Source organism: Rhodoblastus sphagnicola, from assembly GCF_002937075.1.
Taxonomy (GTDB): domain Bacteria; phylum Pseudomonadota; class Alphaproteobacteria; order Rhizobiales; family Beijerinckiaceae; genus Rhodoblastus; species Rhodoblastus sphagnicola.
Map to the genome: position 1 here is coordinate 56,719 of NZ_NHSJ01000038.1, position 57,671 is coordinate 114,389.

Here is a 57,671-nt window from a genome sequence, read left to right on the forward strand (position 1 = left end):
CCCATTCCGGATGCTCGAAGCGGATGCCGGTCATGTCGCGGAAAATGCCGGAAGCGGCGGGAATCAGCGAGGCGCCGATGAACGGGTCGAGCAGATTGTCGTTGCCCTTGCCGGTGGCGTAGAAATGGCCGGTCTGCTCCCAGAAGCGGTGCATGTCCGCGACGGGCGGCAGGCTCTTGTCGCCGGCGGGGCAGGCCTTGAGCATGATCGGCAGGCTGCTCTTTGCGCTGACCTGCGCGGGCGCCCCCACTTTCTTTTCGGTGATCTCGTGGATTTCCGTGTAGCCGCGCTTCACTACGGTCAGATTGTTCTGCACGACTCGGGCGCCCTTGCCGCCGAACTTGGAGTCGAGCTGCTTTTCGATGGCGCGGAACAGGGTTTGCTCCGACAGCCCCGCGTTGTCGCAAACCGGCGAGGCCGCGAAGAACGCGCCCTGGAAGGCGTTGCCCTGCATGCGCAAATGCAATTCGGGGCTGCCAGCCTCCTCGCGCGCGATCTTGAAAGCGTCGAGATAGTAGACGCGCAGATCGTTGTCGACGATCTGCTGCTGCGCCCAGCGCGGGAACGCCGCCCAGGTGTCGTCGCCCAGATTGCTCTGGATGATGAACACGCCGCCCTTCTTCAGCCCGGTCAACGGGTTGGAGTGACCGAACACCGCCGGGTCGGGCGACAGCACCACGTCGAGGTGGACATATTCGCTGTTGACGCGAATCGGCTCGGGCGCCGCCGACAGGTAATAGGTGGTGGGCTGGCCCTTCTTCTCCGAGCCATATTTCGGATTGGCCTTGATCTCCCAGTTCAGCAGGTCGAACAGGGTCATCGCCAGATTCTTGCCGGTGGTGATCGCGCCCCAGCCGCCGATCGAATGCATGCGCACGGTGATGGCGCCGGGCGGCATCAGATTGGGGTTTTCGCTGCCGTGCACCACCATTTTGGCGGCCTGCGGATAGGCCCCCTGGAACGCCTGCTGGTGCAACTCGTCCTTGGGATGATCGGGTTCGCGGGCGACATCCACCGACAAGTAGAAGAATTTGCGCTTCGGCCCCATGGCCAGCATGTTCTCGACCGCGCCGATCAGCCCCTCGGGCTGCAAGTCGCGCGAGCCCAGGCCATAGCAGCCCGAATAGAGGCGCGGCATGTCGCTGGGCGACAGCGAGGGATAGCCGACATGCGGCGGCGCGCCGGCATAGGCCGCCTCCATGGCGTTTTCCTGGCACTTTTGCAGCGCCGCGCGCACTTCGCGCATCAGCGGCAGATCCTCGGCCAAGGGTTGATCCGTGCGTTCCAGCACCGCGACGCCCTTCTTGCCGCGCAAGACCGCGCCGACGAGATCGCCGGGGAAAGGCCGGAACATGGTAAGATTGACCACGCCGACCCGAAGCCTCCGGGTGGCGCGCAGGTAATCGGCCACGGCCTCCGCCTGAACCACCATGCTGCCCATGCCGAAGATCACATATTCGGCGTCTTCGCATCTGTAGCTGCTCAGGCGCGAATAGCGGCGGCCGGTAAGTTCGGCGTATTCGTCCATGCAGGTGTCGGCGAGTTGGCGCACCTCGTCGAAGAAATATGGGCGCTGCGCGGCCACCGCCTGCATGTAGGCGTCCTGGTTCTGCACCGAACCCGAGACCATCGGCACGTCCACGTCCCAGATCGAGGGCACGCGGCGGCGCTTCGGGCCATAGAGCATTTTCTGCGCCGGCGTCGGCGTGTCGATGAGGTCGTCGGGCTTGCCCAGATACTCGGCCACCAGCGCGCGCTCGGGCAGCGTCACCGATTCGATCAGATGGGTGGTGAGGAAGCCGTCCTGCCCGACAATGGCCGGCGTCAGCGACAGTTCCGCCAGTCTTCGCGCGATCAGGTTGAGGTCGGCGGCTTCCGTTGCGTTCTTGGCCATCACCTGAATAAAGCCGGTGTCATCGACGCAATGATAATCGTCATGGCCGGCGTGGACGTTGAGGCTGGCCTTGGTGATGGCGCGGCAGCCCATGTTCAGCACGTAGGGCAGACGCTTGCCCACCGTGGCGTACAGGCTCTCGTGCATGAAGGCGATGCCCTGCCCCGACGAGAAATTGGTGGCGCGCAGGCCGGTCATGGCCATGCCGGCGGTCACGGCGGCGGCCGCGTGCTCGCTTTCCGGCTCGACGAAAATGAGCGGGCGGTCGCTGACGTTGAGATGGCCCGCGGCGGCTTCCTCGGCCCAATACTCGCCCATCTGGGTGGAGGGCGTGATCGGATAGGCGCCGGCGGCGTCGGAGGCCTCGCGCTCGACATGGATGATGGCGGTGTTGCCGTCCACGGCGTCGCGGACGCCCGGGTATTTCACCGAGGCCTGCTCCGGGGCGCGGGCGGCGGCGCCCGTCAGGGTATCCAATATCTTCTTCAGCATCATCCTAGTCCTCGACACGCACGCCACGCGCAGTTGATTTTTTACTATTCAGTGTTTGATCAAATTCATCTGCGACATAAGGGCGCACGACTTAAGTCGTAGTGACCCCAACCGCCTCGATTACCTCGTAATCGGGGGCGGAGCGCGTCGTCAAGCTGTCGCATTCCGAACGGCAACACCATGACAAAGATCAATTATGCAATTAACTTGCGCAAATTGGGTCTTGCGGCCCTGCTTGTCGCCGTCGACCCGGATTGGTGAGGGTGCGGCTCGGACTTTCTCTCTTGGCGCCCTTTTTAGCGTGCGGGCGCGCCCTCCGCAATCATGCCTCGTATAAGCGTGCGCGCGAGCTTGGCAACAAACGACGCGCAGGCGCATCGATCAGCGGCGCGCGCGAAAGGCAAAGCTGAAGCATGGAGCGTCCTGGCAAGGACCTGAACCAAGCACAAGAGCTTGATCTTTGCCTTGCCGCCCGCTGATTGCACAGCGTTCTCAGCGGGACTACACAAGACCATCTCGTTTTCACATTCCAATTCGGGCGCTTACGATGTATGGTCGCGCCGTTCACGAATTTGTTGCGTGCATCGGGAGCGCCAGAATGTCCACAAATGTCGTCAGACTGAACGGGGAAGACTTTCCTGGCCCCGAACCGGTCGAGGACGTGATCGACACCCTGACCCGCTGGCTGGAAAACGCCAAGGCCGGCCGGTTGCGCCAGGCGGCGCTAGTCGGTGTGGAGGCGGACGGGACCACGGTGCTCGCCTGGTCGGGCGGCCATCGCGATCTCGTGGGATCGCTCGATTATGCCAAACACTGCATGCTGCGGGATTGGGACAACAATAGCTGAGTTTTTATGATCGCGGGCGCAGCAGCGCGCCCGCATAGGTCAGGACGAATCCCCCAAAGGCGGCGAGCCAGCACAGAGCCGCGACATGCAGCAGGGCGAAAGCATAAGCCGGCGCAAGCGCCGCCGCGATACGGGCCAGCGCCGCCAGCACGACCGCCGCGTAAATCGCCTGAGTCGCGCGCCCCGCGCTTAGAGGCCGGCCGGTATGGCCGAGACTGGCGCGGGTCATGACCGCCAGCGTCATCGCGCCGATCGCGCCCACGCCCCAGGCGTGCAGGCCGGCGCTGACCGGGAGCGCGCCGGTGCAGGCGGCGAGGCCGGTCAGGATAAAACCCAGCGGAATGAAGGCGTAAGCGAGATGAAGGATGGCGACGAGGGGCTCCGCCCCGGTCCGCTCGCCCGCCCAGCGCGCCAGACGCGCCACGTTGACCAGCCCGGCGGCGATCAGGGCGAGGCCGACATATTGGTTTTCGGGATACAGCGTCCATGCCGCGAGCGCCGGAACGGAGAGCGCGAGGCAAAGCGCGTCGAAGCGCGAAAAAGCTCGCGGCGAGCGCCCCTGCCCCCGTCGCGCGAGAAATGTTTGGGTAAAGCTGGGGATCACGCGCCCGCCGATCAGCATGACCAGCGCGACCAGCGCGGCGACGCCGAAGCGGCGGCCGTGCGCCGCGTCGCCGGAGACATGGGCCTCGATGTGGAAGGCGATGTTGGCGCAAGCGAGCAGGCCGACGAAGATCAGCACCTTGAAATTTTTATTGTTGTTCCCGGCGACGATTTCGCGCCCGATCACGCCGCAGACCGTGACCAGAAAGGCGCAGTCGATCAGCGCCGCAACCGCCCAGCCGAGTTGCGCCGACAGCAGCACAGCGGCGCGACCGGCGAGCCAAAGCAGGACGAGCGCGGCGAGCGGCTTGCCCTGGAGCGGCGGGCGGCCGGTCCAGTTGGGAACGGCGGTCAGCAAAAAGCCGGTGACGACGGCGCCGCCATAGCCGAACACGGTTTCATGGGCGTGCCAGTCCATCGGCTGCAAGGCGCCGGCGAGGCTGAGTTCGCCAAAAAATTGCGGCAGCCAGACGATCACGGCGACCACGGCCCAGACGGCGCCGGCGAGGAAGAACGGGCGAAAGCCCAGACTCAGCGCGGCCGGACCTTGATAGGATGGGCGTTTCGACTCGTTCACGACGGGCTCCCTTGGTCCAACAGGTCTGCTCTGATAGACCCTTGCACAAGGGCGGAATTTGCGCGCCGACAAGGAAGGAGGACGGATTGCCCCAGATCGACCGTTCGCTGATCGCCGACGCGCCGGCTTTCGCTGGGCTCGACGCGGCGGCGCTCGACGACGTGCTGTCCCACGCCCTGCCCTGTCGCCTGCCCAAGGGCGAAGCCGCCTTTCGCCAGGGCGAGCCGGCGGAAAAATTCTTCCTGCTGCTGCACGGGCGGCTCAGGGTGACGCGGCTCAACGCGCAGGGCCAGCAAATATTGGTGCGCTTCGTCAATCCCGACGACTTGTTCGGCGTCGCCATGGCGATCCAGAGCCCGGTCTATCCCGGAACGGCCGAGGCGGCGGTGGATTCGCTGGCGCTGGCCTGGCCGAATTCCGCCTGGGCCGGCATGATCGCGCGCCATCCGACTCTGGCCGTCAACACCATGCGGGCGCTGGGGGCGCGGCTACAGGATTCGCAGCAGCGCATCCTCGACCTTTCGACGCAAAAGGTGGAGCAGCGCATCGCCGGGGCGGTGCTGCGCCTCGCCCGGCAGGCCGGGCGGCCGTCCGAGGCGGGCGTGAAGATCGACTTCCCGCTGTCGCGGCAGGATTTGGCCGAAATGACGGCCTCGACCCTTTACACGGTCAGCCGCACGCTCAGCGCCTGGGAGGCGTTCGGACTGGTCGAAGCGGGGCGCCAAAGCCTCACCGTGCGCGACGCCCCGGGCTTGCAGGCGATCGCCGACGCGGAAGGGTGATACCAAATCCGAATGATCCATTCGGATTTGGTATTCCGTTCGCGCGGAATTCCGCCTCCGCGATCCAAGGCGTTCCGCGCGATCATGTTTTCGCGGATCGCGTAGCGATCTCACGAAAACCGTATGAAGCCGGCGCGTCAATCGGATTCGAACAGATCCCGCGTGTAGATCTTGTGCGGGACATCGGCCAGGGCCGGGCTTCTCCGGTTGCACAGGATCAGGTCGGCTTCCTGCTTGAAGGCGTCGAGGTCGCGGATGACGCGGGAGCGGAAGAATTCCTCCTGCTTCAGCATGGGCTCGTAAATGACCACCTCGATGCCCTTGCCCTTGATCCGCTTCATGATGCCCTGGATGCTGGAACTGCGGAAATTGTCCGAGCCCGCTTTCATGATCAGGCGATAGACCCCGACAACCGTCGGATTGCGGCGGACGATGTCCTCGGCGATGAAATCCTTGCGCATGGTGTTGGAATCGACGATGGCGCGGATCAGCGTCTGCGGCACTTCGCTGTAATTGGCCAGAAGCTGCTTGGTGTCCTTGGGCAGGCAGTAGCCGCCATAGCCGAACGAGGGATTGTTGTAATGACCGCCGATGCGCGGATCGAGGCAGACGCCGTCGATGATCTGCCGCGTGTCGAGCTTGCGCATCATGGCGTAGGTGTCGAGTTCGTTGAAATAGGACACGCGCATGGCCAAAAAAGTGTTGGCGAACAGTTTGATCGCCTCGGCCTCGTCGGGATCGGTCAGGATGATGGAAACGTCCTGCTTCTCCGCGCACGCCTTCAGCATTTGCGCGAAGGCGTTGGCGCGTTCCGACCTCTCGCCGACCACGATGCGCGAGGGATGGAGATTGTCGTAAAGGGCGCGGCCCTCCCGGAGGAATTCCGGGGAAAAGACGATGTTGTCGGTCTGGAACTGCTCGCGCATGCGCCGGGTGAAGCCGACGGGAATGGTGGATTTGATGACGATGAGCGCGGTCGGATTGACGGCGCGCACGTCCTGGATCGCCGATTCGACGGTGGACGTGTCGAAATAATTGGTCGCGGGGTCGTAGTCGGTCGGCGTCGCGACAATGACGTAATCGGCGCCGGCGAAGGCGTCTCGCGGGTCGAGCGTGGCGGAGAGATCGAGGGTCTTTTCGTTGAGCCAATGTTGCAGTTCGGCATCGACGAAGGGCGCCTGCCGCGCCGCCAGCATGTTAACCTTTTCAGGAGAAATATCGCGCACGACGACGCGATGGCTTTGCGCCAACAACACGGCGTTCGACAATCCGACATAGCCCATGCCGGCGACTGCGATTTTCATGCGGTTCTCCAAACCCCGGCGAGGCGGTCGCGACGGCGCCTCGCGCCGCGCTGATATCCTATGGGAACGCGTCCCGCGCAAGGCGCGTTTTTCGCGACCGCGCGCCCTCACCTGAGCGAAAGGCTATGACGCCGTTGAGTCCCAAGCTATAAGCAAAGCTCACGAAAAGTTAACTGATGGTAACGACGCATGGCTTCCGTCGAGGACACTCTGCCGCGCTGGTTCACGCCGACATCGTCCGTCGCGGGCGCCTTCCACGAGATCGACGACCATTACGGCCTCGTCGGCTGGGTGATGGACCGCGACAATGTCGATCGTCCGTTCACCGTGGAGATTGTCGCCAAGTCGCATGTCGCGCCCAATGTCACGCCCAATGTCCTGGCCCGCGCGCGGACGCGGTTCCTGCGCAACGATCTGTCCGAGGTCGCCGGACGGGCGCCGCGCTGCGGGTTTTGCATCGACTGGGAGGATTTCGACGCCGACCTGATCCGCTCGTGCCTTGAAAGGGAGGGCGTCAACGACTTTCAGATCCTCGTTCCCGAACTCGGCAAGACCCTGGCCCGGTTCTCGACCAGCCGCGATCTCAACGCGTTCAAGCTGACGGATATTTTCAGGCATCTGAACGGCGCCGGCGCCCCGAGCGGGATCCAGACGCTCGACCCCGCCGCGCAATTGTTTTTCGCCTCGGAAACGCGGATCACGACGCCGGAAATCGAACTCGACCTCATCAATCGCCTTGGTTTTGCGGAATTCCTCTGTTCGTCCGGCCTGTTCGACGCCAGCGCCTATTGCACGCAGATTGGCGCCGAATTTTCCGATCCCGCGCAGCTCGTGCAGCATTATCTGGAAAAAGGCGAAGCGCTCGGCCTCAAGCCCAATCCCTATTTCGATCCCGTCTGGCACAGGCGCAAATATCTCGGCGACGCGCGCGACGTGAGCGCGCTGCGCCATTATGTCGAACAAGGCGAACGCGCCGGCCAAAAACCCTGCCCCGTGTTCGAACCGGCCTGGTATGCGCAAGCCTATGGCCTCGACCGGACGCGGCAGTCGGCGCTGGGCCATTATCTCCGGCACAGGGACAAGAACGTCTTCAATCCCAACCCTTATTTCGACATAGCTTATTATCTCGACGCCAATCCCGACATTCGCGACGCCGCGATCGACGGGTTCTCGCACTGGCTCGGCTGGGGGCTGTTCGAGGGGCGCGGCGGATCGCCGCTGTTTCGCGCCGAATATGTCTGGCGACGCTATCTCGGCGGCAAGCGCGAGCTGAACGCCTTCGAACTGTTCATGGATCTCGGCCAGGACCTCGGCTGGGAGCCGGCGCCGGGCGCCAGCGAGAAAAGCCTCCATGCGCTGATCGCCGAAAATTGCGCGCCCGGCCCGCTGTTCGAGGACAAGCGGCCACTGGCGCGCCGCCCCGCCAACGCGCCGAAAATCGTCGCCTTCTATCTGCCGCAGTTTCACGCCATCGCCGAAAACGACGCATGGTGGGGGGCGGGCTTCACGGAATGGCGCAACCTTCCGCGCGGCCTGCCGCGCTACCAGGGCCACATCCAGCCGCGCATCCCGCGCGATCTCGGCTTTTATTCGCTGGAGGGCTCGGATGTGCTGCGCCGGCAGGTCGAACTGGCGCGGGAATTCGGCATTACCGGGTTTTGCTTTTATTATTACAATTTCAACGGCAAGCGCCTGCTGGAGCGGCCGCTCGAGACCTTGCTGGACCAGAAGGACATCGACTTCCCGTTCTGCCTGATCTGGGCCAACGAGAACTGGAGCCGGCGCTGGGACGGGTCCGAAAACGAAATCCTGATGCGCCAGGATTATCGCGACGAGGACATGCCCGCCCTGGTCGCCGATCTGGCGCGGCACATGAAAGACCCGCGCTACATGCGCACGGCCGATGGACGCCCGCTGTTCTTTCTTTACCGCGCCGATGTCGTGCCCGATCCCGTCGCGACCGTCGCGGCGTGGAAAAAGCAGTTCAAGATCCACGGCCTCGATCCGGTCATCGCCATGGCGCAGAGCTTTGGCGCGCACGATCCGCGCGCGTTCGGCTTCGACGGCGCCATCGAATTCCCGCCGCACAAGCTCGGCGGCCATATCCCCAACATCAACCACCGCATCGAAATATTCGATCCCGATTTTTCCGGCGCGATCCGCGCCTATTCCGGCGTGGTCCAGGAATCGCGCAAGGCGATGATCAATGACTTCCCCTTGATCAAGACCGCCTTTCCCAACTGGGACAATGACGCGCGCCGCCAGGGCAAGGGCATGTCCTTCGCCGGTTCGTCGCCGAGCGCCTTCCAGGACTGGCTGGCCGACCTGCTCGTCAACGCCGGAAAACAGCGCTTTTTCGACGAATCGCTGGTTTTCATCAACGCCTGGAACGAATGGTGCGAGGGCGCCTATCTCGAACCCGACGTGCATTTCGGCTACGCCTATCTCAACGCGGTCGCCCGGGCGCTGGAGCGACTCGCCGGCAGCGGACTGCGCCGCCTCGTCCTGATCGGGCATGACGCCTTTGCCTCCGGCGCGCAGCATCTCCTGATCGGCATAGGCCAGACCTGCCTGCGCGACTTCGGCATCGAAACCGAATTCGTTCTGATCGGCGACGGCGCGATGGTCGAGCGCTACCGGGCCGTGGCGCCAACCTTCGTCGGCGCCGAGCATTGCGATAGGCATGGCGATCCTTGGCCCGCGATCTCGGCCCATCTGCGCGCCCTGCGCCAGCGCGGCTTTCGCCATGCGCTCACCAATACGGTCGTCACCGGCGGCGTCGGGCCGCTGCTCGACGACTTCGGCTATGCCTGGTGCGCGCTGATCCACGAATTGCCGAACCTGATCTCGACCGGCGGCCATGAAGCCGCCTATCGCAAGATTCTCGACGGCGCGCGTCCGGCGGTCTATCCGAATTCCTTCGTCAAGGATCGGCTCGACGCGGCGTTCGGGCCCGCCGTTCATGCGGCGGAAATCCGGCCACAGGGGCTCTACAACCCTCCGCGACGCGACGGCGGCGCCGCGCTGCGCGCCCGACTGGGGCTCGGCGCCGACGACAGGCTGGTGATCAACGCCGGCCACGCCGACCTGCGCAAGGGAATCGATCTGTTCGTCGCCATCGCCGACCAGACGGCGCGGCTGGCGGACCATGTGCATTTCCTCTGGCTGGGGGACATTCACCCCGACCTGGAGCCCTGGCTCAAGCTTGACATTTCGCAGCGCGGCCTGAAGACCCTGCACTTCGAGCCCTTCACCCCCGATGTCGGCGCCACTTTCGACGCCGCCGACCTGTTCCTGCTGACCTCACGCGAGGATCCGTTCCCCTCGGTCGTGCTGGAGTCCCTGTCCGTCGGCCTGCCCGTCGCCGCCTTCGCGGATTCGGGCGGCCATTGCGAACTGATCGCGTCCGATCCCCGGCTCGGGGTGCTGCTGCCCTTCGCAGATGTCAAGAAGAGCGTCGAAATCCTCCCCGAACTGTTCAAGGATGAAAAGCTGCTTGCGCCCGAGGCGGCGGCGTTCCGCCGCGCTTTCATCGCCGAAAGATTCGACTTCCCCAGCTATTGCGCCGATCTTCTCCGCTTCGTCGAGCCGTCGCACCGGACGGTGTCCGTGATCGTGCCCAATTACAATTACGCTGAATATCTCGAACAGCGTCTGAACGCGATTTTCGGGCAAAGCTATCCGGTGCTGGAGATCATTGTGCTCGACGACGCCAGCACGGACGACAGCATCGCGGTCGCGCGGGCGACGGCCGAGACGGCGCGACGCGCCATCCGCATCGTCCCGCGCGCGCAAAATTCCGGCAATGTGTTCCGGCAGTGGAAGGCCGGCCTCGATCTGGCGAAGGGCGAATTCGTCTGGATCGCTGAAGCGGACGACAGCAGCGATCCCGAATTCCTCGGCGCGATGGTCGCGCGTCTGGCCGCCGCGCCCGAAGCCGGACTCTGCTTTTGCGATTCCCGCGCCATCGGACCCGACGGGGCCCTCATCTATGACGATTACAAGGGCTATTATCGCGAGATGGGCGACACCGGCCTGGACGCGGACGGCAGCTTTTCGGCGGACGACTTCCTGCGCCGCTTTCTCAGCCTGCGCAATCTCATCCTGAACGCCAGCGCGGTGGTGTGGCGAAAGGACGCGCTCGCCGACGTGTTCGCCCGCCTTGGCGACGAAGCCTTTTACCTCCAATGCGCGGGCGACTGGCGCATCTATATTGAATATTGCGCGACCTCCCGCCCGGTCCTTTACTCAAGTCAGGTCTTGAATCTTCATCGGCGGCATGATCAAAGTGTAACGCATGCGTTGGATCGCAACATACACTACAATGAAATCGTTTACGCTCAGGACCGCGCGCTGGACGCCGCAAGGGCGCCGGCCGAATTTCGCGATAAAATTCTGCGCTGGAGACGAGACTTACGCGAATCGTGGCGACTGGAATGACCCTCGACGGACGCGATGAGCGTCATGATTGAACCAGCTTAATTACACAAGTCTTGGTTGCAAGCGGCTGATCAGGGATTCCCGCCCCTTTTCGGAACCCCGCGCGAGCAGCTATAACGCTGCTTCACACACTCATGAAGTTGTAAAGACAGGGCGTGGATCGGAAGCGTCCGGCGGCCCGAAGGACAAAGATGAAGATATTCCTGCTTGGAGCCACCCCCAGCTTTGAACTCGCCGACACGCTGGCTTTGCGCGACCGTCTGGCGCTGACGGGCGGCAATACGGGCAACCAGATCATCGCCCACGGCCTGCTCAAGCCGCTGGCCGTGGACGCCCTCGACTGGTCCCACGCCAAGGGCCCGGCCTATGTTCAGCAAAACTTCGACCATATCCTCATCGCGGCGGCCAATTTTCTCCACACGGGGTTCGATTTCGGGGGGATGGCGCGTTTCATCGAGCAAACCACGCTGCCTGTCGCCATTGTGGGCCTGGGCGCCCAATCCAACACCTACAACCCCAAAATAGACCTCCATCCGGGAACGCGGCGCTTCGTCAAGGTGATCGCGGAACGCTGCGTGAAAATCGGCGTGCGCGGAGCCTTCACCGCCGAGGTGCTGGCGGACATGGGCGTCGACAACGTCCAGGTCGTCGGCTGCCCCTCCTATTACATGAACGGTTCCGACGGCGTCGAAATCAGGACGGTCGCTTTCGACGACGCGACGCGGGTGGCGGTGAACGGCTCGCGCGATGTCGTGCGCCATTCCTTCGACCAGGATAAAATGCTGTCGGCGCTGCATGGCCTGATGGCCGAGGCGCTGCGTTACGACGCGCTGTTCGTCGCGCAGACCGAAGCCGAGGAAATCACCATCGCCGACCATCCAGGATCGCCCCAGGCCCAGGCCGCCGCCGATCGCCTGGTCGATTTCTACCGCCCCAGCAACCTCGACATGGACGGATTGCGCGATTGGGCGCTGCGGCGCAGCCGCGTGTTCTGGTCCGTCGACAACTGGCTCGACGCGATGCGTCAGGTCGATTTCGTCGTCGGCACGCGCTTTCACGGGGCGATCGCCGCCCTGAGCGTGGGCACGCCGGCCTTCGTCCTGTGTCATGACACCCGCACGATGGAAATGTGCGAATTTTTGGGGCTGCCGCATGGCGACATCCGCGCGCTCGACAAAATCGACTTTGCCGCGCTGCACGCCGGCTGCGATTTTGCGGCCTTCCGGGCGCGCCAGCGACAATTGACCTGGGATTACGCGCGCTTTCTCGACGAAAACGGGCTGAAGCACCATTTCGCGCGCGTCCCCGCGGCCTGAGCGGCCTCCCGTGCCCGCGCGCCGCCCGTTCGCCCCGCTCCTGCTGGCCCCGCTCCTGCTGGCCCTGATCCTGACCGGCCTCGCGGTGCAGGCGCGGGCGGAGGCGGTCAACGCCTGCGCCATCCGTTGGGACGCGTGGTACAGCAATGACGCGGGCGATCCCGGCCATGACACGGCGATCACGCTCGGCAATCCCAAATATCGCCAGTCCGCGCCGCTGCACGCCGCGTTCGACGCGGACGGAAGCATCAGCTGGCGTCCGACGCAAGCGAGTTTCGACGCCGAAATCGAGGCCGCGCACAGGGCCGGGCTGTGCTGGGCCTATCTCGCCTACGGCGCCGACGCGATCGTCGACTTGCGCCTGCCGATGATGAGGGGCCTGGCCTTCCATCGCGCCTCCGCGCTCAAGAATCTGGTTCCCTATGCGCTGATCGCCACGACCTCGACCATAGGCTCCGCCCGCGACGTCGCGTCCGCCGGGCGCGCGATCGCCAGGTTGATGGGAGAGGCCAACTACAAGACCGTCGAACTCAACGGCGCCCGCCGTCCCCTGCTGTTCCTGTTCTATGACGCGCATGACGTCGCCAGCGCTTTTGGCGGCGACCTCGCCCTGGCGCGGCGGGCGCTGGACACCCTGCGACACCTGGCCCGCGACCAGGGCTCCGGCGATCCCTATATCGTGGTGCTGGCGTCGCCGGCCGGCCTCGCGGAATCTTTGCGGCGCGCGCTCGGCGCCGACGCGATCTCGGAATATGTCGCGGGGCGGCGAACCGGCAAACCCGAGAGCTGGGCGGCGTTCGCGCCGTCCATCGAGGACGACTGGCGCGCTTATGCGGCCGCGACGCAGGCGCAGGCGGTCCCCCTGCTGCGCAGCGGCGCCGACATCCGCGCCCGCTGCGAGCGGCCGCCCCGGTGGGAGCGCCGTTTCAAGCCCGGCGATGCCTGCGGCAATTACGTCGAAAAGCCCGATCTCGATCAGCTCAAGGCCGAATTTTTGCACGCGCGGGACTGGATCTTGAGGCCGGAGGCGAAAAACCCCGCGCGGCTGCTGCTGATCTATTCCTGGTCGGAATGCGACGAGAGCGGAAATTGCCTGATGCCGACCCTGGGCGACCCGACCGGCCAAAAGTTGAAGGCGATCGGCGCCGCGCTTGGCGGCGGCCGGTGATAAACCTCGATCACGCCACATTTGAAGGAAATCCGGCCATGCCCAAGGTCGCCGCGCTGATGATCCAGAAGGACGAGGTCGATCTGCTGGAACCCTGGATCCTCTATCATGGCGACCTGTTCGGCTATGACAATCTCTACATCTGGGACAATGGCTCGGCTGATCCGCGCATCGCCGACCTGATCGAGAAATGGTCCGACCGCGGCGTGCGCTTTTTCGATGGCGCCCGCCGGCCCGAGCGCTATCGCGACAAGGGTCGGCTGTTGGGCGATCAGATCGGGAACCTGGAGCGTTTCGCCTATTACGATTTCTTTTTGCCGCTCGATTGCGACGAATTCATCGCCTTGAAGGCGATTGACGGCGTCATCGAGACCCGTCGCGAAAAAATCCTGGCGGCGTTCGACGCGCTCGACCCAGACGCGGATCTGTTCGCCGTCGATTACAACCATCCCAACAGCCTGGGCGTCCGCAACCGGTTTTTCGGCTGGGAGTTCAACAAGAAATTCGTGCGCAACAACGCCTTCGTCTCCATGGACCACGGCGGACACACCATTGTCACCAAGAGCGCGAAACCGGCGACGCCATCCCCTTTCGCCTATATTCATTTCTATTATCGTCCGTTCGCCCACATGCGCGAGAATTCCAGGGCGAAGCTGATTCTTCAGCCCGAAATCCTCGAACTGCCGGAGGCGGCGCTGCGGCAGAACCGGCTGGGCCGCTATCTGGTCATGGACGAGGCGGAATATCTGGCCGAATTCGTCGCGATGGAAGCCAAGGTCCGGGCCTACCAGGCGCCCGATCTTGAAGCCTTCTTTCACCGATTTGGACGCAAGCTGCCGTTTTGCTGACAAGCGAATGCCGGTTCGCGTCAAGAAGATGCGCAAGAGACAAAAACGAGAGCCCCGAACCGACCTCCCGCCGGGATGCCCGCATGATCAGGCGAAATGTGCTACAATTACAATTGGACAATCGGGGGCGAATGCTTAAGCTCGGCCCCGTCGCCGACTGTAAAGGGAGCGGATCGCCAGAAAGAGTCGGTTTGGGCGCGTGTAGTTCGTATCCTCGCATGAATGCGCCTTGGCGATGATCGGCGCCCCCCTTGAGTCCGGACGCGGGAGCGCGGCTCTCGATTTGCTGATCGTGCTGCCGTCGACGTCGTTTGGGGGCGCGGAGAAGCATACGCAGGATCTTTGCGAAGCCTTCGCGGCCGCGGGCATGCGCGTGTCGCTGCTGTCCACCGCCGAATGTCTGGATCATCCGGCCTGGCGCGACGCCGCCCAAGGCACAATGAGCGGCAAGATCGGCGCGAAAATCGGCGCCCCCATCGAATGGCGCGACACCGACACGTTCGAAGCCAATGTGGCCAGGCAGAAGACCTGCATAGAACAGGTTTTGCGCGCGCGGCGCGCCGATTGCGCCATTGTCTGCGCGCCCTGGCCCCATTACGCGTTGGGGCTGCAAGAGGCGCTCGCCGAACACGGCGTGCCGCACCTGACCGTCGCCCATCTGTTTCCGCGTCCGGGAACGCAGGCGTGGAGCGAATTGCCGGTCATGCTCGGCTTCGGCGGCGGCGCCCAGGAGTCGCATTCGGCCTGGGTCGGCGTGTCCTGGCCCGTCGCGCGCCGCATCGAGCACATGTTCCAATTGCCGCCGCATTCGGCGACCCATATCGCCAATGGGGTGGATGTTGTCCCGCTTGCGCCGGACGAGCGCCGCCGCAGGCAGGCGGACGCGCGCGCGCGGCTCGGCCTGGAGCCGGATCGGAACATCGTCCTCGTCCTAGGCCGACTGGACGCGGCCAAGGGCGCCGATCTGCTGCCGGACCTCGCGGAGGGACTGGCGGACCTCGACGCGCTGGTCGTCGTCGCCGGCGCCGGCGCGCTGCGCGCTGCGCTGGAAACCTCGCCGGCCGCGCAAGCCGGCGTGTTGCGCCTGGTCGGCCACGCCAACAATGTGTCCGACTGGCTGTTCGCCGCCGACGCGCTGCTGATGCCCTCGCGGCTGGAGGGGCATCCGCTGGTGTTCCTGGAAGCCGCCGCGCGCCGCTGCCCGGTGGTCGCCACCGACGCCGCCCTGGAATGCTATGGTCAGGCCAAGCACCAACTCGCGCTGGTCGCGCCCACCGACGATGTCGCGGCGCTGACCGCGCAGACGCGGCTGGCGCTGACCGACCGGAACGCGGGGGCCGCGCGCGTCGATCACGCCTTCGCGACGGTGCGGCGCGACGACAAGGCGGCCATGATCTCCGCCTACAAGTCGCTGCTGCGCAGGCTCATCGCCCGCGAGCTTTTGCGCGCCCGAAATCCCGCCGCGCCAGCCAGCGAGGCGCGCCATGGCGGCTGACGTCGAAGCGGTCGTGATCATCCCGGTGTTCCGACAGCCGGCCCTTCTGGTCGAGGCTGTGGAATCCGTCCTGAGCCAGGACGCCGCTTGCGAGATCCGCGCGCTCATCGTCGATGACGGCTGTCCGTTGCCGCAGACGCGATCCGTGGGGCTGAATTACGCGCGGGCGAGCGCCGGCAAGGTGGTCTATCTGCGCCGCCGCAACGGCGGCCTCAGCGCCGCGCGCAATTTTGGCGTCGCGCACGCGCTGCGCCTGTTTCCCGGTTTTCGCTCCGTCTTCTTCCTCGACGCCGACAATCGCCTCGCGCCGACCGCGCTGCGCAAGATGACGGCCCTGCTGAACGGCGCCGGCCCGGAGATTGGCTGGGTCTATCCCGACATCGACACGTTCGGCCTGACCGAGAACTTTTCCGTCGCGGGCGATTATTCGGTTCTGGCCCATTTGCGCGAAAACTTCTGCGAAGCCGGCAGTCTGGTGTCGCGCCGCGTGATCGACGCCGGCGTTCGCTTCGATGAATCGATGCGGCGCGGTTTCGAGGACTGGGACTTCTGGCTCCAGGCGGCGCGCAAGGGGTTTCGCGGCCTCCACGCGCGCGATTGCGGCTTTCAGTACCGGCGCCGCGCCGAAAGCATGTTGTCCGGGGCGGAACGCCAACGCGAGGCCATTCTCACGGACATGCGCGAAAAACACGCGCCGCTGCTGCGGGCGCGCGGCCTGATTCGCCTGGAGGAGCGGGAAGCGCCGCGCTTCGCCAAATTCGAGCCGGGGATGACGGGCGTCGAACTGTTCGTCGATCCGCGCCGGCGCCAGACCATCGACCTCGCGGAAGCAAACCGGCGTCTGGCGCGGGCGCGGCGCGCGCGCCAGCAGGCGTTTTTCCCAGGCATTCTGGTGTTTTCCGCGCCGGGCGCGCTGGCGCGTCTAGCCAACGCCCGCCTCGACCGCGCCGTGCTGTGGCGCGCGCAACGCCTGCTTGACGATCGCGCCATCGTCGCCGTCCGGTTCGACGCCGACGCCAAACGCCTGGGGATCGAAACGCGCGACGCCGCAAATCCTGACGCCCTCGCCGGGGCGGCGCTGCTGGTCGCGCGCGCGGACGCCTTGACCGCCCCCGACGCCCCGTCGGAAACGCTGAACGACCTGTTTTCGCGCACCGGCGCCGAACTGGCGGCCCGCGCGCCAGACCTGTCCCTTGCGTTCACGGACCTGCCCGTTTTCGCGACCGGCATCGTCGAAGACCTGCGTCACGCGCGAAAAAACTTTTCGACGCAAAATCCGGATTGGCGCCGCGAATGGCGCCACCCGCGTTGCGACATCAGCGACGCCTACGCCCTGATCGAGCCGATCGGACCGGTGCTGCCCCTCGTCGCCGATCCCGCCCGTCCCCAGGTCGGGTTCATCCTGCCGCTGGTGGCGTTCGGCGGGGTCGAAAAGGTCGTGCTGAATTATGCCCGCGTCGTCCGCGACCACGGCTGCGACGCGCATCTCTTCGTCATTCGCGAAAACGAGGTCGCGCTGGCGGACGAGGTCCGGGACATTTTCCAGAGCGTCGCTTTCATCGATCACGAAGGGGCGCGGGCCGACGCCTGGGACCAGATCTATCACGCCGCCGGCGCCTCCAATTGCGCGCGAACGGATTTCATCCCCGACGGGCTCGGTCTGCTCGCGACCATGGACATCGTGCTCAACACCCATGCGCTGGCCGCCCACAGCCTGATGGCGGGATTGCGCCGCCAGGGGACGCGGACATATGTCGGCCTGCATCTCGTCGAGCTTTCGGCGCACGGCCATCCGATGGGCAGTCCCAACGTCGCCGTGGGCTTCGAGCATGTCTATGACGGCTTCCTGGTGATTTCGGAACAGTTGCGGGCCTGGTGCATGGCGCGCGGGGTTCCCGCCGACAAGATCCTGCTCGCGCCCAATGTCGCGTCCTATCGCGCGGATCCCGAGGCCATCGTCCGCGCCTTGACCCGGCGGGCGCGCCGGTCGAAAGGCGACGCCTTGCGCGTGCTTTACCTTGGCCGTCTGGACAGGCAAAAAGGCATCGACCGTCTGGAGGAGATCATGCGGGCGACCGACCGGGACAGCATGGAATGGCGCGTGATCGGAGGCGCCGTGCTGGACGCGTGCGTCGAGGAGGCGCGACTCGCCGCATTGCTCGGACAGCCCGTCGAGCCGCCGCTCGACGCGCCCGCCGCTCTCGACGAGGTTTTTGGCTGGGCCGACGTGCTTGTGCTGCCGTCGCGTTTCGAAGGCGCGCCGCTCACCGTGCTCGAAGCCCAACGCTTCGGCTGCGTGCCGATCATCTCAAGAGTCGGCGCGGTCGAGGAGATGATCGCGGATGGCGTCGATGGATTTCTCATCGACGCTTCGCGTTCGGAGACGAGGATCGTCGAGGATTTCGTGGCGCGCCTGCGCGATCTCGCCGGCGCGCCGGAGCGCCTCGCCGCCGTGGCGCGCGCGGCGGCGACGCGACAGGCGGGCGCATCCTGGGACGCCAGCCTGCGCGACTGGCTGGCGCACGCCCTGCCCCAAGCCGGACAGACACCCGGACCCGAGACCGGGAGGCATCCGGGCCGACCGAACCCCGAGAGCGCATGAATGGCTGAACTTCTGGTCGCAACCAACGATCTCGCGGATTTTTTCGACGCCTCTTCGCCCGCCGTTCTGGTCGGACCCGCGTTTTTCGCGGCATTTCGCAAATGGGAATCGGGCTGGCGCGTTTTTGCGGCGCGCCTCGACGAGTCCGGCGATTTTCGCGTCACGCAGGATCTGGACCGCGCCTTGTCCCCGCACGTTGACCCGGCCCTCTGGACGCGCGCGCCGAGCTTTCCCGCGCATATTCTGGCGCTGCTCGACAGCGCGCCGCTCGCCCTGGACGCCTTCGCGTCGCACCTGCCGCCGCCGGTCATCACGGTCGCAACCGCCGAGGACGCCCTCGCCCGGTTCGCCGCATTGCTGACCGGGGAAATCTCCGCCAACGCCGTGGCGTTGACGCAGGCCCGCGCGGCCCTGTCCGAACTGCGCCGCGAGAACGAGACGCTTCATGGCGTCATGGCCTGCGCCCTCCAGGCGCTTGGCGGCGGGCCGATGGGCGCGGCGCGGCTGGTCTTCGCCTCGGGAGTCGCGGCGGAGGGCGGACCCGTCCATGCGGCGCCCGAGGGACGGGCGCTGGCGCGCCAGACCCTGAGCCTGCCGCTGCAAAACCTCACGACGATCTCGCTGCGAATCGCCGAGGCCCGCTGTTCCAGCCAAGCCTGGCTCAAGGTCAGGCTGCTGGGGGCCAGCGCCGGCCTGATTCACGGATCCTGGCTGATCGAGGGCGACGCGCTCCGGCCGGGCTGGCTCGGCCTCGATCTGCGTTTCGTGCTGGGCGACCTGATGGAAACAGCGCAAATCGAGATCGAAACCTTGCTGCCGATGGGCGACGCGCTGGCGTTGAGCCTCGATCCGGCCGAGACCGAGCCGTTCCTCGCGCTTCAAAGCGGCGGCGCGCCTGTTCCGCGCGGGCTGGCCCTGCGCGTCCATCGCGGCGATTTCGGGCGCCGCACGCTGGCGCCGCTATACTGGAACGGGTCCGACATCGGCTGTTCGGCTGCGTTCGACCAGATGCCGCTGCGGCTGGCGCCACGGCGCTGGAGCGAGATCGGCGTGATCGAGGGCGCGGTGGACTTCGTCGCGCTCGGCGGCGAGCCGCCGCGTCCCGTGCTCGCGCTCACGCCCGAGCAGCCGGCGACGATTGGGCTGAGCGCGCTGAATTTCCCGGGCTGCGATGTCCTGGAGATCGGACTCACGCTGTTGCGCAACCCCGCCCAGGCGATCCGGTTTCTCGCCGAGCTTCGCGCTGATGGCGTGGACATTGATCCCCAACCCTGGCGCCGCCTCGGCGGCTCGACCGACCTGTTCGTTTTCGCCCTGGAGATTCCGTCGATGGACTCCGGCTTCGATCTGCGCTTGACGGCCGAACTGGTCGAGGGCGCGGGACCGGCCCTGCTCGAACTGACGTCGATCGCGGGCCTGCGCCTGCAAAATCGACCCCGACCGCGCCTGCATCCCCCTGCGCGCGCCGGCGCAACGCGGCCCTGGGAAGAAGAGCTTCGCGCGCGCGCGCCGGCCGAAATCTGCTCCGGCGTGTTGGTCGATCATCTCCTGCGCAACGCGGACGATTACGCGCATATCGACCTGACGGTTTACGACCTCAATATCGAAGAAGCGTTCTACCCGGCGATCCGCTTCAAACTGGTGAAAACGGGCGCGTCGCCGGCGCTGGAGTTTCGCCGACTGCCCGACTGGCCCGGCGGATTCGACGTCTGGCCGGACCTGACGGTTGACGCCTATGGCTCTTATGTTCGCGTGCGCCCGGAGGCGGAAGAACTCGACCGCCTGCTCGCCATGATGTCCGAGCGCGACGGCCGCATGATGAGGACGCTCGCCTCGGCCTTGCCGCAAATCGTCGCCATGGCGCTGCACGATCCGCGCCTCGCCGACGAGGACAGCGAGTCATGGGCCGCTGCGGCCGCGCAATTCGCCGAACTGGCGCAAGTCCGCGCGGCGACGCTGGCGCGGGAGGTCTAATACGAAATCCGAATGATCCATTCGGATTTCGTTTTTCGTTCGCGCGGAATTCCGCTTCCACCTCAAGGAAGTCCGAGCGATTTTGTTTCCGCGAATCGCGAAGCGATCCAGCGGAAACCGTATTACACGCCCGAACTACAGCCAGCCGAAACGCTGTGGGCGCTGGTCGACGAACCCCTCGTCAACAAACATATCGCGACGATCGACGAACTCGACGACATCATCGGAAAAAGAGCGCCGGCGGGATCGATCAGGCCGCGGGACAGGTCGGCGATCACGGCCCGATAAAATGCGACATCGGCCTCGCCATCCCAAACCTGTCCGGCGGGCCGCCACAGGGGCCACAGGACGATCAGGACAGCGAGGCCAGTCAGAATTACGAAGACAAACAAGATCATCGGGGAAATGAGCGATTCCCCGACGCCATTGCAAGCAGGCCGCGCCTCAGAAGATCGTGCGGAACAGCCAGTACAACCCGCCCGAGAGCAGCATGGCGACCGGCAGCGTCAGCACCCAGGCCATGGCGAGGTTGCGCAGGGTGGACAATTGCAGCCCCGAGCCATTGGCCGCCATGGTTCCGGCGACGCCGGACGACAGCACGTGGGTGGTGGAGACCGGCAGGCCGAACGCATCCGCCGCGCCGATCGTGCCCATGGCCACCAGTTCCGCCGCGCCGCCTTGGGCGTAGGTCAGGTGGGTCTTGCCGATCTTCTCGCCGACGGTGACGACGATGCGCTTCCAGCCGATCATGGTGCCGAGGCCCAGCGCGATGGCGACCACGATCTTGACCCAGGACGGGATGAACTTGGTCGCCTGGTCGATCGAACCCTTGTATTTCTTCAACGTGCCGACATCGGCGGCCGAGAGTTCGGCTTCCTTGTCCTTCATCAGGAAGCGGATGGCTTCCGAGGTCAGGTACATATCGTTACGGGTGTTGCCGACCTGATCGAGCGGGACCTTGTCGATGGAGCCATAGGTCTGCACCTGTTTGGAAATGTCCTTGAGCAGGAGCGACAGCGCGGGATAAGTGCCGCCGCTGATCTCGTGGCGGGAAATATAGGCGGTCACCACCGGGCGGGGATCGCCGATGATGCTGTAGCCGGCGGCTTTGGAATCGACGACGCTGGAGGCGGCCTGCGACGTCTGCACGAATTCGCTAATATGGCTCGCCGGCAGCGACTTGTTCAGGGCGTAGGAGGTGGGCACGGTGCCGATCAGGATCAGCATGATCAGGCCCATGCCCTTCTGGCCGTCGTTGGAGCCATGGGCGAAGGAGACGCCGGTGCAGGTGAAGATCAGCAGGCCGCGAATCCACAGCGGCGGCTTGGCCTGGCCCTTGGGGGCTTCGTAAAGCTCCTTGTTCTTGACGATCAGCTTGAGCAGCAGCAGCAGGCCGCCGGCGCAGAGGAAGCCGACCATCGGCGACAGCAGCAACGCATAGCCGATTTCGGTGGCCTTGCCCCAATCGACGCCCGAGGTTCCATCCCGGCCGCGCATCAGGGCGTTGGCGACGCCGACGCCGATGATCGAACCGATCAGCGTGTGGGACGACGAGGCCGGCAGGCCCAGCGCCCAGGTGCCGAGGTTCCAGATGATCGCCGCGATCAGCAACGCGAACACCATGGCGAAACCGGCGTCCGAGCCGACTTGCAGGATCAGTTCGACCGGCAGCAGCGACACGATGCCGAAGGCCACGGCGCCGGTGGAGGTCAACACGCCCAGGAAGTTGAAGAAGCCCGACCAGGCGACCGCGATCGGCGCGGGCAGCGAACGGGTGTAGATGACGGTGGCCACCGCATTGGCGGTGTCGTGGAACCCGTTGACGAACTCGAAGCCGAGCGCGATCAGCAGCGCCGCGCCCAACAGGACGAACGGCCAGACCTTGGCGATGTGGGCGTCCGGCCCGAGGTCCGAATAGATCGACCAGGCCGCGAACAGCAGGCCGGCGACGCCGATGGCGAACAGGGCGTAGATCGTCTTGGTGTCGGAGGGATGGTCCAGCTGGGGCCGGGCCACCGTCTCGGTCGGCGAGGCTGACGCGATACTCATCGTTCGGGTCCTTTCGTAGGGCAACTGGACCCGCACTATGGTCAAGGACATTACGTTAATATGACAAAGCGCGACATTCGGCGCTTTTCCCCGGCCAATTCAATAGCGCCAGCCCCGGGTCCAGAAGCGCCAGGCCCAGCCGAACTCGGCGGAAAAGCTCTCGCGCGGACCGATGGCTATGGTGGCGGTGAGGCCGGCGCGCAGCGGCGTGTCCTCCGGCACGGCGCCGAAGGCGATGCGCACGGGAATGCGTTGCGCCAGCCGCACCCAGGTAAAGACGGGATTGACGCTGGCCAGCGTCGCGCCGCCGGCGCCGCCGTCCTGATCGGCGATGCCGCGGCTGATGCTGTCGACCTTGCCGGTGAGCACGCGGTCGGGATAGCCCATCAAGACGTAGCGCGCCTCGTCGCCGGGATGGATGGCGGCGAGCTGGGTCTCCTCGAAATAGCCGGCGAGCCAGAACGACTCGCTGTCGATCAGCGCGAGATTGGCCTGTCCGGCGGCGAGGAAATCGCCCCGGCGCAGACGCAGGTTGGTGACCACGCCATTGACCGGCGCGCGCACGATGGTGCGTTCGAGATTGAGCTCGGCGGCGGCGAGCGCCGCGCGGGCCTCGTTGACGGTTGAAGCGGCCCCGCGCGAGTCCAGGGCGTATTGCCGCTTCTCCTCGGTCGAAACCGAGAGTTCTGTGAGTTGGGCGCGGCGGCGCGCCTTTTCCTCCGCCAGTTCCGCCGCGTGTTGCCGGGTCTCCAGCGCGGCCTTGGCGGCGTCCACCGCGATTCTGTAAGCGCGGGGGTCGATGACGAAGAGAATGTCGCCCTTGTGGACGGTCTGGTTGTCGCTGACGCGCAGCTCGACCACGGTTCCGGAAATTTCCGGCGCGATGCTCACCGTTTCCGCGCGCACCCTTCCGTCGCGGGTCCAGGGCGAGATCATGTAATGGCGCCACAGAGCGGTGGCGAGCAGCACGGCGACGATGAGCGCCGCGCCCGAGAGCAGGAAGGTGCGGATGCGGCGGAAGAGATTTTTGTGGAGGGTCATTTTGGCGCTTTGAGTCACGGCAGGAAGGCGATCAGGGTGAGGCAACAGGCAAACAGCAGGATTTCGGCGAAGACCGGGCGCCAGAACAGGCGCAGCGCGCCGATGCGCGCGACCAGCGCCCGCAGCGGCAGGAACAGGAGCAAGGCGAGGATGTAATCGCCGACAAAAGGCGCCGCATAGACGCCAAACAGGTTGATTTCACGGATCATGACGAGGTTTTCGGCAGGGCTTGACGGAAGAAGTGGCGATGGGAGCCGACCAGCGCCTCGACGGCGGGCAGCAGGGCGGCGGCGCGGCGCATGGCGCTGGCGCGCTCCGCCACATCCGGCAGGTCCGCGCGGGCGCGCAGGAACAGCGCGGCGTTGGCCAGCGCGTCGCGGCGGCCGCAAATGCGCGCGCTAATCGCTTCGAGCGCGCGCTGCGTCGCCCATGCGTCCCCGGCCAGCAGGCCGCGCAACCGCAGCACGTCGCGGCCGAGGCGCAGGGCGGCGAACCCGTTGCGCAGGGTAATTTCGGCCGGCACGTTGGCGGCGCGCAGCCGCGCGACCAGCAGGCGCATGCGGTCGTGCATGCGCGTTTCCCACACGCCCGCCTCCGGCGGCTCCGGCGCCGACAGCGCGCGGGCGAGATCGCCGGAAATCTCTTCGAGCAAGTGGCGGCGCAAGGCGCGCGCGTTGACCGGCAGGATGTAGCGATGCACCAGCACGGTGAGGCCGGCGCCGACCAGGGTCGCCAGCGCCGAGTCGAGGAAGAAGGCGGGATCGTAGGTCATCGGATTGGTCGGGGCGAGCAGGGTGATGAAGAACACGACGAAGCCGATGCCGTAGAACATGGCCGCCGGCGAGGTCATGGCGGCGGCGGCGAGAAACACCGGCGGCGCCAGCCACAAAGCCAGCAGCGGGAAGTCGGTGATCTGGGGCAGCACCCAAAGCAGGTAGAACAGCCCGAGCAGCGCCCCCAGCACGATGCCCCACAGCAGATGCGCCGCATCGCTCGACGGCCGTTCGCGCAGCGACAGCAGCACGACATTGGGCGTGAGCCCCGCCAGCATGGTCGCGCCCGTGGGCCAGGCGGTTTCGAACCACAGGGCGCCGCCGAGCATCACCGCGAGCGCGCCGCGCACCCCGTTGCGCACGGCCCATTCGGTGTCGAGATGGATGGCGTTGCGCCGCGGCGCGTTGCGCAAGATTCCTTCGCGGGACACGTCGAGGCCGGACAGGGCGCGCACGAGTTCGCCGAGCAGATCGGAGAGGCGGTCGCCGGCGAGCAGCGCGGCGGAATCGTTGAGGGTTCCGGGCGCGACCAGCGCCGCGTGAGCGCGGACGCCCAAGTCGTCCAGCGCATTGATGGCGCGGCGCAAGCGGCCCAGATCATTGTCCGCGAGTCCCTGCCCGGCCAGGACGAGCGCGGCGCGGGTTTCGTCCAGCAGCGCCGCAAGGACCGGGCCTTGCGCCGGCAGGGCTTCCGTGAGCGCGGCGGCCGCGGTCAGCGCGCCGAACATGCCGGCGGCGGCTTCGCGCAGCGCGGTCGCCTGCAACGCCCGCTCCGGCATTTCGGCGGCGGCGAACAGGATCGCGGTTTCAAGCTCGCCGATCTTCGCGCTGAGCGCGCGGCGCAGCGGCCTGAGCCTGTCGTCCTGGCCGGGATCGAGGCCGATCCGGGCATAGGCGACGAGATCGCCAAGCAGGCGCGCCAGCAGGCGCTCAAGGCCGCGCGCCGCCGTCGGACGCACCAGCGCCGCCGACACGAAAGCCGAGCAGACGATGCCGAGCGACACCACGACGACGCGATGGACCACCACCAGGAAAATGCTGTTGGGATCGGACACGGCGAAGGGCAGGACCAGGGCGACGGTATAGCCGGCGAGCACGGCGCCATAGGAGCGAAATCCGCGCAAAAGGGTCGAGGCGGCGGCGCCGAGGCCGACCCAGATGGAAAGCCCGGCGAGATACAACCAGGGCGACTGCGGCGCCAGCCCCATCAGGACGATGGCCGCAGCGCCGCCGAGCAGCGTGCCGCCGAGACGCCAGAGGCTTTTGGCCAGGATCGAGCCCTGCACCGGATGCGACACGATCATCACCGTGACCATGGCCGAATAGGGCGTGTCGAGTTGCAGAAGGAAGGCCAGGTAAAGCGCGAGCAGGGCGGCGAGCGTCGTGCGCGCCGCATGGGCGAGCAGCGCCGGCCGCGCCAGGAAATCGAGGGTGGCGCGCAATCTTGCCAGGATCATGCGCCCTCCCCGGCCCGGAGTTTTTCCAGATTGGCGAAGGCGCGGTCGAACACGCGGCGGCAGGCGGCGAAATCCTCCGGCGCGACGCCCGCGAGAATTTCCTGGCGCACCTCGCGCACGAGATCGTCGGCCTGGTGGAAGATCGCCCTGCCCCGCGCCGTGAGATGCAGGGTCTTGCCGCGCCGGTCGGCGGTATCCTCGCGGCGCTGGACGAAGCCGCCCTCCTCCAGCCGGTCGAGCAGCGCGGCCAGCGACGGGCGCTCCAGCTCCAGCGCCTCGGCGAGATCTTTTACGCGCACGCCGTCGCCGAGCCGGCCAAGAAAATAAAGCGTGCGGCTGGTGGCGTTGGTGAGCCCCAGGTTTTCCACCCGCGCGTTGATGACAGCGCGGGCGCGGCGCGGCAGCAGCAGCGCATGTTCGAAAAACCAGTCCACCGACATTCGTTCGTATCCTAATAGATAGGACACTAACTAATATCTCCCGACTGTCCGATCAAGGGAACGTTTGCGTTTTCCTTGATCGATTCTTGCATAGGCGACGCGACGAAATAAACGCGCCAATTCATACGCTGCAATCTGCCCGAAGCGCCACGGCTCTCTGGGGCGCCTTCCCTCTCCCCTTGCGGGAGAAGGTGGCCCCGAAGGGGCCGGATGAGGGGTTCGTCTCAAAATTACAAGATGTTGGCCGGTGATTGGCGCCCCCTCATCCGTCTCGCGGCCTGACGGCCGCGAGCCACCTTCTCCCGCAAGGGGAGAAGGGAAGCGCGTCGGCGAGTCGTGGCGCTTATCCTGCGCCGGCATTGAAACGGTTATTTCGCCGCGTCGCCTTAACGCCATCGCGCGCTCAGGCGGCGTAGCGCTCGATGCCCAACCCCTCCGGCGAAATGTCCGGCGTCCGCCCGGACACCACGTCGGCCAGGAGACGCGCCGAGCCGCAGGCCATGGTCCAGCCCAGCGTGCCGTGTCCCGTGTTGAGATAGAGACCGGGAACGGCGGTGGCGCCGATCACCGGGGAGCCGTCGGGCGTCATCGGCCGCAGCCCGCACCAGAATTCGGCCTTGTCCAGATCGCCGCCTTGCGGGAACAGATCGGAGACGACATGGGCGATGGTGGCGCGGCGCTTTTCGCGCAGCTCAAGATCGAAGCCGCAGATTTCCGCCATGCCGGCGACGCGGATGCGGTCGCCCAGCCGCGTGACCGCCACCTTGTACGCCTCGTCCATCACCGTCGAAACCGGCGCGGCGTCGGCGTTGGTGACCGGCAGGGTCAGCGAATAGCCCTTGACGGGATAGACCGGCAGGGACAGCCCGAGCGGACGCACGAGGTGCGGCGAGTAGGAGCCGAGCGCGACAATGGTCGCATCGGCCTTGAACATGCCCTCCGAAGTCGTGACGCCCGTCACCCGCCCGCCCTCGGTCACGAGGTCGAGAATGCTGGCGCCGAAGCGGAATTTCACGCCCAGATCCTGCGCCATAGCCGACAAGCGCTGCGTGAACAGGAAGCAGTCGCCGGTTTCGTCGCCCGGCAGCAGCAGGCCGCCCAGAATCTTTTCCGACACCAGACCCAGCGCCGGTTCGGCGGCGACGCAGCCCTGGCGGTCCAGCACCTCATAAGGCACGCCGAAGGAGTCCAAAACGGTCAGATCCTTGGCGATGCCGTCGATCTGCTTCTGGTTGCGGAACACTTCCAGCGTGCCGCGCTGGCGCTCGTCATAGGCGATGCCGGTCTCGACGCGCAGTTCTTTCAGCACGTCGCGGCTGTATTCGGCCACCCGCACCATGCGCCCCTTGTTGACCACATAGGCCTTGGCGTTGCAATTGCCCAGCATTTGCGCCATCCAGCGCCACATGGCCGGATCGAGTTTTGGCCGGAACGCGAGCGGGGCATGGGTGGCGAACATCCATTTCACCGCCTTCCACGGAATGCCCGGCGCCGCCCAGGGCGCGCTGTAGCCGGGCGAGATTTCGCCGGCGTTGGCGTAGCTGGTTTCGCGCGCGGACTCCGCCTGGCGGTCGATCACTTCGACCTCGTGTCCGGCCTTGGCGAGATAATAGGCCGTGGTGGTTCCCACCACGCCGCTGCCGAGAACAAGGATTTTCATGCGAGGCGTCCTTCGTTGGAAAAAGAGTGGCGGCGCTGAAAGCGCGCGCCGAGCGCTGTGAGGATTTCGTAGCCGATGGTCCCGGCGGCCTGGGCGATCCGGTCGACGCTGTCGGCGTCGCCGCCGATCACATCGACGAAATCACCCTCGCGCAGGCGCCCCGGCGGCAGGCTGGAGGCGTCAACGGTGATCATGTCCATCGAGACATTGCCGACGATGGGCAGCTTTTGCCCGGCGAACCCGGCATTGACGCGAGAATTGCCCAAGGCGCGGCAAAAGCCGTCGGCATAGCCCAGCGACAGCGTGGCGATGCGGCTCGGCGCCGGCGTGACGTAGCGGCCGTTGTAGCCGACCGGGGTTTTCGCCGGCAGGTCGTCGACGCGCAGCACGCGCGCCGACAGTTTGACCACCTGCGCCAGCGGATTTGGTTCATCGGCGCGCGGCGCGATGCCATAAAGCGCTGCGCCGGGGCGCAGCAGATCGAAATGATAGGCGCGCCCGAGGAAAACGCCGGAGGAATTGGCCAGCGAGGCGGGGATCTTGGGCAGGCGCTTGCGCAAATCCTCGAATTTTTCGCGCTGGCGCGCGTTGGAAGGATTGTCCTTCTCCTCGGCGGCGGCGAGATGGCTCAGCACGAGACGCAGATCAAGACCCGCGAGGTTTGAGGGATCGTTCGCCAGCGCGTAAAATTCATGTTCGGACAAGCCGAGCCGCGCCATGCCGGTGTCGAGATGCAGCGCGGCCGGCAGATTCTTGCCGCGCCGCGCCGCCCGCTCGCGCCAAATCTCGATTTGCGCGGGCGTGGACAGGACGGGGATCAGGCCATAGGCGCACATCGCGCCCTCCGCGCCGGGGACCACGCCATGCAGCACGAAGATCGAGGCGGTCGGGACGGCGGCGCGCAGGGCTATGCCCTCGTCGATATGGGCGACGAAGAATTTGTCGCAGCCGGCGCGGGCCAGCGCGGCGGCGACGGCCTCGGCGCCGAGGCCATAGGCGTCGGCCTTGACCACCGCCGCGCAATCGAGGCCGCCCGCCACTTCGATCAATTTTGCGCGGTTGGCGGCGATGGCGTCGAGGTCGATGTCGAGCACGGCGCCGATTCCGGCGCGCAAGGCGGCCGGTTGCGGCAAGTTCCGGGCGGCGTCGGGACGGATGGGGGCGATCTGGTTCATCGGGCTTCCTGCGGATGCGTCGCCCATCACATGGCAGGAAGCGTGCCGGAAATTTTTATCAATAAAAACAGATGGATAGGAAATTTGCGCGCCGCACGGGCGCCAACAATCCGGGCCGCCTGCGGCAGCAATATGAAAAGATCGTTATTTTACAGAGCATTATGGAATGTATCGATTTCGTTACATTGGAACGAAACGATTACACCCAGTGGCGATCAAATGGAACGGCGTAAAATTTCGGCCAACCGCGAAAAAGCCGGCCCGATCATCGCCTCCTTGACGCAGGCATAGCCCAGCAGCAGCCCGGCCGGCGCCTTTTCCGCGTCGGCGTAATAGCGGCTGAGCGGACGCGTCGCAATGCCCGCCTCCAAAGCCTGCGCGGAGATACGGCGATCGTCGGCGCCCTCGGGCAGGCGCAGGATCAGATGCAGGCCGGCGTTGTCGCCACTGGCTGTCAGCGCGCCGCCGAATTCCCGCTCGATGGCTTCGCGTAGAATTTGCCGGCGCAGCCCATAGAGACCGCGCATCCTTCTTATATGCGCGCTTAAAAAACCCTCGCGGATGAAATCGGCCAGCACGGCTTGGGTCAACTGCTGGCCCTCGCGGTAAAGCTCGGCGGAGCCGTCGGCCAGCGCCGCCGCCAGCGCGGGCGGGGCGACGAGATAGCCGATGCGCAGGCCCGGAAACAGGGTTTTGGAGAAACTGCCGACGTAGATCACGCGGCCGCCGCGATCGAGGCCTTGCAGGCAGGCGATGGGGCGGGTTCCGTAGCGGAACTCGCTGTCGTAATCGTCCTCGACGATGAAGGCGCCCCAGCGCCGCGCCCGCTCCAGCAGGGTTTGGCGGCGGGCGAGGCTCATCACCGCGCCGAGCGGATATTGATGCGAGGGCGTGACGATGATCATGCGCGGCGCCGGCAAAGCTTCGGCGCTGGCGCAGTTGAGGCCGTCGCCGTCCACCGCGACGGCGCGCAGGTCGAGGTCGAGCGATTGCAGGCCGCTGCGCAGGCCCCAATAGCAGGGGTCTTCCAGCCAGACGCACTCGCCGGGGTCGAGCAGCATGCGCGCGGCGAGATCGACCGACTGGTGGCTGCCGGTGGTGATAATGACCTGCTCCGGCGCGCAATTCAGCGAGCGGGCGTCGCGCAGATGGCCGGCAATGGCCGCGCGCAGTTCGGGCAGGCCGCCGGGCGGGGCGTAGGTCATGCGCTCGGGCGCAGGCTTGCGCCAGTGACGGCTGAGCAGGCGGCTCCACGCCCGCGTGGGGAATTCGCTGACGTCGGGCACGCCGGGCATGAAGGCGCCCCATTGATTCGGCGCGAAACCGGCGCCCGCGCGCAAAAGCTTTCCGCGCGTCGATAAAGCGGGGGCCGCCTCCGCCTCGACCTGCGCGGAAACCGCCGGCGCCTGGATGCGGTCGGCGGAGAGGTCGGCGACAAAGGTGCCGCTGCCGCCGCGTCCATGCAGGCAGCCCTCGGCGACCAGCGTTTCGTAGACCTCGGTGACGGTGTTGCGGGCTATGCCGAGTTCGCGCGCCAGCAGGCGCGACGACGGCATTTTTCCGCCCGCCGGCAGCCGCCCCTGCATCACCGCCTGCAACAGCAGGTCGCGCAATTGCCGGTACAGCGGCTGGTCGCTGGCGCGGTCGAGGCTTTGCTGCAACCAGTCCGATAAGGCGCCGCCTGTCATCTTCCGCCCCTTTCGCGGGCAGCATAGTGGCGCCTAAATATTTCGACAAGTGGCTCTTATCGATGGAGCCACTTTCCATTAGTTTCGACTCATGCCGCCTCGCGGCCCTTCTCCACACCTCACACGAGCCTGTTATGCCCCAGACATCCGCCTTGCGCGCCGCCGCCCCCGCTGAAACCAACGCCGATTGGGAGGCGCGCCGCCTCGCCGCCACGCCGCGCGGCGTCTCCGTCCTGGGCGATTTTTATATCGATCGCGCCGAAAACGCCGAGCTGTTCGACATTGAAGGCAAGCGCTACATCGATTTCGCCGCCGGCATCGCCGTGTTGAACGTCGGTCATCGCCATCCCCGCGTGGTCGCGGCGATCAAGGCGCAGGTCGATAAATTCCTGCACACCTGCTACCAGGTCGCGCCCTACGGCTCCTATGTCTCGCTGGCCGAAAAGATTTCCGCGCGCGCGCCGGGCGCCCACGCCAAGAAGACGATTTTCCTGACCACTGGCGCCGAAGCCGTTGAAAACGCGGTGAAGATCGCGCGCTCCGCCACCGGCCGCCCCGGCATCATCGCCTTCGGCGGCGCCTTCCACGGCCGCACATCGCTGACCATGGCGCTCACCGGCAAGGTCGCGCCCTACAAGATCGGCTTTGGCCCCTTCCCCGGCGACATTTATCACGCCGCCTATCCCGACGCCCTGCATGGCGTCACTGTCGCGGATGCGCTGGCCAGCTTGCGCAAACTGTTCAAGAGCGACATCGATCCCCAGCGCGTCGCCGCCATTCTGTTCGAGCCGGTTCAGGGCGAAGGCGGTTTTCTGCCCGCGCCGAAGGATTTCGTCGCCGGCTTGCGAAAAATCGCCGATGAATACGGCATTCTGCTGATCGCCGACGAAGTGCAGACCGGCTTCGCCCGCACCGGCAAATTCTTCGCCATCGAGCATTTCGATGTCGCCGTCGATCTCATGACCTTCGCCAAGAGCCTCGCGGCGGGCATGCCGCTGTCGGGCGTGGTCGGCCGCGCGGAAATCATGGACGCGCCCGGCCCCGGCGGTCTCGGCGGCACCTATGCCGGCAATCCGCTCGCCGTCGCCGCCGCCCATGCGGTGATCGACATCATCGACGAGGAAAAGCTCGTGGCCCGCGCCGTCACGCTGGGCGAGCGCCTCACCGCCGCCTTGCGCCGCGCGGCGCATCAGGCCGTCGGCGAAATTCGCGCCCTCGGCTCGATGGTGGCGGTCGAGTTCCTCGATCCCAAGACCCACGAGCCGTCGCCCGAAATCACCAAAAAGGTGCAGGCGGCGGCGCTGAAGCGCGGCCTGATTTTGCTCACCTGCGGAACTTATGGCAATGTCATCCGCTTCCTCTATCCGCTGACCACGCCCGACGCCGTGTTCGACGAGGCGCTGGACATTCTGGCCGGCGCGCTGGCGCAGGCCTGATCGCGACGGCTTGACGCCGTGACCGCCCTCGCCCTTCGAGACGCCTCCTTCGCAGGCTCCTCAGGGCGAGGGCGACTTATTTAGTTAACGCCCTCATGGTGAGGAGGCTCCGACAGGAGCCGTCTCGAACCATGGCCATAGCAACCGGACTTGCCGAGCCAACCATGAACCAGCCCATCACCCCTCCCCTCGCCTTGCGCGACCAGAGTCTCCTGCGCGAGAGCGCCTATGTCGCCGGCGCATGGACGCAAGGCGAGGCGCGTTTCGCGGTGAAAAATCCGGCGACCGGCGCGCTGATCGGCCACGTCCCGCTGCTTGGCGCCGCCGAGACGCGCCACGCCATTGAATCCGCCGCAGCCGCTTTCGCGGACTGGCGCAAGCGCAGCGGCCGCGAGCGCGGCGCGTTGCTGTTGCGCTGGCGCGACCTGATCCTGGAGAATACCGAAGACCTCGCCTGGATCATGACGACCGAACAGGGCAAGCCGCTGGCGGAAGCGCGCGGCGAAGTGGGCTATGCGGCCTCCTTCCTGGAGTGGTTCGCCGAAGAGGCCAAGCGCGTTTATGGCGAGACCGTCCCCTCCCCGCTTTCCGACCGCCGCCTGATCGTTTCGCGCGAACCCATCGGCGTTTGCGCCGCCATCACGCCGTGGAATTTTCCGCTCGCCATGATCACGCGCAAGGCCGGACCGGCTTTGGCCGTGGGCTGTCCGATGATCGTCAAGCCGGCGGAGGCCACGCCGTTTTCCGCGCTGGCGCTGGCCGTGCTGGCGGAGCGCGCGGGCATTCCCGGCGGCGTGTTCCAGGTCGTCACCGGCGATCCCCGCGCCATTGGCGGCGAACTCACCTCCAATCCGACCGTGCGCAAACTCAGCTTTACCGGCTCGACCCAGACCGGCAAGCTGCTCTACGCCCAATGCGCGCCGACGGTGAAGAAGCTGTCGCTGGAGCTGGGCGGCAACGCGCCCTATATCGTGTTCGACGACGCCGATCTCGACGCCGCCGTGACCGGCGCGATCGCGTCCAAATTCCGCAATTCCGGCCAGACCTGCGTCTGCGCCAACCGCTTTTATGTGCAGGACAAGATTTACGACGCTTTCGCGGAAAAATTCGCGCAGGCCGTGAACAAGCTCGTCGTCGGCGAGGGTTTCGCGCCCGGCGTCACGCAGGGTCCGCTGATCAATGCGGCGGCGATCGCCAGGGTCACGGCGCATGTCGCGGACGCGGTCGAAAAGGGCGGGCGCATCCTGACCGGCGGCGCGCCGCATCCGGCCGGCGCCAATTTCTTCGCCCCGACCGTGATCGCCGACGCCAAGGCCGACATGCGCGTGGCCAAGGAGGAAATCTTTGGCCCGGTGGCGCCTGTGTTCCGCTTCTCCGACGAGGCCGAGGTGATCCGCCTCGCCAATGACACGGAATATGGCCTCGCCGCCTATTTCTTCGCCCGCGATCTCGCCCGCGTCTGGCGCGTGGCGGAAGCGCTGGAATACGGCATGGTCGCGATCAACACCGGCGCCTTTTCCAACGAGGTCGCGCCGTTCGGCGGCGTCAAGCAGTCGGGTTTTGGCCGCGAGGGCTCGCGGCTCGGCGTGGACGAATATCTGGTGGTGAAAATGCTGGCGATGGCGGGGCTGTGACAGTCCCGTTTCGATAGCCATGGTTCGACACGGCCCCTCGCGGGGCCGTCTCGCCATGAGTGATTTCCCTATATTAACAATTCAGTAGCCCTCATGCTGAGGAGGCTTCCGAAGGAAGCCGTCTCGAAGCACGAGGGCGGTCCACGAGACGGTCAAGCCTCCCGGCCTGACCCATTTCTCAAAAAGGCCGCAAACCCCTTGGCGATCTCCGCGGAATCGGTTTGCGCGCCGGGGGCGTTGAGCGTGGCCAGCGCCGCGTCCGCCAGCGTCTCGGGCAGGCTGACGCCCCTGAGCGTGGTCATCAGCGCCCTTTCGTAATCGATGTTGAATTCCGGGTGGGCCTGAACGCTCACCGCCCAGTCATCATATTGCAGCGCCGCGAAGGGACAATCGACGCCGTGCGCCAGCACGCGCGCGCCATCCGGCGGCGCCACCACCTGGTCCTGATGGATGGCGTTGATGCGCAGCGTCGCGGCGCCGTCCAGCCAGTCCGGCGCCGAATCGAGCGTGTAGGCGTTGAGGCCGAGGCGCCAGCCGGTCGCGGCCTTTTCCACGCGCCCGCCGAAGGCTTTGGCGAGAATCTGGTGGCCGAAGCAGATGCCGATCACGCGGCGGCGCGCGATGCGGGCGCGGCGCAGGAAATCCTCCAGCGCCAGCATCCACTCCGTCTCGTCCAGCACGGAACAGCGCGACCCCGTAATGACATAGGCGTCGCAGGAGTCGAGTTCGGGCAAGGCCTCCTGTTGCAGCCAGTGACGGCTGAAGCTGAAGTCCGTTTCGCCGGCGAACAGGCGCGCGACCATATCCGCGTAATCGCCATGAACAGCGGCGAGTTGCGGCGCCGGGCGGCCGGTTTCGAGAATGCCGACGCGCATCAGAGGAAGCCGAGATAGGTTTGATATTCGACGTCGGTGACGCGGCGGCGCAACTCCTCCATCTCCTGGCGCTTGACGGCGCCGAAGGCGCGCATCATCTGCTCGCCGAAATATTTGCGCAAAATCTTGCCCTGCTCGAAGGCCGCGACCGCCGTTTCAAACGTGGTCGGCAGCGGCGCGGCGGCGGCGTCATCGGCATAGCCGTTGCCGCTCACCGGCGCGGGCGGCTGCGCCTTGGTCTCGATGCCGTGCAGCGCGCCCGCCAGAATCGCCGCGAGCACGAGGTACGGGTTGGCGTCGGCGCCGGCGACGCGATGTTCGAAGCGGCGCGCTTTCGGGCCGCTGGCGGGAATGCGCAGGGCCGAGGTGCGATTCTCATAGGCCCAGGACGCCGTCACCGGCGCGTGCTGGCCCGGCAGCAGACGCCGGTAGGAATTCAGGTTGGGCGCGAGGGCCAGCATCGATTCGGGCAGGGTTTCGATCATGCCGGCGATGGCGTGGCGCAACAGATCGGTCCCGGCTTCGCCGCCGTCGTCGAACACGTTGCGGCCGTCCTTGTCGAGCAGGCTGCAATGAACGTGCAGGCCGCTGCCCGCCGAATCGCCATAGGGCTTGGCCATGAACGTGCCGTGCAGGCCATGGGCGCGCGCCACCCCGCGCACGACGCGGCGCAGCATCACCGCGTGGTCGGCGGCGATCAGGGGGTCGGCGACGTGGAGCAGGTTGACCTCGAACTGGCCGCGTCCGTTTTCGACGCTGATCGCCTCGCTCGGCAGGTTTTGCGCCGCGCAGGCGTCCCGTATCGCGGACAAGACCGCGTCGAATTCGTCGAGTTCGTCGAGCGCATAGACGCGCGGCGCGTCGAGCGCATAGCCGGATTTCGGCGCCTTCGGCGGGCGCGGGACTCCGGTTTCGACGCTGTCGCCCGCCATCAGATAGAATTCCAGTTCGCTCGCCACCACCGGGGTCAGGCCGAGCGCGTGGAAGCGGCGCACGATGGAGGCCAGCGCCTGGCGCGGATCGCAGGCGAACGGCGAGCCGTCGAGATTCTGCATCATGGTCAGCATTTGCAGGCGCGGCCGCGCGCTCCACGGCACGGGAACGAGGCCCTCGCCGCAGGGCTTGCAGGCGCCGTCGCCATCGCCCGATTCCCAGACGAGGCCGTTGTCATGGGCGTCATGGCCCCATATGTCGAGGCAGAGCACCGAGCGCGGCATTTTCAGGCCGTCGGAAAAAATCTTGTCGAGCGCGTCGCGGGGGATGCGCTTGCCGCGCAGGATGCCGTTGAGGTCGCAGGCGAGCAGGTCGATTTCGGCGGCTTGCGGATGGAGGTCGAGAACCCGGCGGGCGCTTTCGAGCGTCAGACTGGGACGGACGGATTGGGACATTTTGACCTCTCTCGCAACTCGTCGGCGGCTTGCGCGCGGCTTGCCGCATACGGCCGTCATCGGCGATACGATGGGCCTGTCTCGCAAGGGGTGGGACATAGGGCATGAGTCCAGCGCAAAATCATGTTGCGTTGGTCGATAACAGGATTATTCTGATCACATTCTTGCGGCAGCGTCAACTTTTGACGGCGCCAAGAGGCGCCAGGAGGCGCCGGGAGCGCAAGGAGCGCAAGGAGACAAAATGGCCGCCGCAGCTGAATTGAAACTGCCCGCGCTCGAGCGGTTGCCCAAGGAAACCACCAACCAGTGGGTCTATCGCAGCCTGCGCCAGGCGGTCATGCTCGGCATGGTCGCGCCCGGACGTCCCGTGACCATCCGCGACGTCGCCAATATTCTGGAGGTCAGCACCACGCCGGTGCGCGAGGCCCTGCGCCGCCTCGCCTCGGAGCAGGCGCTGGAGGAGCGGGACAATCGCCGCATCCTCGTGCCGAACATGACGGCGGCGCGTTTCCGCGAATTGTGCGAGTTGCGCATCGCGCTGGAATGCCACGCCGCCGAGCGCGCCATGCCCTATATGCACGGCCAGAAACTCGACGAACTCGCGGCGATCGACAAGCGTCTCGACGCCGCCAGCGATTCCGGCGACCGCGAGCAAACCATCGCGCTAAACCAGAAATTTCATCGCTTTATCTACGAAGCCAATCCCAACCAGACGGTGATGCCGCTGGTCGAAAGCGTGTGGTTGCAGCTTGGGCCGTTCGTGCGGCTGGCCCTGTCGCGGTTGAAGGATTTCTATCAGGTCGACCGCCATTTCGAGGCCATGGCGGCCTTGCGCCGGCAGGATCCGCTGGGCTTGCGGATCGCCATGGAGGCCGACATTCGCGACGCCCTCACCCATGTCGGAACCAATGAATTGCTGAAAGCTTATGTTGAGAGTCCTGAATCCGTCGGCTGATCGGCGCTGGTCCTGACTTAAGTTTGTGCTGGCGCTGCTGAAATTTACGTCAAGACGATGATAATTCGATCCCTGTGAAAGCGCGCGCTTTCGCCCGTCCCCGGAGAATCCGAGGCATACGCCTGACTCATGGTCATTTTCACCAAAGCGCCGGCGTCCGCGCCCAGATGCGTGTCGCCGGACGGCCTGTTGACAGGTTTTTTGCCCTGTGGTCACATCGGGAAATGTGATCACAAACGAGGCCCTGATGTCGCGTTTTCTCAACCGCACCGAAGTCGCCGAAGCCGCCGCCACGCTCAAATTTCCCGTCCTCGCCCTGATCGATGGCGCCCAGGTCGCGTCGACGCGCGGCGCGACCATGGACTGCATCAGCCCCATCGATGGCCGCAAGCTCGCCGAAATCGCCGCCTGCGGGCCGGAGGATATCGACCGCGCCGTCGCCTCCGCCCGCCGCGCCTTTCAGGATGGCCGCTGGCGTGATTTGCCGCCGGCCCAGCGCAAGGAGATTCTGTTCCGGTTCGCCGCGCTGATCGAGGACAATGAACGCGAACTCGCCCTGCTCGAAACGCTCGACATGGGCAAGCCGATTTCCGACGCGCTGGCGGTCGACGTTGGCGCCACCGCGCGCTGCCTGCGCTGGCACGCCGAGGCGATCGACAAGGTTTATGGCGAGGTGGCGTCCACGGCGTCAAACGTTCTGGCCACCGTCACGCGCGAACCGCTGGGCGTGGTCGCCGTCGTCACGCCGTGGAATTTCCCCATGATCATGGCGGCGTGGAAGATCGCGCCGGCGCTGGCGAGCGGCAACAGCGTGGTGCTCAAACCGGCCGAACAAAGCTCCCTCACCGCGCTGCGCCTCGGCGAACTGGCTTTGGAAGCGGGCCTGCCGGCGGGCGTGCTCAATGTCACGCCTGGCCTCGGCCCGGTGGCGGGCGCCGCGCTCGGCCTGCACAAGGACGTGGACGGCGTCTTCTTCACCGGCTCCACCGAAGTCGGCAAACTGTTCCTGACCTATTCCGGCGCGTCGAACATGAAGCGCGTCGGGCTCGAATGCGGCGGCAAGAGCGGCCACATCATTCTGGCCTCGTGCCGCCAGCTCGACCGCGCGGCGGAGGCGGCGGCCGGCGCGATTTTCTTCAACCAGGGCGAGATGTGTACGGCGGGATCGCGGCTGATCGTGGAGCGCTCCGTGCATGACGAGGTGGTGGAGCGGCTTGTGGCGCTGGCGCGGGACTACCAGCCCGGCGACCCGCTCGACCCCGCGACGCGCATGGGCGCGCTGGTCGATCAACATCATCTCGGCCGCGTGCTGGATTATGTCGAGATCGGCCGCGCCGAGGGCGCGCGTCTCCTCACCGGCGGCGCGCGGGCGCTGCGCGACACTGGCGGCGCCTATATGACCCCGACCATTTTCGATCGCGTCTCCAATTCCATGCGCATCGCGCGCGAGGAAATTTTCGGACCGGTGCTGTCGGTCATCGCAGTGGACAGCGCGGCCGAAGCCGTGGCCGTCGCCAATGACAGCGATTTCGGCCTCGCGGCCGGGGTGTGGAGCGACGACGTCGGCGAACTGCACCGAACCGCGCGCGGCCTGCGAGCAGGCATGATCTACGCCAATTGCTACGACGCCGATGACATGACCGTGCCGTTCGGCGGCTTCAAACAATCCGGCATCGGCCGCGACAAATCGCTGCACGCGCTGGAAAAATACACCGAGCTCAAGACAACCTGGCTGCGCCTTTCCTGAAGCGCGTCAACAAGAGGGGAAACCATGAATCACATCGACAAGGGCGCGCCCAAGAGCCAGGACATCTGGCAGGATCTCGACCGGCGCCATCATCTGCATCCGTTCACGGACACCAAGGCCCTCAACGCCAAGGGCGCGCGCATCATCACGCGCGGCGAAGGCTGCCACATCGTGGACGCCGAGGGCAAAAAACTGCTCGACGGCATGGCCGGGCTGTGGTGCGTCAACCTGGGCTATAACCGCAAGGAGCTGGTCGAGGCGGCCGCCAACCAGCTCAGCACGCTGCCCTACTATAACAATTTCTTCAGCACCGCGAACACGCCCAGCGTCGAACTGGCGGCGCGCTTGGCCACGGTGACGCCGGAGGGCCTCGACCATATCTTCTTCGCCAATTCCGGTTCGGAAGCCATCGACACCGCCATGCGCATGGCGCGCTTCTTCTGGCAGGCGGCGGGCAAGCCGGAAAAGACCTGGCTGATCGCGCGCGACAATTCCTATCACGGCTCGACCATCGCGGCGACATCGCTCGGCGGCCAGAAGGAAATGCGCAAGCAGGGCGGACCTCTGCTCGGCGACATCGCCCATGTCGCGCAGCCTTACCATTATGGCGAAGGCGACGGCATGAGCGAGGACGAGTTCGGCCTTTTTCGCGCGCGGTTGATCGAGGAAAAAATTCTCGAACTCGGACCGGAGCGCGTCGCCGCCGTGTTCGGCGAGCCGATCCAGGGCGCCGGCGGCGTGATCGTGCCGCCGAAAACCTACTGGCCGGAAGTCGAGCGCATCTGCCGCAAATATGACGTGCTGCTGGTGGCCGACGAAGTGATCTGCGGGTTCGGCCGCACCGGCTCGTGGTTCGGTTGCCAGACCTTTGGCTTCACGCCCGATCTGATGACCATGGCCAAGGGCATGAGCTCGGGCTATCTGCCGATTTCCGGCGTCGCCGTCGGGCGCCGCGTCGCCGACATGCTGATCGAGAACGGCGGCGAGTTCTACCATGGCTTCACTTATTCCGGCCATCCGGCTTCCGCCGCCGTGGCGCTGGCCACGCTGGACATTTTGCAGGATGAAAAGATCATCGAGCGCGTGCGCGACGACATCGGGCCTTATTTCCAGAAGGGACTGCGCACGCTGCTCGATCATCCGCTGGTCGGGCATATCGACGGGGTCGGCCTGATCGCCGGCATCGCGCTGGTGAAAAGCAAGACTCCGAAAACCTTCTTCGAGACGGCGGACAAGGCCGGCGTCCGCGTGCGCGACCATTCCATCTCCAACGGCCTGATGATGCGCGCGGTCGGCGACCGCATGGCCTTGTCGCCGCCGCTGGTCATCTCGCATGAGGAAGTGGACGACCTCGTGCGCATCGTGCGCCGCGCGCTCGATCTCACCCTCGCCGAGATCGGCGCGGCCTGATCCCGGATTTGGGCCGCCCCCGCGTGGGCGGCCCAAGACCAAAAAAGTTGAAAAATCGCGCTCGCGGCCGGATCGGCGATCCCGTAAGAATGGAAGCTGAAACGGAGTCGTTCGCCGGAACCACCCTCAAAAGACCAAACGAGGTCGGACCATGTCATCGAACAAATTCCGCCAAATGCTTCTCGCCGGCGCCGCCCTGCTGATCGGCGCGGTTCCCGCCCCGGCCGCCGAAGCGGTGCTGAACATCTACAACTGGAACGACTATATCGACCCCGACACCGTGCCGGCCTTCGAAAAAGCCACGGGCATCAAGGTCACCTATGATCTTTACGACGCCAACGAGACGCTGGAAGCCAAGCTGTCCGCCGGCGGCTCGGGCTATGACATTGTCGTGCCCAGCCTGTTCCCCTTCGCCGCGCGCCAGATCAAGGGCGGGTTCTATCAGCCGCTCGACAAGTCCAAGCTGAAGAATTACGGCCATCTCGACAAGGGCCTGCTGGCGCGCATGGCGGCGCAGGACGCCGGCAACGCCTATCTCGTGCCGTGGATGTCGGGCACGGTGGTGATCGGCTATAATGTCGACAAGATCAAACAGATCCTGCCGAATGGGCCGGTCGACAGCCTGAAGATGCTGTTCGATCCCGCCGTGGCGGCAAAACTCAAGGACTGCGGCATTTCCATCATGGATTCGCCGACCGAGGTGTTCCCGCCGGCGCTGCTGGCGCTTGGCCTCAACCCCGATTCCAAGAAGGCCGACGAGCTGAAGAAGGCCGCCGCCCTGCTGATGAAGGTGCGTCCGTCGGTGCGCCGCTATGACAGCGCCGAATATATCAACGCGCTGGCCAACGGCGACATCTGCATCGCCTGGGGCTATTCCTCGGACATGCAGGTGGCCAAGCATCGCGCGCAGGAAGCCGGCAAGGGCGTCAACATCGCCGTCGTCATCCCCAAGGAAGGGGCGCTGCGCTATATCGACACGGTGGCGATTCCCAAGGATGCGCCGCACACCGAGGCCGCGCTGAAATTCATCGATTTCATCATGCAGCCGGAGGTCATCGCAAAAACCTCCTCCAAAATCTACGTGATGAGCGGCAATGCCGACGCCAAGCCCTTCGTCACACCGGAAGTGGCGAATGATCCCACCATCTTCCCGCCGCCGGAAGTTGAAAAAACCATTTACACCATCACCGGCTCCGACGCGGCCACCGACCGCCTGCGCACGCGCCTGTGGACGGAAATCAAAACCGGCCATTAAGGCCTTTGGGCCGCGTCCGCGCGGCCCTTTTCTTTACCCGATCAGAAAGGCTTACTCGTGGACGTGTTGCGTGATGATGGCCTCCAGCCGTGGGCTGAAAAGAAAGTGGCGCCGCAACTGCGCATCAGCAACGTCGTCAAGACGTTCGACGGGTTTACCGCCGTGGACGATGTCAGCCTCGACATTTATCGCGGCGAGTTTTTTTCGCTGCTGGGCGGCTCCGGTTGCGGCAAGACCACGCTTTTGCGCATGCTCGCCGGCTTCGAATTCCCCGACCGGGGCGCGATTACGGTCGATGGTCTCGACCTGCTGAAATTGCAGCCCTATGAGCGCCCGCTCAACATGATGTTCCAGAACTACGCTCTGTTTCCCCACATGACCGTGGCGAAAAACATCGCCTTCGGCCTGCGCAACGAGGGACTTGGGCCGGACGAGGTGGAGAAGCGGGTAAAAAAATCGCTTGAGCTGGTGCAATTGTCGACGTTTTCGGAGCGCAAGCCGAACCAGCTTTCCGGCGGCCAGAGGCAACGCGTGGCCCTGGCCCGCGCGCTGATCAAGCGGCCGAGCGTCCTGCTGCTCGACGAGCCGCTTTCCGCGCTCGACAAGAAATTGCGCGAGGCCACCCAGTTCGAATTGATCAACATTCAAAAGCAGGTCGGCGTCACCTTCATCATGGTCACGCATGATCAGGACGAAGCCATGGCCATGTCCACCCGCATCGCCGTGATGGACAAGGGCCGCGTCGTGCAGGTCGGCGAGCCGCGCGAAATCTACGAATATCCGCGCTCGCGGTTTGTCGCCACCTTCATCGGCTCGATCAATCTGCTGGAGGGGCCGGTGATCGATTTTGGCGCCGACGGCTCGCGCGTCGAATGCGCGCAATGGGGCGGTCCGGTCCAGGTCGCGCAGGATCTTGCGGCGCTTGCCAGCCACCATGTCGCCATCGGCGTGCGGCCCGAAAAAATCCGCCTCGCGCGCGCCGACGACAGCGCCTTCGCCGCCGACAATATTGCCGAAGGCGTGGTCAAGGAGATCGCCTATCTCGGCGATTCCATGCTCTATCGCGTGCAATTGCCGGGCGGCCTGCTGGTGAAAGTCGCCGCGCAAAATCTCGGCGTCTGGTTCGCCGCCGATGAGCCGGTGCGCATCGGCTTCGACGCGTCCGCCGGCGTGGCGATCGACAAATGAGCGCGCCGATTTTCTCCAACGCGCAAACGCGCGGTTTCGGGCGCTTCCTCGCCGTCGCCGTTCCCTACGGCTGGTTCCTGGTGTTCTTCCTCGCGCCGTTCCTGATCGTCGCCAAGATCAGCCTCTCCACGGCGGCGACCGCCATCCCGCCTTACGAATCCCTGGTGTCCTGGGCCGACGACGGGGCGCTGGTGCTGACGCTGCACTTCAACAATTACAAGCTGATCTTCTCGGATCCCGTCTATCTCATCGCCTATGCCTCGTCGCTGCGCAACGCCGCCGTGACCGTGATCTTCACGCTGCTGCTCGGCTATCCGCTGGCCTATTTCATCGCCTCGCGCAGCGCCAAATGGCGCGCGCCGCTGTTGATGCTGGTGATGATGCCGTTCTGGACCTCGTTCCTGATCCGCGTCTATGCCTGGATCGGAATTTTGAAGCCCAATGGCGTGATCAACTCCGCCCTGCTCTGGCTCGGCGTGATCGACAAGCCGCTCGATATTCTCAACAACCAGTTCGCCGTTTATCTCGGCATGGTCTACGCCTATCTGCCGTTCATGGTGCTGCCGCTCTATGCGCATCTGGAGAAGCTGGACTGGTCGCTGCTTGAGGCCGCCGGCGATCTCGGCGCCCGGCCCGCCCGCGTGTTCCGCGAAGTGACGCTGCCGCTGTCCATGCCCGGCATTGTCGCTGGCAGTCTGCTCGTCTTCATCCCGGCGGTCGGCGAATATATCGTCCCGACCCTGCTCGGCGGGCCGGACACCCTGACCATCGGCGCCGCCTTGTGGAACGAATTCTTCAGCAACCACGACTGGCCGGTCGCCTCGACCGTGGCGGTGGCTTTGGTGGTGCTGCTGGTCGGTCCGCTGATGGCGCTGCAGAATTACCAGGCCAAGGAGGAGCAAAAGCCATGAACGCCGCGCAGAGCCGCTTCCTGCTCCTGGCGATGTCGCTCCTCGCCATTTTCTTCCTCTACGCCCCCATCGTCTCCATCGTCATCTATTCCTTCAACGAGTCGCAACTCGTCACGGTGTGGTCGCGCTTCTCCACCAAATGGTACGCGGCTTTGCTCCATGACGACCAGATCTTGCGCGCCACGCGGATTTCGCTGGAGGTCGCGCTGCTGAGCGCCACCGGCGCCACCGTGCTCGGCACATTCGCCGGTTACGTGCTGTCGCGGTTCGGACGCTTTCCCGGCCGCACCCTGTTTTCCGGCATCGTGATGGCGCCTTTGGTGATGCCGGAAATCATCATGGGCATTTCCATGCTGCTGCTGTTCGTGGCGCTGGAAGCCGCGATCGGCTGGCCGCCTCGCGACATCCAGACCATCGTCATGGCGCATATCACTTTCGCCACCGCCTTTGTCGCGGTGGTGGTGCAGAGCCGGCTGGCCGAAATCGACGTGTCCATCGAGGAGGCGGCGGCCGATCTCGGCGCGCGGCCGTTGCAGGTGTTCTTTCTCGTCACGCTGCCGCTGATCGCGCCGGCTCTGGTGTCCGGCTTTCTGCTGGCGTTTTCGCTGAGCCTCGACGATCTCGTCATCACTTCCTTCGTCTCCGGGCCGAGTTCGACCACGCTGCCGGTGGTGATCTTCTCGAAAGTGCGGCTGGGTCTCAATCCCGAGATCAACGCGCTGGGCACGCTGATCATCCTGTTCGTCGGCGTGATCGCCACGCTCGCCACCTTCCGCACCGTGTTCGCCGATTGGCGCGGGCGCCGGAAAGTGGACGCGCCAGCCTGAGGGAAAAATGCGCATCGACGTCCGCTTCCGCGACCGCGTCGGCATCGCGCAGGAAATTCTGGGCCGGCTCGCGGCGCAGAACCTCAATCTGACGGCGGTGGAAGTCGCGCCGCCGCACGTGTTCATCGAGGCGCCGCAACTCGCGCCGGGACAATGGAACGCGCTGCGCCAGAACCTGCGCGACGTGCCCGGCGTGTCCGAGGCGCTGATCGTGGACATGCTGCCCGGCGCGCGCCAGCGGCTGCATCTCGACGCGCTGATGGCGGCGATGAAGGATCCCGTGCTGCTGGCCGACGCCGAGGGGGCGCTTCTCGCCGTGAATGAAGCGGCCCGGCGCGCGGCCGGCCGTGGCGACGTCGATCTCACCGGGTTGAGCATTGGCGCGCTGTTCGACGACCTGGCCCTGCAACGCGAACTGACCGAAAGCGGTTTTGACGCGCCGTCGCGCGAAGTGATTTTGCGCGGGCGCGCGTTTCAACTCGACATCGCCGGCGTGTCCGACGCCGGCCGCGCGGCCGGCGGCGTGCTCACGCTTTATTCGCCGGAGCGTCTGGGCGCGCGGATGCAGGCCCTGCGGGCGCCGGCCGCCGAGGGGCTGGACACTTTGGTCGGCGCCTCGCCGGTCATTTGCGCCTTGAAACAGCGGGCGGCGCGGCTCGCGCCCTTGTCGGCGCCGTTGATGATCCTGGGCGAGACCGGCACCGGCAAGGAATTGGTGGCGCAAGCCTGCCATCAGCTCAGCCCCCGGCGCCGCGCCCCCTTTCTCGCGCTGAACTGCGCGGCTTTGCCGGAAAATCTCGCGGAGAGCGAATTGTTCGGCTATGCGCCCGGCGCCTTCACCGGCGCCTCGCGCGGCGGCAAGCCCGGCCTGCTGGAAATGGCGGCGGGCGGCACGGTGTTCCTCGACGAAATCGGGGAGATGTCGCTCTATCTGCAAGCCAAGCTGCTGCGCTTCCTCAATGACGGCTCGTTCCGCCGCGTCGGCGGCGACCGCGAATTGCGCGTGGACGTGCGCATTATTTCCGCCACCCATCGCGATCTCGCCGCCATGGTGGCGAGCGGGGGCTTTCGCGAGGATCTGTTTTATCGGCTCGACGTGCTCAGTCTCAACGTGCCGCCCCTGCGCGAGCGCGGCGACGATGTGCTGCTGCTGGCCCGGCATTTTCTCGACCGCGCGGCGGCCCAGACCGGCCGCGTCGGCGCCCGCCTTTCGCCAGCGAGCGAAGCCGCTTTGCGCGGCGCCGCCTGGCCCGGCAATGTCCGCCAGCTCGAAAATCTGCTGTTTCGCGCGGTGGCGCTCAGCGACGACGGCGCGATCGAATTGGGCGATCTCGGCGGCGAAACCGGTCGCGCCCCGGCGGCGCGCGAGGCGGACGAACCGGCCGACTGGCGCAGCGGCGTCGCGGCCTTCGAGCGCGACCTGCTGGCGCGGCTGCTGCCGCGCTTTCCCTCCAGCCGCAAATTGGCCGAGCGCCTGGGCGTCTCGCACACGATGATTGCGCGCAAGCTGCACCAATATGGGCTGTCGGCTTCCTCCGGCGAATAAGTTTTGTGATCATAATAACACGACGCTGGGCTGTCATGCGGTCGCCACAGCCGTTGCGACCGTGCGCCACGCCGTAGCGGATCGCTTACAAAACGCTTGGCGACAGGGCTTTGAGCCTGGACTGCCCAAAGAAAGGACTCACACCGCCGCTTCTTTGAGCAAGATTGAGCCTTAAATCGCCTTGGCAGACATCAAGACAAATGTGATCATATTTTTAGCGAAAGAAACTTCTTCCGCCGGGCTCGCCGCCGCGCTTTCGCGCTTAAGCCGTCGCGCTCAAGAGTCGCCTCGGCGACCTCGAACCCATGGTAGAGAATGATAGTAGACCAGAAACATTCCATTGCCCCGAGCCTGGCGCAATGGCCCGAAATCGAAGTGCTCGAAGCCTTCGTCATCGATGTCAACGGCGTCGCCCGCGGCAAATGGATTCCGCGCGATCGCGCGGCCGAAGTGCTGCAAAAGGGCATGGCCCTGCCCCGCTCCGCGCTGGCGCTGGACATTTGGGGCCGCGACGTCGATGAAGCCGGCCTCGCCAACGGCACCGGCGACCCCGACGGTCTGTGCATGCCGGTCGAAGGCACGCTCGCCCCGGCCACCTGGCTCGACCGCCCCACCGCCCAAATCCTGATGACCATGCGCAATTCGAACGGCGAACCGTTCTTCGCCGATCCGCGCGGCGTGTTGTCCCGGGTTCTCGATCGCTTCGCCGCACTCGATCTGCGGCCGGTCGTCGCCGCCGAACTGGAATTCTACCTGATCGACGCGACGAGATCGGCCACGGATCCGGTGCGGCCGCCAAAATCGCGCGCCGGCCGCTGGCAGGGCTGGCAGACGCAGGTTCTGTCCGTATCCGAACTGCACGAGTTCGAGGGGCTGCTTTCGGAGATCACCCGTTGCGCGCGGTTGCAGGGCATTCCCGTTGACGCCACCCTGCGCGAAAACGGACCGGGTCAGTATGAGATCAACTTGAAGCACGTCGCCGACCCGCTCAAGGCGGCTGATCATGCCGTGCTGCTCAAGCGCGTGGTCAAGGGCGTGGCGCATCGCAACGGCCTCGACGCCACCTTCATGGCCAAGCCCTATGGCGATTGCGAAGGCTCGGGCATGCATGTGCATATCTCCATGCTCGACAAGGCCGGCAACAACGTGTTCGCCAGCGAGGACGGCAAGGGCAGCGCCACCATGCTGCACGCCGTCGGCGGGCTGGTCGCGACCATGGGCGAGGCGATGGCGATTTTCGCGCCGCACGCCAACAGCTATCGCCGGTTGACGCCCGGCGCCCACGCGCCGCTCTACGCCTCCTGGGACTATGACAATCGCACCGCCGCCGTGCGCCTGATCACCGCCAGCAAGTCGGCCTCGCGCATCGAGCACCGGGTTTGCGGCGCCGACGTCAATCCGTACCTCGCCATGGCCGCCATTCTCGCCGGCATGCATCACGGCATCACCCGCAAGTTGGCGCCGCCGCCGGTTCCCGCGCCCAAGAGCGGGCGCCCCGAGGATCTCGACGCGGAATTCGAACGGCTGTCGAGCAATTGGGACGACGGCATCGAAGCTTTCGAGGAGTCCGAGTTCGTCGCCGATTATTTCAGCGCCGATTACCAGCGGCTCTACGCCGCCTGCAAGCGTCAGGAACTCGACGAGTTCCGCCAGCGCGTGACCGACGTCGAATACGACGCCTATCTGCGCAACGCCTGAATTTTCTGCCCGCGCGGCGCCTCCGCGCGGGCTTCCTCTAATAGCCAGTCGCGAAACCGCGCCAGCGGTTCCGAGCCCTGCTCCGGCGCGATCAGATAATACGCCTTGTCGTCGCGATGCGCGTTTTCATTGGCGATGACGAGGCGCCCCTCGCGCAATTCCTCCTCGATCAGCATGGCCGGGATCAGCGCGATGCCCGTTCCCAGCATGGCCGCCTGCGCCGACATGGAAAACAGCTCCATCCTCATGCCCATCATGTCGCGCGGAACCGACAGGCCGCGCGCGGAAAACCAGTCACGCCAGGCATAAGGGCGCGTGGCCTGCTGAATCAGCGGATGCTGGGCGATCTGTTCGGGTGTGAGGCTCTTACGGCGCTTCAGCAGCGCCGGGCCACAGACCGGAAACGAATCCTCGTGCATCAGGAAATGCGCCTGCGTGCCCGGCCAGCCGGCCAAACCGAAATAGAGCGCGGCGTCAAAACCGCTGCCTTCGAACAGGAACGGCCGCGTCCGCGTCGAGAGGTTGAGGCTGATGTCGGGATTGGCGGCATAGAAGCGATCGAGACGCGGCAGCAGCCAGCGCGTGGCGAAGGTCGGCATCACCGCAAGCTCCAGCGTGACGCCGCGCACCGGCCGCGACATCAGATCGAGCGTGTCGCGCTCGATCTCGTCGAGCCGCGACGCGATGCGCCGGCTATAGGCCTCCCCGGCTTCCGAAAGTTTGACGCCGCGCGGCAGGCGCACGAACAGCGGCACGCCGAGATAATCTTCCAGTTGCGCGACGCGCCGGCACACCGCACCCTGGGTCAGACCCAGTTCGTCCGCCGCCTTGGTGAAACTTTCATGCCGGGCGGCGCTCTCGAAGGCGGTGAGCGCGCCCAGGTTCGGGATTTTCCGTCGCACGAAGACTCCTGCACTTGCGACGATCTTAGGCGCGACGACGATCTGTGACAATCACGCACAGGTGCATGTGGTTTTGTCGTTTGCGCAGGGGCGCGCGCCGATCTAATCGAGTTGGAAACGACCGGGAGAACGCCAGAATGTCCTCACATCGCGCCAGCTTTAATGCGCAAGACCCCTTCGCGCTCGATGCGCAACTGACCAGCGACGAGCGTCTGATCCGCGACACGGCGCAGCGCTATGCCGCCGACAAACTGGCCCCGCGCGTGCAAAACGCGTTTCGCCATGAGCAGACCGACGTCGCGATCTTCCGCGAAATGGGCGAACTCGGCCTGCTCGGGCCGACCATCCCGGAGGAATTTGGCGGCGCCGGTTTGAACTATGTGTCCTATGGCCTGGTCGCGCGCGAGGTCGAGCGGATCGATTCGGGCTATCGCTCGATGATGTCCGTGCAATCCTCGCTGGTGATGGTCCCGATTTACGAATTCGGCTCGCAGGAGCAGCGCCAGAAATATCTGCCCAAGCTGGCGACCGGCGAATGGATCGGCTGTTTCGGCCTGACCGAGCCGAACCATGGCTCCGATCCCGGTTCGATGGCGACGCGGGCGCGCAAGGTTCCCGGCGGGTTTTCTCTGTCCGGGTCGAAGATGTGGATCACCAATTCGCCCATCGCCGATGTGTTCGTGGTCTGGGCCAAGGATGATTCCGGCGATATCAGGGGCTTCATTCTGGAGAAGGGAATGAAGGGCCTGTCGGCGCCGGCGATCCACGGCAAGGTCGGCTTGCGCGCCTCCATCACCGGCGAGATCGTGATGGACGAAGTGTTCGCGCCAGACACCGCGCTGCTGCCGAATGTGAAGGGGCTCAAGGGGCCGTTCACCTGCCTCAATTCGGCGCGCTACGGCATCGCCTGGGGCGCGCTCGGCGCGGCGGAAGCCTGCTATGACACCGCCCGAACCTATACCGGCGACCGCAAACAATTCGGGCGGCCGCTCGCCGCCAACCAACTGATCCAGAAGAAGCTCGCGGATATGGTGACCGAGATTGCGCTGGGGCTGCAACTCTGCCTGCGTCTTGGCCGCATGAAGGACGAGGGCGCCGCGCCGGTGGAGTTGACGTCCATCGCCAAGCGCAATTCCTGCGGCAAGGCGCTGGACATTGCGCGGGTTGCGCGCGACATGCTCGGCGGCAACGGGATATCCGACGAATTCTGCGTGGCGCGGCATCTGGTCAATCTGGAGGTCGTCAACACCTATGAGGGCACGCACGACATTCACGCCCTGATCATCGGCCGGGCCATCACCGGCATAGCCGCTTTCGCGAACTAAGCCCATGACCGCTTTGTCTCACCTTCGCGTGCTCGACCTCTCGCGCATACTGGCCGGCCCCTGGGCCAGCCAGTTTTTGGGCGACCTCGGCGCCGAGGTGTTCAAGATCGAACATCCCAAGGGCGGCGACGACACCCGCGCCTGGGGGCCGCCCTATGCCAAGACGGCCGACGGCGAGGACAGCGATGTCGCCGCCTATTTCCTCGCAGCCAATCGCAACAAGAAATCCGTCGCGCTCGACATAGCCACGCCCGAGGGACAGGACATCATCCGCAAGATGGTCGCCTGCTGCGATGTGCTGATCGAGAATTTCAAGGTCGGCGGCCTGGCGAAGTACGGACTGGATTATGCGAGCCTGTCGGCGGTCAACCCCCGCATAGTCTATTGTTCGATCACGGGATTCGGCCAGACCGGGCCTTATGCCAAGAGACCGGGCTATGATTTTCTGATTCAGGGGCTGGGCGGGTTGATGAGCCTGACCGGCCATCCCGACGGCGCGGCCGGCGGCGGCCCGATGAAAGTCGGCGTCGCCCTGACCGATGTGATGACCGGACTCTATGCCTCCAACGCGATTCTGGCGGCGCTGGCGTGGCGGGAGGTTTCAGGACAGGGCCAGCACATCGACCTCGCTTTGCTCGATGTGCAGGTGGCCTGTCTGGCCAATCGCGCCTTGAACGAATTGGTCGGCAGCCCCGGACAGGCCCGGTTCGGCAACGCCCATCCGAGCATCGTGCCCTATCAGGATTTTCCCACCGCCGACGGCCACATGATCCTCGCGGTCGGCAATGACGGCCAGTTCGCGCGCTTTTGCCAGGAGGCGGGGGAGCCTGCGCTTGCCAGCGAGTCCCGTTTCGCCACCAATGCCGCGCGCGTCGCCAACCGGGTGGAGCTGGTGGAAAAGCTGCGCGCGCTCACCGTCGCGCGCACGACAAAGGACTGGATCGCGGCGCTGGAACAGGCGGGCGTTCCGTGCGGACCGATCAACGGGCTTGGCGAGGTTTTCGCCGACCCGCAGGTGCAGGCGCGCGACATGGCGCGCGAGATGGAGCACGACCGGCTCGGTTGCGTCCCCACCGTCGCCAATCCCATTCGTATGTCCAAGACGCCGGCGACCTATCGCAGCGCGCCGCCCGAGCTTGGCGCCCACACGCGGGACGTATTGGCCGGGTTGAAAATTGTCTCTGACGCCGAAATGGACGATCTGGAGGCGCGGGGCGTGATAGGACGCGGGCGCGCCGACTGAGGCGGCGCGCGCACGAGAGGCGGCTCTCGCCTCAGAACGGAATGTCGTCGTCGAGCGTGTCCGAGGCGCGGGCGCCGCCCGTCGAACCGCCGGCGCCGCCAAAACCGCCGCCGCCGCCGCTTTGCTGCGGCGCGCGCTGCATCGGCGAGGAGCGGCCAAAGCTTTCGCCGCCGCCATAGCCTTCGTCGGAGCCGCGGTTGCGGCTGTCGAGCAGGGTCAGTTCGCCGCGGAAGCGCTGCAACACCACTTCCGTGGTCTTGCGCTGGTTGCCTTCCTTGTCGGTGAATTCGCGGGTCTGCAACTGGCCCTCGATGTAGATCTTCGCGCCCTTCTTGCAATATTGCTCGGCGATCTTGCCGAGGGGCTCGTTGAAGATCACCACATTATGCCATTCGGTGCGGTCCTTGCGCTCGCCGGTGGCCTTGTCGCGCCAGCTTTCCGTGGTCGCGAGCGAAAAACTCACCACCGGATCGCCATTGCCGGTGCGGCGCACTTCGGGATCGCGCCCGAGATTGCCGATGAGAATGACTTTGTTGACGCTTCCCGACATGTTGTTTTCCTCACTCGCGAGCGGCGCATCTTAAACGGATCGCGGCGCTGGCGCGCGTCCGGTTTTGAATTGTCCACAGCGGCCATGGCTTATGCGCCGCCGACCGAAGGCGCGCCGCGGCCACCGCTAATGTTCTTTTTATGTTCTAGCAAGGCGGCGCGGAATGTGCAAGAAACAACCGCCGCGCCGCCGCGGATGGCCGGGACGAACCCGGCGTGACGGTGTCCGGGCGGGTGGAAAAAACGGCCGCGTGGGTTACATACACCGCGATGACTCGTGGAAGCTGAGATGGATCAGACGTCGAAAAAGAAGCCGCCCGCCCGCAAACCCAAGCCGGGCTCCGCCCCGGCCGAAACGCCGGAACAGGTCGAAACCCCTGAACAGGTGGCCTTGCGCATCGGCGAGGGCCGGGTGATCACGCTGCGCGGCGCGCGCGAGCACAATCTGAAGAATGTCAGTCTGACCATTCCCCGCGACAAACTGGTGGTGTTCACCGGCCTGTCGGGCTCGGGCAAGTCCTCGCTGGCGTTCGACACCATTTATGCCGAGGGCCAGCGGCGCTATGTCGAGAGCCTGTCGGCTTACGCGCGGCAATTCCTGGAAATGATGCAGAAGCCGGACGTCGATCATATCGACGGGCTGTCGCCGGCCATTTCCATCGAGCAGAAGACCACGTCGAAAAACCCGCGCTCCACCGTGGGCACGGTGACGGAAATCCACGATTACATGCGCCTGCTATGGGCGCGCGCCGGCATTCCCTATTCGCCGGCGACCGGCCTGCCGATCGAGAGCCAGACGGTCAGCCAGATGGTGGACCGCGTGCTGGCCCTGCCCGAGCGTTCCAGGCTTTTCCTGCTGGCGCCGGTGGTGCGCGGGCGCAAGGGCGAATATCGCAAGGAAATCGCCGAATTTTTGAAGCGCGGCTTTCAGCGCGTGAAAATCGACGGCGCTTTTTACGACATCGCCGACGCCCCCGCGCTGGACAAGAAACTCAAGCACGACATCGACGTGGTGGTGGACCGCCTCATCGTGCGGCCCGACATTTCCGCCCGGCTGGCCGAAAGTTTTGAGACCGCGCTGGAGCTGGCCGACGGCATCGCCGTGGTGGAATTCGCCGACACCGAGGGCGAGGCCAAGCCCCCCATCCTGTTTTCGTCGAAATTTTGCTGTCCGGTGTCCGGCTTTTCCATTCCCGAGATCGAGCCGCGTCTGTTTTCCTTCAACAATCCGTTTGGCGCCTGTCCGAAATGCGGCGGCATCGGCTTTGAGCAGAAGGTGGACGCCGAGCTGATCGTGCCCAATCCCGAGTTGACCTTGAAGAAAGGCGCCATCGCGCCCTGGGCCAAGTCGCCGTCGCCCTATTACGGGCAGACGCTGGAGGCTTTGGGCCGCGCGTTCAAGTTCCGGGTCGAGGACCGCTGGTCGAAACTTTCAGCCGTCGCGAAAGAGATGATTCTTTACGGCACCGGCGAGCAGGAAATCCTGTTCCAATATTCCGACGGCAGCCGCAGCTATGAGGTGAAAAAGCCGTTTGAAGGCGTGATCCGCAATCTGGAGCGGCGGATCGTCGAGACCGAAAGCGATTGGGTGCGCGAGGAAATCGGCCGCTATACGACGGCCAAACCCTGTGACGCCTGTTCCGGCTTCCGGCTCAAGCCGGAGGCGCTGGCGGTCAAGATCGACCATCGGCACATCGCCGAAATCTCCGAGCTTTCGGTGCGCGATGCGCAGAAATTCTTCGCGGGACTGCCGGAAAAGCTCGATTCCAAGCGCAACGAGATCGCCGGCCGCATTTTGCGCGAGATCGACGAGCGGCTGAAATTTCTGGTGGACGTGGGGCTGGATTATCTCACTTTGTCGCGCAATTCCGGCACGCTTTCGGGTGGCGAGAGCCAGCGCATCCGGTTGGCATCGCAGATCGGCTCCGGGCTGACCGGCGTGCTTTACGTGCTGGACGAGCCGTCCATCGGGCTGCACCAGCGCGACAACGCCCGACTGTTGGAGACGCTGAAGCGTCTGCGCGACCTCGGCAATTCCGTGATCGTGGTCGAGCATGACGAGGACGCCATCCTTCTCGCCGATTATGTCGTCGATGTCGGGCCGGGCGCGGGCGTGCATGGCGGCAAGATCGTGGCGCAGGGCACGCCGGCGCAGATCATGGCCGACCCGAATTCGCTGACCGGCGACTATCTGACCGGCCGCAAGCAGGTGGCGACGCCGAAAACGCGGCGCAAGCCGGACCCCGAACGCATGCTGAAGCTTTTCGGCGCGCGCGGCAACAATTTGCGCAATGTCGATGTCGAGATCCCGCTCGGCCTGTTCACCTGCGTCACCGGGGTGTCCGGCGGCGGCAAGTCCACGTTGATCATCGACACGCTGTACAAGGCGGTGGCGCGGCGGCTCAATGGCGCGATGGAGCGTCCGGCGCCATTCGACGCGCTGGAGGGGCTGGATCTGATCGACAAGGTGATCGACATCGACCAGTCGCCGATCGGCCGCACGCCGCGCTCCAATCCCGCCACCTATATCGGCGCGTTCACCCCCATCCGCGACTGGTTCGCCAACCTGCCGGAGGCCAAGACGCGCGGCTACGGTCCGGGCCGGTTCTCCTTCAACGTCAAGGGTGGGCGCTGCGAGGCCTGCCAGGGCGATGGCGTCATCAAGATCGAGATGCACTTCCTGCCCGACGTCTATGTCACCTGCGATGTCTGCAAGGGCAAGCGTTACGATCGGGAAACATTGGAAGTTCGCTATAAAGACAAGAGCATAGCCGATGTTCTTGACATGACGGTGGAGGAGGCCGGCGAACTGTTCAAGGCCGTGCCCTCGATCCGCGACAAGATGACGACGCTGGCGCGGGTCGGACTTGATTATGTCAAGGTCGGTCAGCAGGCGACCACGCTGTCCGGCGGCGAGGCGCAACGGGTCAAGCTGTCGAAGGAATTGTCGCGGCGCTCGACCGGCCGCACGCTCTACATTCTCGATGAGCCGACAACCGGCTTGCATTTCCACGATGTAAGCAAGCTGCTTGAAGTTCTGCATGAACTGGTTGAACAGGGCAACAGCGTGGTGGTGATCGAGCACAATCTCGATGTGGTGAAGACGGCGGACTGGGTGATCGACCTGGGGCCGGAGGGCGGCGACGGTGGCGGAACCATTGTCGCGCAGGGAACGCCGGAGGCGATCATGAAGGCCAAGGCCTCGCACACCGGGCTTTTCCTGAAGCAGGCGCAGCAGCGACGCCCGGCGTCGTCATGATACCGTCGGCATTTCGGCCTATGACTGTCTGTTGAAAGTCCGTGCTGGAAACAAGCCCCTGGCGCAGCGCCATCATTATGCGCCTGACGCAATGCTGCGTTGCAAAAAATTGGGGTTTCAAAACCGTTCACATCCAATCAATATCTCATGACCGAACGAGATGACGTTCGGGAAAGTTCTCCCCGCAGACGGGTGCGGACACGTCCCCCGTTTGCAGATACGCCCGCCGGTTCCTCCCCCCGGCGGGCGTTTTCGCTTTCATCCGCGAGACTTGAGATCGGCGTTCAGCGAGACGCGACCGTCCAGCGCGCGAGATCGGCGAGCACGCGGGAGAAAGCGCGGTCGAGCGCCTGGGCCGGCTCCGCGCCGGAAATTTCGCCAATCGGTTCACGCGCGGAAAAAACGCGCGCAGCGCCTGAAAGCTGTGCTTCCAACTCCACCAAAACCTCGCGCCGCACGGAATCCACTTCAAAACGCCGGATCGAGACGCGCAACCGCGCGGCGGCCGAGTCTTCGACGCGCCAGCCCGCGTTTTCGAGACTTTGCGTGACGCGGCTTTGCGCCAGGCGCGGCAGGGTCTCCGCCCATTGCGCGCCGCCGAGGCGTTCCAAACCGTTCGCCGTGCGGATCACGATCACATCGCCGTCGAGCGGCGGTTCGGCGCTCGCCTCAACCGCCAGGGCTCCGTGCGCCAAGGCTCCGTGCGCCAGGGTTCCGCGCGCGGATAAAGCCGGGGCGGCGGCGCTGAGATCGTAGGCTTTCGGCGTCACCGCGCAACCGGCGAGCGCAAGGGCGAGAATAAGAAGGAGGGAGCGCATCACGTCATCGTCCCTGATATTCCGGCAGCGCCTGTTTCGGGCCGAACAGCAGGCTCTGCGGATCCTTGTCGAGGCGCCGCGCCGCCCGGTCCACGCTTTCGAGCGTGCGGCGGCCATCGATGGCGAGGTTTTCGTATTGTTTCAGGCCGGTTTTGGAAAATTCGGTGAGATTGTCCGCCAGTTTCTTGATCGAACGCGCCGCCTCGGCCACATCGGCGATCACCGTCTTGCCGCTGCCCGAGCCCAGCAGGCCGTTGAGCTTGATCACGGCGGAATCGGCGTTGCCGAGGATGGAGCGCATTTTTTCCGGATCGACGGCTTCGAGCGCCTTGCGCACGCCGTCGGCGGCTTCGGCCAGGGTTCCCGTCAGCGCCTCGATGTTTTTCGCGGTCGCGGTCAAGGTTCCGGAATTGGCCTCGACCAGTTTGTTGGCCTTGTCGAGGAAGTCGTCGGCCTTGCCGGCGAGTCTTTGCGCCGCGATCATCAGGTCCTGGAATTGCGAGGGCGCGGCGTCGATCACGGCGCCGTCGGGCAGGGCCTCCGCATCCCTGGAGCCGCCGAGCAGGGCCAGCGAGGCGACGCCGGTGAGGCCGCCCATTTCGAGTTGCGCCTTGGTGTCAACCTTGACCGGCGTGCGCGCGTCGATCTCGATCCGCGCGTAAACCTTGGTCGGATCGTCCGGGCGCAGGCCGAGATCGCGCACCTCGCCGACACGAAGGCCGTTGAACAGGACGTAGCCGCCGATCGACAGGCCGGAGACCGAGCCGGAGAAATTGACCTGATAGGTCTTGTGGACCGTGGTCTTGCCGGTGGTGGAGAACCACCAGGCGAAGCCGAAGCCGCCGAGGATCACGACAAGCGTGAACAGGCCGATCAGCGCATAATTGGCGCGCGTTTCCATGCGCATGTGCTCCCATGGCCGTTCATGCCGGCGCCATCTCGTTCGGCGAACGAATCGCCCTGGCCCTTTTGCCATGGAAATAGGCGCGCAACCAAGGGTGGTCGGATGCGAGCATGGCTTCGAGCGGGCCGTGGGCGATCACCTTGCCGTCGGCCAGCGCCGCGATTGTGTCGCATATTGAATAAAGACTGTCGAGGTCGTGGGTGACCATGAACACGGTCAGCCCCAATGTTTTCCGCAAGGTAGCGATCAGGTCGTCGAAATCGGCGGCGCCGATCGGATCGAGGCCGGAGGTCGGCTCGTCGAGGAACAGCAGTTCGGGGTCGAGCGCCAAGGCCCGCGCCAGCGCCGCGCGCTTGACCATGCCGCCGGACAATTGCGAGGGAAACTTGTCGGCCGCGTCCGGCGGCAGCCCCACCAGCTTCAGTTTCAGGCCCGCCAACTCGTCCATCAGCTTTTGCGACAGTTTTAGATATTCCCGCATCGGCGCCTGGATGTTCTGCTTCACCGTCAGGCTGGAGAACAGGGCGCCGCCCTGGAACATCACGCCCCAGCGCCGCTCCAGCGCGCGGTGGCTCGCGGGCGCCATCTTGTCGATGTCCTCGCCAAAAACCTCGATGACGCCGGCCTGTTTGGCGTTGAGGCCGAGAATGGCGCGGGTCAGCACGGACTTGCCCTGGCCGGAGCCGCCGACAAAACCCAGAACCTCGCCCGGCGCGACGTCGAGATCGAGGCCTTTCAAGATTTTCCGCGCGCCGAACCCCACTTCGAGGCCGCGAACGGAAATGATCGGCTCGGCCTCGGTCATGGCGTCAATAGCTGATCGAGGCGAAGAAGATGGCGAAAAGTCCATCGAGAAAAATCACCATGAAAATCGAATTGACCACGGAAGCCGTCACCCTGCGCCCCAGAGATTCAGCCGAGCCTTCCACCCGAAACCCCTCGATCGCCGCGATCATGCCGATCACCAGCGCCATGAACGGCGCCTTGATCAGGCCGACGAGGTAAGTGTTCATGCCGATCGCCTGTTGCAGGCGCTCCGCGAACACCTGCGGACTGACACCGTTGTAAAGGTAAGAAGTTACCATTCCGCCAAACAGGGCGGCCATGTCGCCGATAACGGTCAAGAGCGGCAGGGCGACGACCAGCGCCACCATGCGCGGCAGCACCAGCGCCTCC

General features: G+C 65.4%; 42 protein-coding genes (2 of these 42 only partly in view). 23 read left to right on the forward strand and 19 right to left on the reverse strand.

The genetic code is table 11. From position 1 onward, the window contains the following. A protein-coding gene (locus tag CCR94_RS05030; protein ID WP_104506849.1) for a 2-oxoacid:acceptor oxidoreductase family protein crosses the window boundary here: on the reverse strand, window positions 1-2,386 show its 5' end (the start). It extends 2,777 nt beyond the left edge of the window; only the first 2,386 of its 5,163 coding nucleotides appear in the window; its start codon is at window positions 2,384-2,386; the stop codon falls past the left edge of the window. Window positions 2,387-2,984: 598 nt separating this feature from the next. Between CCR94_RS05030 and CCR94_RS05040 the strand changes: the two genes are divergently transcribed. Further along, window positions 2,985-3,233, forward strand: a complete 249-nt coding sequence (locus CCR94_RS05040; RefSeq protein WP_104506780.1) for a hypothetical protein — start codon at window positions 2,985-2,987, stop codon at window positions 3,231-3,233. Between the two features lie 4 nt (window positions 3,234-3,237). Here the strand turns inward: CCR94_RS05040 and CCR94_RS05045 are convergent, their stop codons facing one another. After that, window positions 3,238-4,413 carry an NnrS family protein gene (locus CCR94_RS05045; RefSeq protein WP_104506781.1) on the reverse strand — a complete coding sequence of 392 codons (1,176 nt, stop codon included), beginning with the start codon at window positions 4,411-4,413 and terminating at the stop codon, window positions 3,238-3,240. Between the two features lie 86 nt (window positions 4,414-4,499). On the opposite strand from CCR94_RS05045, the gene CCR94_RS05050 reads away from it, so the two are divergent. Then, window positions 4,500-5,195, forward strand: coding sequence for a Crp/Fnr family transcriptional regulator (locus tag CCR94_RS05050; protein WP_244593944.1), 696 nt, complete (start codon window positions 4,500-4,502; stop codon window positions 5,193-5,195). Window positions 5,196-5,332: 137 nt separating this feature from the next. Here the strand turns inward: CCR94_RS05050 and CCR94_RS05055 are convergent, their stop codons facing one another. After that, window positions 5,333-6,499: a nucleotide sugar dehydrogenase gene (locus CCR94_RS05055; RefSeq protein WP_104506783.1), complete on the reverse strand. Its 1,167-nt coding sequence runs from the start codon at window positions 6,497-6,499 to the stop codon at window positions 5,333-5,335. Window positions 6,500-6,688: 189 nt separating this feature from the next. Here CCR94_RS05055 and CCR94_RS05060 point away from each other — a divergent pair, with 189 nt between their 5' ends. The 7 genes from CCR94_RS05060 (at window position 6,689) to CCR94_RS05090 (ending at window position 20,342) form a co-directional block, all read left to right on the forward strand. Next, complete coding sequence (locus tag CCR94_RS05060; protein WP_104506784.1) at window positions 6,689-10,939, forward strand: glycoside hydrolase family 99-like domain-containing protein; 4,251 nt, start codon at window positions 6,689-6,691, stop codon at window positions 10,937-10,939. Between the two features lie 191 nt (window positions 10,940-11,130). Then, entirely contained in the window at window positions 11,131-12,255 is a 1,125-nt protein-coding gene (locus tag CCR94_RS05065) for a polysaccharide pyruvyl transferase family protein (RefSeq protein WP_104506785.1), read from the forward strand. 10 nt (window positions 12,256-12,265) lie between these two features. Then, window positions 12,266-13,423 carry a hypothetical protein gene (locus tag CCR94_RS05070; RefSeq protein WP_104506786.1) on the forward strand — a complete coding sequence of 386 codons (1,158 nt, stop codon included), beginning with the start codon at window positions 12,266-12,268 and terminating at the stop codon, window positions 13,421-13,423. 38 nt (window positions 13,424-13,461) lie between these two features. Further along, the gene (locus tag CCR94_RS05075) at window positions 13,462-14,271 is read left to right on the forward strand and encodes a glycosyltransferase family 2 protein (RefSeq protein WP_158254629.1); all 810 of its coding nucleotides are present in this window, start codon (window positions 13,462-13,464) and stop codon (window positions 14,269-14,271) included. Window positions 14,272-14,506: 235 nt separating this feature from the next. Further along, on the forward strand, window positions 14,507-15,766 hold the full coding sequence (locus CCR94_RS05080; RefSeq protein WP_104506788.1) for a glycosyltransferase family 4 protein: 1,260 nt from the start codon (window positions 14,507-14,509) through the stop codon (window positions 15,764-15,766). Further along, window positions 15,756-18,368 carry a glycosyltransferase gene (locus tag CCR94_RS05085; protein ID WP_104506789.1) on the forward strand — a complete coding sequence of 871 codons (2,613 nt, stop codon included), beginning with the start codon at window positions 15,756-15,758 and terminating at the stop codon, window positions 18,366-18,368. Before CCR94_RS05080 ends, CCR94_RS05085 begins: the two co-directional genes overlap by 11 nt. Beyond that, window positions 18,369-20,342, forward strand: a complete 1,974-nt coding sequence (locus CCR94_RS05090; RefSeq protein ID WP_104506790.1) for a DUF6212 domain-containing protein — start codon at window positions 18,369-18,371, stop codon at window positions 20,340-20,342. 444 nt (window positions 20,343-20,786) lie between these two features. On the opposite strand, the gene CCR94_RS05100 is transcribed toward CCR94_RS05090, so the two are convergent. The 8 genes from CCR94_RS05100 to pdxR all read right to left on the reverse strand — a co-directional run bounded on the left by CCR94_RS05100 (window position 20,787) and on the right by pdxR (window position 30,625). Continuing rightward, the gene (locus CCR94_RS05100; RefSeq protein ID WP_104506791.1) at window positions 20,787-22,391 is read right to left on the reverse strand and encodes an inorganic phosphate transporter; all 1,605 of its coding nucleotides are present in this window, start codon (window positions 22,389-22,391) and stop codon (window positions 20,787-20,789) included. Window positions 22,392-22,490: 99 nt separating this feature from the next. Continuing rightward, window positions 22,491-23,432 (reverse strand): efflux RND transporter periplasmic adaptor subunit, encoded by a 942-nt coding sequence (locus CCR94_RS05105; RefSeq protein ID WP_104506792.1) that lies wholly within the window; start codon window positions 23,430-23,432, stop codon window positions 22,491-22,493. 14 nt (window positions 23,433-23,446) lie between these two features. Then, the gene (locus tag CCR94_RS05110) at window positions 23,447-23,641 is read right to left on the reverse strand and encodes a DUF1656 domain-containing protein (RefSeq protein WP_104506793.1); all 195 of its coding nucleotides are present in this window, start codon (window positions 23,639-23,641) and stop codon (window positions 23,447-23,449) included. After that, window positions 23,638-25,662 (reverse strand): FUSC family protein, encoded by a 2,025-nt coding sequence (locus tag CCR94_RS05115; RefSeq protein ID WP_104506794.1) that lies wholly within the window; start codon window positions 25,660-25,662, stop codon window positions 23,638-23,640. Before CCR94_RS05115 ends, CCR94_RS05110 begins: the two co-directional genes overlap by 4 nt. Further along, on the reverse strand, window positions 25,659-26,102 hold the full coding sequence (locus tag CCR94_RS05120; protein ID WP_104506795.1) for a MarR family winged helix-turn-helix transcriptional regulator: 444 nt from the start codon (window positions 26,100-26,102) through the stop codon (window positions 25,659-25,661). The genes CCR94_RS05115 and CCR94_RS05120 overlap by 4 nt, the downstream gene beginning before the upstream one ends. A gap of 403 nt (window positions 26,103-26,505) precedes the next feature. Then, window positions 26,506-27,762 (reverse strand): D-amino acid dehydrogenase, encoded by a 1,257-nt coding sequence (locus CCR94_RS05125; protein ID WP_104506796.1) that lies wholly within the window; start codon window positions 27,760-27,762, stop codon window positions 26,506-26,508. Beyond that, window positions 27,759-28,964, reverse strand: a complete 1,206-nt coding sequence (alr, locus tag CCR94_RS05130; RefSeq protein ID WP_425332312.1) for an alanine racemase — start codon at window positions 28,962-28,964, stop codon at window positions 27,759-27,761. Before alr ends, CCR94_RS05125 begins: the two co-directional genes overlap by 4 nt. A gap of 188 nt (window positions 28,965-29,152) precedes the next feature. Beyond that, window positions 29,153-30,625 (reverse strand): MocR-like pyridoxine biosynthesis transcription factor PdxR, encoded by a 1,473-nt coding sequence (gene pdxR, locus CCR94_RS05135; protein WP_104506798.1) that lies wholly within the window; start codon window positions 30,623-30,625, stop codon window positions 29,153-29,155. A gap of 134 nt (window positions 30,626-30,759) precedes the next feature. Here pdxR and gabT point away from each other — a divergent pair, with 134 nt between their 5' ends. After that, window positions 30,760-32,061: a 4-aminobutyrate--2-oxoglutarate transaminase gene (gene gabT / locus CCR94_RS05140; RefSeq protein WP_104506799.1), complete on the forward strand. Its 1,302-nt coding sequence runs from the start codon at window positions 30,760-30,762 to the stop codon at window positions 32,059-32,061. Between the two features lie 164 nt (window positions 32,062-32,225). After that, window positions 32,226-33,695: an NAD-dependent succinate-semialdehyde dehydrogenase gene (locus CCR94_RS05145; protein WP_104506800.1), complete on the forward strand. Its 1,470-nt coding sequence runs from the start codon at window positions 32,226-32,228 to the stop codon at window positions 33,693-33,695. A 152-nt stretch (window positions 33,696-33,847) separates the two neighbouring features. Here CCR94_RS05145 and CCR94_RS05150 read toward each other — a convergent pair whose 3' ends face one another. Together CCR94_RS05150 and CCR94_RS05155 are read right to left on the reverse strand one after the other, a co-directional pair. Next, window positions 33,848-34,570 (reverse strand): glutamine amidotransferase-related protein, encoded by a 723-nt coding sequence (locus CCR94_RS05150; protein WP_104506801.1) that lies wholly within the window; start codon window positions 34,568-34,570, stop codon window positions 33,848-33,850. Continuing rightward, window positions 34,570-35,958: a glutamine synthetase family protein gene (locus CCR94_RS05155; protein ID WP_104506802.1), complete on the reverse strand. Its 1,389-nt coding sequence runs from the start codon at window positions 35,956-35,958 to the stop codon at window positions 34,570-34,572. The genes CCR94_RS05150 and CCR94_RS05155 overlap by 1 nt, the downstream gene beginning before the upstream one ends. A 241-nt stretch (window positions 35,959-36,199) precedes the next feature. Between CCR94_RS05155 and CCR94_RS05160 the strand changes: the two genes are divergently transcribed. The 9 genes from CCR94_RS05160 (at window position 36,200) to CCR94_RS05200 (ending at window position 47,495) form a co-directional block, all read left to right on the forward strand. Then, a complete protein-coding gene (locus tag CCR94_RS05160; protein WP_104506803.1) occupies window positions 36,200-36,913 on the forward strand; it encodes a GntR family transcriptional regulator in 714 nt (237 codons plus the stop codon). A 247-nt stretch (window positions 36,914-37,160) separates the two neighbouring features. Further along, the gene (locus CCR94_RS05165) at window positions 37,161-38,660 is read left to right on the forward strand and encodes an aldehyde dehydrogenase (protein ID WP_104506850.1); all 1,500 of its coding nucleotides are present in this window, start codon (window positions 37,161-37,163) and stop codon (window positions 38,658-38,660) included. A gap of 24 nt (window positions 38,661-38,684) precedes the next feature. Then, entirely contained in the window at window positions 38,685-40,070 is a 1,386-nt protein-coding gene (locus CCR94_RS05170) for an aspartate aminotransferase family protein (protein WP_104506804.1), read from the forward strand. A 151-nt stretch (window positions 40,071-40,221) separates the two neighbouring features. Continuing rightward, window positions 40,222-41,325 carry a polyamine ABC transporter substrate-binding protein gene (locus CCR94_RS05175; RefSeq protein ID WP_244593945.1) on the forward strand — a complete coding sequence of 368 codons (1,104 nt, stop codon included), beginning with the start codon at window positions 40,222-40,224 and terminating at the stop codon, window positions 41,323-41,325. A 57-nt stretch (window positions 41,326-41,382) separates the two neighbouring features. Then, complete coding sequence (locus CCR94_RS05180) at window positions 41,383-42,513, forward strand: ABC transporter ATP-binding protein (RefSeq protein ID WP_104506805.1); 1,131 nt, start codon at window positions 41,383-41,385, stop codon at window positions 42,511-42,513. Next, window positions 42,510-43,424, forward strand: a complete 915-nt coding sequence (locus CCR94_RS05185) for an ABC transporter permease subunit (protein WP_104506806.1) — start codon at window positions 42,510-42,512, stop codon at window positions 43,422-43,424. Before CCR94_RS05180 ends, CCR94_RS05185 begins: the two co-directional genes overlap by 4 nt. Beyond that, entirely contained in the window at window positions 43,421-44,251 is an 831-nt protein-coding gene (locus CCR94_RS05190; protein ID WP_104506807.1) for an ABC transporter permease subunit, read from the forward strand. The genes CCR94_RS05185 and CCR94_RS05190 overlap by 4 nt, the downstream gene beginning before the upstream one ends. Window positions 44,252-44,258: 7 nt before the next feature. Next, the gene (locus CCR94_RS05195; protein ID WP_104506808.1) at window positions 44,259-45,797 is read left to right on the forward strand and encodes a sigma 54-interacting transcriptional regulator; all 1,539 of its coding nucleotides are present in this window, start codon (window positions 44,259-44,261) and stop codon (window positions 45,795-45,797) included. A 318-nt stretch (window positions 45,798-46,115) separates the two neighbouring features. After that, window positions 46,116-47,495, forward strand: a complete 1,380-nt coding sequence (locus tag CCR94_RS05200; protein WP_425332313.1) for a glutamine synthetase family protein — start codon at window positions 46,116-46,118, stop codon at window positions 47,493-47,495. Here CCR94_RS05200 and CCR94_RS05205 read toward each other — a convergent pair. Continuing rightward, window positions 47,477-48,397, reverse strand: coding sequence for a LysR family transcriptional regulator (locus CCR94_RS05205; protein ID WP_104506810.1), 921 nt, complete (start codon window positions 48,395-48,397; stop codon window positions 47,477-47,479). The genes CCR94_RS05200 and CCR94_RS05205 overlap by 19 nt on opposite strands. A 137-nt stretch (window positions 48,398-48,534) precedes the next feature. Between CCR94_RS05205 and CCR94_RS05210 the strand changes: the two genes are divergently transcribed. Next, entirely contained in the window at window positions 48,535-49,722 is a 1,188-nt protein-coding gene (locus CCR94_RS05210) for an acyl-CoA dehydrogenase (RefSeq protein ID WP_104506811.1), read from the forward strand. A gap of 4 nt (window positions 49,723-49,726) precedes the next feature. Then, complete coding sequence (locus tag CCR94_RS05215; RefSeq protein WP_104506812.1) at window positions 49,727-50,965, forward strand: CaiB/BaiF CoA transferase family protein; 1,239 nt, start codon at window positions 49,727-49,729, stop codon at window positions 50,963-50,965. 31 nt (window positions 50,966-50,996) lie between these two features. On the opposite strand, the gene ssb is transcribed toward CCR94_RS05215, so the two are convergent. Next, entirely contained in the window at window positions 50,997-51,515 is a 519-nt protein-coding gene (gene ssb, locus CCR94_RS05220; RefSeq protein WP_104506813.1) for a single-stranded DNA-binding protein, read from the reverse strand. 288 nt (window positions 51,516-51,803) lie between these two features. Here ssb and uvrA point away from each other — a divergent pair, with 288 nt between their 5' ends. After that, the gene (gene uvrA / locus CCR94_RS05225) at window positions 51,804-54,773 is read left to right on the forward strand and encodes an excinuclease ABC subunit UvrA (RefSeq protein ID WP_104506814.1); all 2,970 of its coding nucleotides are present in this window, start codon (window positions 51,804-51,806) and stop codon (window positions 54,771-54,773) included. A gap of 284 nt (window positions 54,774-55,057) precedes the next feature. Here uvrA and CCR94_RS05230 read toward each other — a convergent pair whose 3' ends face one another. The 4 genes in view from CCR94_RS05230 to CCR94_RS05245 are tightly spaced (at most 22 nt apart) and all read right to left on the reverse strand, a layout consistent with a single transcriptional unit that may run on beyond the window. Beyond that, entirely contained in the window at window positions 55,058-55,591 is a 534-nt protein-coding gene (locus CCR94_RS05230) for an ABC-type transport auxiliary lipoprotein family protein (RefSeq protein WP_158254630.1), read from the reverse strand. Window positions 55,592-55,595: 4 nt separating this feature from the next. Next, window positions 55,596-56,492, reverse strand: coding sequence for an MlaD family protein (locus CCR94_RS05235; RefSeq protein WP_104506852.1), 897 nt, complete (start codon window positions 56,490-56,492; stop codon window positions 55,596-55,598). Between the two features lie 22 nt (window positions 56,493-56,514). Continuing rightward, window positions 56,515-57,300, reverse strand: a complete 786-nt coding sequence (locus CCR94_RS05240) for an ABC transporter ATP-binding protein (protein WP_244593946.1) — start codon at window positions 57,298-57,300, stop codon at window positions 56,515-56,517. Window positions 57,301-57,304: 4 nt separating this feature from the next. Beyond that, window positions 57,305-57,671: the final stretch of an ABC transporter permease gene (locus tag CCR94_RS05245; protein WP_104506816.1), read on the reverse strand. It continues 779 nt past the right edge of the window; only the last 367 of its 1,146 coding nucleotides appear in the window; its start codon lies off the right edge, out of view — the gene reads right to left on this strand; it ends in the stop codon at window positions 57,305-57,307.

Bases quoted from the DNA above. Each gene is read 5' to 3' on its own strand.
- CCR94_RS05240 (WP_244593946.1), bottom strand. From the start codon at position 57,300: ATGACCGAGGCCGAGCCGATCATTTCCGTTCGCGGCCTCGAAGTGGGG.
- CCR94_RS05075 (WP_158254629.1), top strand. From the start codon at position 13,462: ATGCCCAAGGTCGCCGCGCTGATGATCCAGAAGGACGAGGTCGATCTG.
- CCR94_RS05185 (WP_104506806.1), top strand. From the start codon at position 42,510: ATGAGCGCGCCGATTTTCTCCAACGCGCAAACGCGCGGTTTCGGGCGC.
- CCR94_RS05175 (WP_244593945.1), top strand. From the start codon at position 40,222: ATGTCATCGAACAAATTCCGCCAAATGCTTCTCGCCGGCGCCGCCCTG.
- uvrA (WP_104506814.1), top strand. From the start codon at position 51,804: ATGGATCAGACGTCGAAAAAGAAGCCGCCCGCCCGCAAACCCAAGCCG.
- CCR94_RS05190 (WP_104506807.1), top strand. From the start codon at position 43,421: ATGAACGCCGCGCAGAGCCGCTTCCTGCTCCTGGCGATGTCGCTCCTC.
- alr (WP_425332312.1), bottom strand. From the start codon at position 28,964: ATGGGCGACGCATCCGCAGGAAGCCCGATGAACCAGATCGCCCCCATC.
- CCR94_RS05125 (WP_104506796.1), bottom strand. From the start codon at position 27,762: ATGAAAATCCTTGTTCTCGGCAGCGGCGTGGTGGGAACCACCACGGCC.
- CCR94_RS05090 (WP_104506790.1), top strand. From the start codon at position 18,369: ATGGCTGAACTTCTGGTCGCAACCAACGATCTCGCGGATTTTTTCGAC.
- CCR94_RS05120 (WP_104506795.1), bottom strand. From the start codon at position 26,102: ATGTCGGTGGACTGGTTTTTCGAACATGCGCTGCTGCTGCCGCGCCGC.
- CCR94_RS05160 (WP_104506803.1), top strand. From the start codon at position 36,200: ATGGCCGCCGCAGCTGAATTGAAACTGCCCGCGCTCGAGCGGTTGCCC.
- ssb (WP_104506813.1), bottom strand. From the start codon at position 51,515: ATGTCGGGAAGCGTCAACAAAGTCATTCTCATCGGCAATCTCGGGCGC.
- CCR94_RS05065 (WP_104506785.1), top strand. From the start codon at position 11,131: ATGAAGATATTCCTGCTTGGAGCCACCCCCAGCTTTGAACTCGCCGAC.
- CCR94_RS05170 (WP_104506804.1), top strand. From the start codon at position 38,685: ATGAATCACATCGACAAGGGCGCGCCCAAGAGCCAGGACATCTGGCAG.
- CCR94_RS05195 (WP_104506808.1), top strand. From the start codon at position 44,259: ATGCGCATCGACGTCCGCTTCCGCGACCGCGTCGGCATCGCGCAGGAA.
- CCR94_RS05230 (WP_158254630.1), bottom strand. From the start codon at position 55,591: ATGCGCTCCCTCCTTCTTATTCTCGCCCTTGCGCTCGCCGGTTGCGCG.
- CCR94_RS05040 (WP_104506780.1), top strand. From the start codon at position 2,985: ATGTCCACAAATGTCGTCAGACTGAACGGGGAAGACTTTCCTGGCCCC.
- CCR94_RS05080 (WP_104506788.1), top strand. From the start codon at position 14,507: ATGATCGGCGCCCCCCTTGAGTCCGGACGCGGGAGCGCGGCTCTCGAT.
- CCR94_RS05165 (WP_104506850.1), top strand. From the start codon at position 37,161: ATGTCGCGTTTTCTCAACCGCACCGAAGTCGCCGAAGCCGCCGCCACG.
- CCR94_RS05100 (WP_104506791.1), bottom strand. From the start codon at position 22,391: ATGAGTATCGCGTCAGCCTCGCCGACCGAGACGGTGGCCCGGCCCCAG.
- CCR94_RS05150 (WP_104506801.1), bottom strand. From the start codon at position 34,570: ATGCGCGTCGGCATTCTCGAAACCGGCCGCCCGGCGCCGCAACTCGCC.
- CCR94_RS05055 (WP_104506783.1), bottom strand. From the start codon at position 6,499: ATGAAAATCGCAGTCGCCGGCATGGGCTATGTCGGATTGTCGAACGCC.
- pdxR (WP_104506798.1), bottom strand. From the start codon at position 30,625: ATGACAGGCGGCGCCTTATCGGACTGGTTGCAGCAAAGCCTCGACCGC.
- CCR94_RS05110 (WP_104506793.1), bottom strand. From the start codon at position 23,641: ATGATCCGTGAAATCAACCTGTTTGGCGTCTATGCGGCGCCTTTTGTC.
- CCR94_RS05085 (WP_104506789.1), top strand. From the start codon at position 15,756: ATGGCGGCTGACGTCGAAGCGGTCGTGATCATCCCGGTGTTCCGACAG.
- CCR94_RS05215 (WP_104506812.1), top strand. From the start codon at position 49,727: ATGACCGCTTTGTCTCACCTTCGCGTGCTCGACCTCTCGCGCATACTG.
- CCR94_RS05105 (WP_104506792.1), bottom strand. From the start codon at position 23,432: ATGACCCTCCACAAAAATCTCTTCCGCCGCATCCGCACCTTCCTGCTC.
- CCR94_RS05210 (WP_104506811.1), top strand. From the start codon at position 48,535: ATGTCCTCACATCGCGCCAGCTTTAATGCGCAAGACCCCTTCGCGCTC.
- CCR94_RS05145 (WP_104506800.1), top strand. From the start codon at position 32,226: ATGAACCAGCCCATCACCCCTCCCCTCGCCTTGCGCGACCAGAGTCTC.
- gabT (WP_104506799.1), top strand. From the start codon at position 30,760: ATGCCCCAGACATCCGCCTTGCGCGCCGCCGCCCCCGCTGAAACCAAC.
- CCR94_RS05155 (WP_104506802.1), bottom strand. From the start codon at position 35,958: ATGTCCCAATCCGTCCGTCCCAGTCTGACGCTCGAAAGCGCCCGCCGG.
- CCR94_RS05060 (WP_104506784.1), top strand. From the start codon at position 6,689: ATGGCTTCCGTCGAGGACACTCTGCCGCGCTGGTTCACGCCGACATCG.
- CCR94_RS05235 (WP_104506852.1), bottom strand. From the start codon at position 56,492: ATGGAAACGCGCGCCAATTATGCGCTGATCGGCCTGTTCACGCTTGTC.
- CCR94_RS05115 (WP_104506794.1), bottom strand. From the start codon at position 25,662: ATGATCCTGGCAAGATTGCGCGCCACCCTCGATTTCCTGGCGCGGCCG.